General features: G+C 61.3%; 44 protein-coding genes and 2 pseudogenes (1 of these 46 running past the window's edge). 13 read left to right on the top strand and 33 right to left on the bottom strand.

Going from position 1 to position 57,671, the window contains the following annotated elements; all coding sequences use genetic code 11:
• Positions 1–211: 211 nt before the first annotated feature.
• The 18 genes and pseudogenes from gdhA to CAF92_RS19925 all read right to left on the bottom strand — a co-directional run bounded on the left by gdhA (position 212) and on the right by CAF92_RS19925 (position 25,963).
• On the bottom strand, positions 212–1,552 hold the full coding sequence (gdhA, locus tag CAF92_RS19850; protein WP_085601694.1) for an NADP-specific glutamate dehydrogenase: 1,341 nt from the start codon (positions 1,550–1,552) through the stop codon (positions 212–214).
• Positions 1,553–1,865: 313 nt separating this feature from the next.
• Positions 1,866–3,533: an energy-dependent translational throttle protein EttA gene (ettA, locus tag CAF92_RS19855; RefSeq protein ID WP_085601695.1), complete on the bottom strand. Its 1,668-nt coding sequence runs from the start codon at positions 3,531–3,533 to the stop codon at positions 1,866–1,868.
• A 705-nt stretch (positions 3,534–4,238) separates the two neighbouring features.
• Positions 4,239–4,700: an SMI1/KNR4 family protein gene (locus CAF92_RS19860; RefSeq protein WP_085601696.1), complete on the bottom strand. Its 462-nt coding sequence runs from the start codon at positions 4,698–4,700 to the stop codon at positions 4,239–4,241.
• 2 nt (positions 4,701–4,702) lie between these two features.
• Positions 4,703–4,933: an HNH/ENDO VII family nuclease gene (locus tag CAF92_RS19865; RefSeq protein ID WP_256573777.1), complete on the bottom strand. Its 231-nt coding sequence runs from the start codon at positions 4,931–4,933 to the stop codon at positions 4,703–4,705.
• A gap of 196 nt (positions 4,934–5,129) precedes the next feature.
• A complete protein-coding gene (locus tag CAF92_RS19870) occupies positions 5,130–5,504 on the bottom strand; it encodes a barstar family protein (protein ID WP_085601698.1) in 375 nt (124 codons plus the stop codon).
• Positions 5,505–5,518: 14 nt separating this feature from the next.
• Positions 5,519–5,959: a hypothetical protein gene (locus CAF92_RS19875; RefSeq protein ID WP_218191748.1), complete on the bottom strand. Its 441-nt coding sequence runs from the start codon at positions 5,957–5,959 to the stop codon at positions 5,519–5,521.
• Positions 5,959–6,273, bottom strand: coding sequence for a DNA/RNA non-specific endonuclease (locus CAF92_RS27900; RefSeq protein WP_085601699.1), 315 nt, complete (start codon positions 6,271–6,273; stop codon positions 5,959–5,961). Before CAF92_RS27900 ends, CAF92_RS19875 begins: the two co-directional genes overlap by 1 nt.
• Positions 6,206–7,062 (bottom strand): annotated as a pseudogene (locus CAF92_RS19885) (IS5 family transposase). The gene CAF92_RS27900 and the pseudogene CAF92_RS19885 overlap by 68 nt, the downstream one beginning before the upstream one ends.
• Positions 7,063–7,524: 462 nt before the next feature.
• Positions 7,525–8,076 (bottom strand): hypothetical protein, encoded by a 552-nt coding sequence (locus CAF92_RS19890; protein ID WP_075043689.1) that lies wholly within the window; start codon positions 8,074–8,076, stop codon positions 7,525–7,527.
• Complete coding sequence (locus tag CAF92_RS27365) at positions 8,073–8,243, bottom strand: hypothetical protein (RefSeq protein WP_158090607.1); 171 nt, start codon at positions 8,241–8,243, stop codon at positions 8,073–8,075. The genes CAF92_RS19890 and CAF92_RS27365 overlap by 4 nt, the downstream gene beginning before the upstream one ends.
• A gap of 144 nt (positions 8,244–8,387) precedes the next feature.
• Positions 8,388–8,600, bottom strand: coding sequence for a hypothetical protein (locus CAF92_RS27035; protein ID WP_143516173.1), 213 nt, complete (start codon positions 8,598–8,600; stop codon positions 8,388–8,390).
• A gap of 275 nt (positions 8,601–8,875) precedes the next feature.
• A complete protein-coding gene (locus CAF92_RS19895) occupies positions 8,876–9,202 on the bottom strand; it encodes a hypothetical protein (RefSeq protein WP_085601700.1) in 327 nt (108 codons plus the stop codon).
• Positions 9,195–9,515, bottom strand: a complete 321-nt coding sequence (locus CAF92_RS27905; RefSeq protein ID WP_371916249.1) for a DNA/RNA non-specific endonuclease — start codon at positions 9,513–9,515, stop codon at positions 9,195–9,197. Before CAF92_RS27905 ends, CAF92_RS19895 begins: the two co-directional genes overlap by 8 nt.
• Positions 9,448–10,303 (bottom strand): annotated as a pseudogene (locus tag CAF92_RS19905) (IS5 family transposase). The gene CAF92_RS27905 and the pseudogene CAF92_RS19905 overlap by 68 nt, the downstream one beginning before the upstream one ends.
• A gap of 119 nt (positions 10,304–10,422) precedes the next feature.
• The gene (locus CAF92_RS19910; RefSeq protein WP_075043697.1) at positions 10,423–10,677 is read right to left on the bottom strand and encodes a MafI family immunity protein; all 255 of its coding nucleotides are present in this window, start codon (positions 10,675–10,677) and stop codon (positions 10,423–10,425) included.
• Between the two features lie 5 nt (positions 10,678–10,682).
• Positions 10,683–23,591, bottom strand: coding sequence for a hemagglutinin repeat-containing protein (locus CAF92_RS19915; protein ID WP_085601701.1), 12,909 nt, complete (start codon positions 23,589–23,591; stop codon positions 10,683–10,685).
• Between the two features lie 23 nt (positions 23,592–23,614).
• Positions 23,615–25,345, bottom strand: a complete 1,731-nt coding sequence (locus tag CAF92_RS19920) for a ShlB/FhaC/HecB family hemolysin secretion/activation protein (RefSeq protein ID WP_085601702.1) — start codon at positions 25,343–25,345, stop codon at positions 23,615–23,617.
• A 210-nt stretch (positions 25,346–25,555) separates the two neighbouring features.
• Positions 25,556–25,963, bottom strand: coding sequence for a hypothetical protein (locus CAF92_RS19925; protein WP_025337622.1), 408 nt, complete (start codon positions 25,961–25,963; stop codon positions 25,556–25,558).
• Positions 25,964–26,211: 248 nt separating this feature from the next.
• Here CAF92_RS19925 and CAF92_RS19930 point away from each other — a divergent pair, with 248 nt between their 5' ends.
• The 4 genes from CAF92_RS19930 to CAF92_RS19945 all read left to right on the top strand — a co-directional run bounded on the left by CAF92_RS19930 (position 26,212) and on the right by CAF92_RS19945 (position 33,359).
• On the top strand, positions 26,212–30,042 hold the full coding sequence (locus CAF92_RS19930) for a GGDEF and EAL domain-containing protein (protein WP_085601703.1): 3,831 nt from the start codon (positions 26,212–26,214) through the stop codon (positions 30,040–30,042).
• 285 nt (positions 30,043–30,327) lie between these two features.
• The gene (gene glyA, locus CAF92_RS19935; protein ID WP_003256308.1) at positions 30,328–31,581 is read left to right on the top strand and encodes a serine hydroxymethyltransferase; all 1,254 of its coding nucleotides are present in this window, start codon (positions 30,328–30,330) and stop codon (positions 31,579–31,581) included.
• 141 nt (positions 31,582–31,722) lie between these two features.
• Positions 31,723–32,316 (top strand): hypothetical protein, encoded by a 594-nt coding sequence (locus CAF92_RS19940; RefSeq protein WP_085601704.1) that lies wholly within the window; start codon positions 31,723–31,725, stop codon positions 32,314–32,316.
• 89 nt (positions 32,317–32,405) lie between these two features.
• Positions 32,406–33,359: an arsenic resistance protein gene (locus CAF92_RS19945; RefSeq protein WP_085601705.1), complete on the top strand. Its 954-nt coding sequence runs from the start codon at positions 32,406–32,408 to the stop codon at positions 33,357–33,359.
• A 23-nt stretch (positions 33,360–33,382) separates the two neighbouring features.
• On the opposite strand, the gene CAF92_RS19950 is transcribed toward CAF92_RS19945, so the two are convergent.
• From CAF92_RS19950 to CAF92_RS19990, 9 genes are all read right to left on the bottom strand, one after another.
• The gene (locus CAF92_RS19950) at positions 33,383–33,706 is read right to left on the bottom strand and encodes a RidA family protein (RefSeq protein WP_052970534.1); all 324 of its coding nucleotides are present in this window, start codon (positions 33,704–33,706) and stop codon (positions 33,383–33,385) included.
• Between the two features lie 44 nt (positions 33,707–33,750).
• Entirely contained in the window at positions 33,751–35,169 is a 1,419-nt protein-coding gene (locus CAF92_RS19955) for an aldehyde dehydrogenase family protein (RefSeq protein WP_085601706.1), read from the bottom strand.
• A 12-nt stretch (positions 35,170–35,181) separates the two neighbouring features.
• Positions 35,182–36,225, bottom strand: coding sequence for a homoserine dehydrogenase (locus CAF92_RS19960; protein ID WP_046616170.1), 1,044 nt, complete (start codon positions 36,223–36,225; stop codon positions 35,182–35,184).
• A gap of 208 nt (positions 36,226–36,433) precedes the next feature.
• Positions 36,434–36,871 carry an Lrp/AsnC family transcriptional regulator gene (locus CAF92_RS19965; RefSeq protein ID WP_046616171.1) on the bottom strand — a complete coding sequence of 146 codons (438 nt, stop codon included), beginning with the start codon at positions 36,869–36,871 and terminating at the stop codon, positions 36,434–36,436.
• Entirely contained in the window at positions 36,868–38,256 is a 1,389-nt protein-coding gene (locus tag CAF92_RS19970) for a threonine synthase (protein ID WP_085601707.1), read from the bottom strand. The genes CAF92_RS19965 and CAF92_RS19970 overlap by 4 nt, the downstream gene beginning before the upstream one ends.
• A gap of 23 nt (positions 38,257–38,279) precedes the next feature.
• Positions 38,280–39,164, bottom strand: coding sequence for a LysR substrate-binding domain-containing protein (locus CAF92_RS19975; protein ID WP_063911173.1), 885 nt, complete (start codon positions 39,162–39,164; stop codon positions 38,280–38,282).
• A gap of 37 nt (positions 39,165–39,201) precedes the next feature.
• Positions 39,202–40,650 (bottom strand): amino acid permease, encoded by a 1,449-nt coding sequence (locus CAF92_RS19980; RefSeq protein WP_085601708.1) that lies wholly within the window; start codon positions 40,648–40,650, stop codon positions 39,202–39,204.
• 143 nt (positions 40,651–40,793) lie between these two features.
• Positions 40,794–42,065: a cystathionine gamma-synthase family protein gene (locus tag CAF92_RS19985; RefSeq protein WP_085601709.1), complete on the bottom strand. Its 1,272-nt coding sequence runs from the start codon at positions 42,063–42,065 to the stop codon at positions 40,794–40,796.
• Positions 42,066–42,235: 170 nt separating this feature from the next.
• Positions 42,236–43,120 (bottom strand): homocysteine S-methyltransferase family protein, encoded by an 885-nt coding sequence (locus tag CAF92_RS19990; protein WP_178081814.1) that lies wholly within the window; start codon positions 43,118–43,120, stop codon positions 42,236–42,238.
• A 118-nt stretch (positions 43,121–43,238) separates the two neighbouring features.
• On the opposite strand from CAF92_RS19990, the gene CAF92_RS19995 reads away from it, so the two are divergent.
• Both CAF92_RS19995 and CAF92_RS20000 read left to right on the top strand, forming a co-directional pair.
• Positions 43,239–44,060: an ABC transporter substrate-binding protein gene (locus CAF92_RS19995; RefSeq protein ID WP_085601711.1), complete on the top strand. Its 822-nt coding sequence runs from the start codon at positions 43,239–43,241 to the stop codon at positions 44,058–44,060.
• Positions 44,057–44,878, top strand: coding sequence for an amino acid ABC transporter permease (locus CAF92_RS20000; protein WP_046616178.1), 822 nt, complete (start codon positions 44,057–44,059; stop codon positions 44,876–44,878). The genes CAF92_RS19995 and CAF92_RS20000 overlap by 4 nt, the downstream gene beginning before the upstream one ends.
• Positions 44,879–44,992: 114 nt before the next feature.
• On the opposite strand, the gene CAF92_RS20005 is transcribed toward CAF92_RS20000, so the two are convergent.
• A complete protein-coding gene (locus CAF92_RS20005) occupies positions 44,993–45,922 on the bottom strand; it encodes a malate dehydrogenase (protein WP_085601712.1) in 930 nt (309 codons plus the stop codon).
• 277 nt (positions 45,923–46,199) lie between these two features.
• Here CAF92_RS20005 and CAF92_RS20010 point away from each other — a divergent pair, with 277 nt between their 5' ends.
• The 5 genes from CAF92_RS20010 (at position 46,200) to CAF92_RS20030 (ending at position 52,403) form a co-directional block, all read left to right on the top strand.
• Positions 46,200–47,603, top strand: a complete 1,404-nt coding sequence (locus CAF92_RS20010; protein WP_256573774.1) for a PAS domain-containing sensor histidine kinase — start codon at positions 46,200–46,202, stop codon at positions 47,601–47,603.
• Positions 47,588–48,937, top strand: coding sequence for a sigma-54 dependent transcriptional regulator (locus tag CAF92_RS20015; protein ID WP_085601713.1), 1,350 nt, complete (start codon positions 47,588–47,590; stop codon positions 48,935–48,937). The genes CAF92_RS20010 and CAF92_RS20015 overlap by 16 nt, the downstream gene beginning before the upstream one ends.
• Before the next feature lie 167 nt (positions 48,938–49,104).
• Complete coding sequence (locus tag CAF92_RS20020) at positions 49,105–49,791, top strand: hypothetical protein (RefSeq protein ID WP_085601714.1); 687 nt, start codon at positions 49,105–49,107, stop codon at positions 49,789–49,791.
• Positions 49,792–49,803: 12 nt separating this feature from the next.
• Positions 49,804–51,078 carry an MFS transporter gene (locus CAF92_RS20025; RefSeq protein ID WP_085601715.1) on the top strand — a complete coding sequence of 425 codons (1,275 nt, stop codon included), beginning with the start codon at positions 49,804–49,806 and terminating at the stop codon, positions 51,076–51,078.
• 71 nt (positions 51,079–51,149) lie between these two features.
• Positions 51,150–52,403 (top strand): arsenic transporter, encoded by a 1,254-nt coding sequence (locus CAF92_RS20030; protein WP_085601716.1) that lies wholly within the window; start codon positions 51,150–51,152, stop codon positions 52,401–52,403.
• A 248-nt stretch (positions 52,404–52,651) separates the two neighbouring features.
• On the opposite strand, the gene CAF92_RS20035 is transcribed toward CAF92_RS20030, so the two are convergent.
• The gene (locus CAF92_RS20035) at positions 52,652–52,879 is read right to left on the bottom strand and encodes a hypothetical protein (RefSeq protein WP_085601717.1); all 228 of its coding nucleotides are present in this window, start codon (positions 52,877–52,879) and stop codon (positions 52,652–52,654) included.
• A gap of 611 nt (positions 52,880–53,490) precedes the next feature.
• The gene (locus tag CAF92_RS20040) at positions 53,491–53,934 is read right to left on the bottom strand and encodes a GFA family protein (protein ID WP_085601718.1); all 444 of its coding nucleotides are present in this window, start codon (positions 53,932–53,934) and stop codon (positions 53,491–53,493) included.
• Positions 53,935–54,689: 755 nt separating this feature from the next.
• Between CAF92_RS20040 and CAF92_RS20045 the strand changes: the two genes are divergently transcribed.
• Positions 54,690–55,307 carry a LysE family translocator gene (locus CAF92_RS20045; RefSeq protein WP_085601719.1) on the top strand — a complete coding sequence of 206 codons (618 nt, stop codon included), beginning with the start codon at positions 54,690–54,692 and terminating at the stop codon, positions 55,305–55,307.
• A 46-nt stretch (positions 55,308–55,353) separates the two neighbouring features.
• Here the strand turns inward: CAF92_RS20045 and CAF92_RS20050 are convergent, their stop codons facing one another.
• Both CAF92_RS20050 and rclC read right to left on the bottom strand, forming a co-directional pair.
• A complete protein-coding gene (locus CAF92_RS20050; RefSeq protein WP_085601720.1) occupies positions 55,354–55,662 on the bottom strand; it encodes a chorismate mutase in 309 nt (102 codons plus the stop codon).
• Positions 55,663–55,853: 191 nt separating this feature from the next.
• A complete protein-coding gene (gene rclC / locus CAF92_RS20055) occupies positions 55,854–56,453 on the bottom strand; it encodes a reactive chlorine resistance membrane protein RclC (protein WP_085601721.1) in 600 nt (199 codons plus the stop codon).
• Between the two features lie 173 nt (positions 56,454–56,626).
• Between rclC and CAF92_RS20060 the strand changes: the two genes are divergently transcribed.
• Positions 56,627–57,574, top strand: a complete 948-nt coding sequence (locus CAF92_RS20060) for an AraC family transcriptional regulator (protein ID WP_085601722.1) — start codon at positions 56,627–56,629, stop codon at positions 57,572–57,574.
• Between the two features lie 50 nt (positions 57,575–57,624).
• Here CAF92_RS20060 and CAF92_RS20065 read toward each other — a convergent pair whose 3' ends face one another.
• A protein-coding gene (locus CAF92_RS20065) for a DUF2790 domain-containing protein (RefSeq protein WP_158090608.1) crosses the window boundary here: on the bottom strand, positions 57,625–57,671 show its 3' end. Its footprint extends 214 nt past the window's final position; 47 of the gene's 261 nt are visible here — the last part of the coding sequence; the start codon falls outside the window, past its right edge — the gene reads right to left on this strand; the stop codon is at positions 57,625–57,627.

The raw sequence follows: 57,671 nt of genomic DNA on the forward strand, positions 1-57,671 counted from the left end.
AGGCCAGGAGATGAGGTGGTCTGGCGGCGGCCGGTGGGGGAACAGGTGATCGAGATTATCGAGATCGAGGCTGAGCCCTGAGGGGCCGCTGTACGGCCCATCGCCGGCAAGCCAGCTCCCACAGGTACACCACAGGCCTCGAGGACAGTGATATACCTGTGGGGGCCGGCTTGCCGGCGATGGGCTGCACAGCAGCCCCTGCGGCCTCAGATCAAACGACGCCCTGCGCCAGCATCGCATCAGCCACTTTCACGAAGCCTGCGATGTTCGCACCTTTGACGTAGTTGATGCTGCCATCCGCCTCTTCACCGTAATGCACGCAAGCATGGTGAATCGACTGCATGATGTTGTGCAGCTTGCTGTCCACCTCACCGGCAGTCCACAGCAGGCGCATGGCGTTCTGCGACATCTCCAGGCCCGACACGGCCACGCCGCCGGCGTTGGAGGCCTTGCCCGGGGCGTACAGAATGCCCGCTTCCAGGAAGATATCCACAGCCTCCAGAGTGGTCGGCATGTTGGCGCCTTCGGCCACGCAGATGCAGCCATTGCGCAGCAAGGTGCGGGCGTCTTCGGCGTCCAGTTCGTTCTGCGTGGCACACGGCAGGGCAATGTCGCACGGCAGGCTCCACGGGGTCTGGCCCTTGCGGAACTCCAGGCCGAACTGCGCAGCCAGTTCGCTGATGCGGCCACGCTTGACGTTCTTCAGCTCCATCACCGCATCCCATTGGGCATCGGTCAGGCCAGCTTCGGCGTACAGGGTGCCTTCGGAGTCGGACAGCGAAATTACCTTGCCGCCCAGGTCCATGACCTTGCGCGCAGCATACTGGGCCACGTTACCCGAACCGGAAATCGCCACGCGGCAGCCATCGATACGCTTGTCCTGGCGCTTGAGCATTTCTTCAGCAAAGTACACGCAGCCGTAGCCGGTGGCTTCCGGGCGGATCAGGCTGCCGCCGTAGGTCATGCCCTTGCCGGTCAGCACCGAAGTGAACTGGTTGGCCAGGCGCTTGTACTGGCCGAACATGAAGCCGATTTCGCGGGCACCCACGCCGATGTCGCCGGCAGGGACGTCCAGGTCAGCACCAATGTGGCGGTACAGCTCGCTCATGAACGCCTGGCAGAAGCGCATGACTTCGGCGTCGCTCTTGCATTTGGGGTCGAAGTCCGAACCGCCTTTGCCCCCGCCCATGGGCAGCGAGGTGAGGGAGTTCTTGAACACCTGCTCGAAGGCCAGGAATTTCAGCACGCCCAGGTTGACCGACGGGTGGAAGCGCAGGCCGCCCTTGTACGGGCCGATGGCGCTGCTCATCTGGATGCGGTAGCCGCGGTTGACCTGCACCTTACCCTGGTCATCGACCCAGGACACGCGGAACAGCACGGCGCGCTCTGGCTCGACCATGCGCTCCAGAATGCCGGCCTGCAGGTAATGCGGGTTGGCCTCGAGGAATGGCCACAGGCTGCGCAGCACTTCTTCCACCGCCTGGTGGAATTCAGGTTGGGCCGGGTCGCGTTGCTTCAGGCGCGCGAGGAAATTGTCGACAGATTCGATCATGGTAGACATCTCACCAAGAGGATTGGACTTATTGGTTTTTTCACGAATGTACCAAGAAGCAATCGCACCGGAATAGGGCGAAATGTCGTTTTTTTGAATTTATTTGGTGCGTTTTCTATAAGTGTATACAAAACCCAGGACAGCGGCGGCTTCATTCGCGGGCTCGCCCGCTCCCACAGGTTCATCACAGGCCTTGGTTTCCAGGGGCTCCTGTGGGGGCGGGCATGCCCGCGAATGAAGCCAGCACCACTTTCCAGCCAGGCACAAAAATGGGGCCTCAAAGGGCCCCATTCCTGTGCATCAAAACACTGGCTTACTGGGCCAGCTTCTTGTGCCGTACACGGTGCGGCTGGGCAGCAGCATCGCCCAGGCGCTTCTTGCGGTCGGCTTCGTACTCGGTGTAGTTACCCTCGAAGAACACCACGTTCGAGTCGTCTTCGTACGCCAGGATGTGGGTAGCCACACGGTCCAGGAACCAACGGTCGTGGGAAATCACGATCGCCGCGCCCGGGAAGTCCAGCAGGGCTTCTTCCAGCGAGCGCAGGGTTTCGACGTCGAGGTCGTTGGACGGTTCGTCGAGCAGCAGGACGTTACCGCCCTCCTTCAGGGTCAGAGCCAGGTGCAGGCGGCCACGCTCACCACCGGACAGGTCCTTGACGAACTTCTGCTGGTCACCACCCTTGAAGTTGAAGCGGCCTACATAAGTACGCGACGGGATCTCGTAGTTGCCGATGCGGATCATGTCGGAACCGTCGGAAATCTGCTGGAACACCGTCTTGGCACCGTCCAGGTCCTCACGGCTCTGGTCGACGCAGGCCAGTTGCACGGTTTCACCGATCTCGATGCTGCCCGAGTCCGGCTGCTCCTTGCCCATCAGCATGCGGAACAGGGTCGACTTACCGGCACCGTTACCACCGATAACACCAACGATGGCGCCTTTGGGCATGGAGAACGACAGGTTGTCGATCAGCACGCGGTCGCCGTAGCCTTTGGTGACGTTCTTGAACTCGATGACCTTGTCGCCCAGGCGCGGACCGGCCGGGATGTAGATCTCGTTGGTTTCGCTGCGCTTCTGGAATTCCTGCGACTGCATTTCTTCAAAGCGCTGCAGACGGGCCTTGGACTTGGACTGGCGGGCCTTGGCGCCTTTGCGCACCCATTCCAGTTCCTCTTTCATGGCCTTCTCGTGGGCGCTCTGCTGCTTGGATTCCTGCGCCAGGCGCTCGGACTTGGCTTCCAGCCAGCCCGAGTAGTTGCCTTCGTACGGGATGCCGGCGCCGCGGTCCAGTTCCAGGATCCAGCCAGCGACGTTGTCGAGGAAGTAACGGTCGTGGGTAATGGCTACCACGGTGCCCGGGAAGTCGTGCAGGAAGCGCTCCAGCCAGGCCACCGAGTCGGCGTCCAGGTGGTTGGTCGGTTCGTCCAGCAGCAGCATGTCGGGGGCCGACAGCAGCAGGCGGCACAGGGCCACGCGGCGCTTCTCACCACCGGACAGGTGCTCGATGCGTGCGTCCCAGGCCGGCAGGCGCAGGGCGTCGGCGGCAACGTCCAGCTGGCGCTCAAGGTTGTGGCCGTCAGCGGCCTGCAGGATGGCTTCCAGCTTGGCCTGCTCGGCGGCCAGCTTGTCGAAGTCGGCATCCGGTTCGGCGTAGGCGGCGTAGACCTCGTCCAGGCGTGCCTGGGCGTCCTTGATCACGCTGACCGCTTCCTCGACCACTTCGCGCACCGACTTGTTCGGGTCCAGTTGCGGTTCCTGCGGCAGGTAGCCAACGTTGATGTCGGGCATCGGACGGGCTTCGCCGTCGAATTCCTTGTCGACGCCCGCCATGATCCGCAGCAGGGTCGATTTACCGGCGCCGTTCAGGCCGAGCACGCCGATCTTGGCGCCCGGGAAGAACGACAGGGAAATGTTCTTGAGAATTTCCCGCTTCGGCGGCACGACCTTGCTCAGCCGATGCATGGTGTAGACGTATTGAGCCATTCTGGATACCCCAGTCTAAAGGTTAAGAAATACCGGGCAGCCCACGTGAATTTGACCGGGCTGCCATTGCCAAAAAATTCGTTGTCTGGCGTCGCGCTGTTAATTTGGGCTGCAAAAACGCGTAAACAGCCTTCTCGCCATGAAAATGATCCGTTGCGCAGTTGGCGAGGATTGGCCGGGGGTCTGGATGCCGTCGCTGGGTGGTGCAACGCAGTGAAGCAGCCTTTTTCCGCCCTACCTCATGTTCTCGCTACAAAAATCGACCTCGCCATGACGCTCAGAGCCGGCACGCTGCTCGCTCCTGTAGCGCCTGCGGCAGTCGTCGCCGCTGCCAAGCTGGCTATCATCTCAACTACGTGCGACACGCTCAACTGTTCGCCTGCTGGGTGGCAGAAAGGTTGTCCTGTTCATCATTGGACAAAGGGAGGCTGAGCAAAGCGGAGTACGCCCCTCTGGTATAGACCAAGACGGGGCTTGGCCTGCGGACTGAGCATCACCAGCGAAAAAAGTGAATTTTTCATTGCCGTGGGCGAGCGAATTGCCCGCCTGCGCAAAGAACACGGCATCACCCACACTCTGTTGCGCAGATGCTCGATGCCCTGATCGCTCAGGCCACGACCAAAGCAAGCAGCGAAGGAAAGGAGATTTTGCAGTAAGCAGATAAAAAAACACCGGCGCATGGCCGGTGCTGAATGAGGACACCTATCAAATATGAGCAGAAATTCGTTTATATAAAAACTCATAAAAATCTGAAGCGTAATTAACATCTTCACCAGACGGAAGTCGAAAATTCACAGGACACTCACCATCTTTAAACTTTGAATAGTCAAAGAAAAAGACCTCCCCCATATCAGTTTCGCTAATCACAAGCTTTTTGCGATCTACCAGATTATTTTTTATGCCCAAAATATGCTGATAGACAATATCCCCTCCATTGACACCCTCAAAGTCCACGCCATAGATACTGTAAATTTCTTCAGTACCAATCTCGCCACCCGCATACGTCTTTAAAAACCACTTGTACGACCCTGGCAGTTCAAGCCCTAGCCGCTGCTCGGCCTTCTCAATCCAGTCATCACCCACGCAATCGGCCTGGCTACCAAAGCACACGATATCAGGATGCAGTGATACTAAATCCTCAACTTGATGCGTCGTAACTTGGCTCATTCTCAATTCCTAAAGTCTGCAGATCGTTGCTTCCAGTACTGCACCTTCCACTTATCAAAAGCTGCCCTATCAATACCAGAAGGAATTGTATTAGGGTTAATATGAATAGTTGCACTATTGGCTTGGTGAAAATTTTGCGTCATTTCTGCAATAGGCCCTGACTGTGTTTGCGTCATATGGTGCAGGTTCACCGACTCGCCATCTACACCTATGGGCGCTCGACCAGAGGCCATACGCTCAACATTACTACCTGTTATGACTTTGCCACCTTCACGCCAACTAGTTTGCAAATTAGGATCAAATAAATCATTCCGCCGACAGACCTTATTCCCACTAAACTGAATAGGATCTTTTGACCAAAAATTACGTTACTGAGTAAAAACAGAGCCCGCCTCTGTAGCGTTCCCTATTCCTTTTGCACCACTTGAATTAGCTCATTAAAAGTGCCTCCACTGCAATTCGGTCAGTCGACCGGAAGAAAACCTCCAATTGATGCGCCTCATCTCGCCCCCAGTCAAGAGCCGCGTCGCGCAACACCTCCAAGTAAACCTTCAGGTCATCTACTGGCACGTTTGGAGTAACTTCATGCACAAGAACCACCTTGCGGCATGGAATCCATTCAAGATCTCTCAAACAGTCGTAGAGTGCATCCCAATTGAATCCAAAATACCCTGGAAGCCATAGCTGGTAATATAGCGCGCTCAGCAGCTCTTCCGAGAGAGAAATTTTCGGATCAATACGGACATAAAAGACTTCCGCAGCGTCGAATGAAGGCGTGAGATCGGAGTACTTGAATGGCAGCATTTCCACTCCTTGTTTTATTTATTGACTGGGATAAATGTTTTGTAATGACCTGCAGTGTAGTACATCTCACCACCCTTCCCAACAACTGTCCGCTGAGGCCCTGGCCCTGAAACACCTGGGGTAGGATGTACGTACATAAAGTCGATGCAAATTTTAAATTTAATCAAGTCCAAGGCCACCTCACAGCCACTCCACGCTGGCAGCCCTCCTGTCAGTTCATTCTCAACATACCAACGACGCAACTCCATTAAAAGATCTAAAATATCTGTATTGACTCGCCCGCCTGCCGTAAACCAGGCAACGTTACCTTGTTCATCAATGTAGTCATACTCATACTCACAGCTATCTAGCTCCTGGGATAGTTGTGCACGCATAATAACTTTACAGGCTCCATCGGGAGCAATCTCAAACAGAATACCCCCAATATCATTATAGATATCATCATCACTACGCATCAATTTACACCCGGTGAGCTTTTAAATAAAATTTCTTTTGGACGAGCAATACCTATTGAATACTGCACGTTAAAGCTTTCTGGCCGAACAGTATTGCCAAAATAAATAGTCTCAATCTTTACGTTAACTTGCTTTCCCTCCTTGAATGCGGACGCCCATGTATTCCCCATAGATTTCCAAGTACCTTTATTCAAGTTTCCATTCATGGGAAGGAGGTTCAACCTCTCCCCAGGTCCGTTGAATATACTAGGCTCCGTACGAAAAGAGATGTCGCAAACACCGCATGGAACAAGCCAGTGAGACCATGGCGGCATAGCTTTTCGCGAGCTTGTCGAAGCGTGTGACGATGCGGCGATTCTCTTTCAGCCAGCCAAAAATACGCTCAATGATGTTGCGCTGTCAGTATTTGGGCCGATCAAACAGTCTGGGTAAGCCAGGCTTGGGTTTGCGCTTCATTGAGCGCATCGGGATGACGGGTTGCATACGGTACTGGTCGCAGTAACGGCGCAGCGTTTCGGCGTCGTAGCCCTTGTCGGCGAGCAACCATTTGCGGCGCTTGCGCGGGCGGCCACGTTGGTTCGATGGAATGCTGACTTCGTCCAGCAGTGGTTGTGCGTAGCTGATGTCACTGGTTTGACCGCCAGAGAGGAGGAAGCGCAACGGTGTCCCGTTGGCGTCGCAGAGCAAGTGGATCTTAGTTGTCGGGCCACCGCGACTGGAGCCTAGAGCGTGATCGGCAGGTTCGTCAGGCCCCCTTTTTTCCGAGCGCCAGATGAGGCTCGGGTTGCACGTACTGCGGTTGAGTCGATCATCCAGGTTTGCAGATCAATCAAGCCTTGCTCATTCAATCTCAGGTGTAAGCACTTGAGCATCTGATCGAACGTCCCTTGGTTTCGCCAGCCGCGAAACCGTTGATACACCGTTGACCATGGGCCGAAGCGCTCCGGCATGTCTCGCCACGCAGCGCCCGAGCAGAGCACCCAGAGCACGCCATCGAGCATCAGGCGGTCGCTTAGACGCGGTCGCCCCCGACCATGAGTTTCGATGAAGAGATCAGAGACCACATCCCAGGCCTCGTCCGAGAGTTCGTAACGCTTTGCCATCACAGAACTCCTTTCCGTAGATGGCCGGGAACCCTGCAGAATTTCAGCTTCCGAAGGGCGGCAATTGGGTTTCTCGGGATTTCGTACAGAGCCTAGAAGACAGAAGTCGGATAACTAATTGATACATAAGAAAATACTCACCTCGCAAGAGGTGCGTGATGTGTATTGAGATTTTGATCCTGTTAAGGAGCGAAAAATCATGCTCAAAAAGGGCGTATTGAGCAGATAGACCGTAGGTCGTCAGAGGTGGGTGCAAAAGGGGTGCAACTTGAGTGCAGATAGGATGCAGAAAGAGTGCAATCAGGGTGCAAAAGCAACTGAAAATACTGGCGCTAGAGTGCGCCGGATATCCACCAAAGCAAACAAAACGCGTAGCGAAGGATGGGACGGTTTTGAACGTAAAGCGAAATACAACACCGGCCCAAGGCCGGTGTCAAAGGTGTGTAGCGCTCAAGAAAAAATCTATTTTGCAAGTTTGGCTTTCAAGACTGCCCGATCAATCATGCCATCAGTAATGTAGGGTACAAAACCAAGCCTGTCTCCCATCTCAAAGCTCTTCTTGTAACCGTCCAATCGTTCAACGTCACCAGCTATTGCCAATGCAGCCAAGTGCCGAAGGGGCATCGCGCCTTTACTGTCAGTCGGCAGACTTCTATAAACCATCAGGCCTGACTCAATATTTTGAGAGCGTGCCCAAGACATGGCTTTCTCAGACATCCTGAGAACATCATCACTAGAAAATTCAGGCAACTTCTCTGGAGGCTCATTACTGACTATTACCGGCGAATATCCGCTCCCCTCTCCCCGCACAAACGCAACAGTTTCCGAGAATTCTTTGGTCGAAACCGATGGCATAAGTGACACCCGAAAATGATCCGAGCGCTTCTTCACAGACGGGATTACTTGAAGTTTAACCCCATCAACATCTGTCACGCAAAAATAATCCCCGACTTCATCCTTGCTACAAACCCAGCCCAGCTCCGTCAAAACTGAAGCCACATCTTTTTCCTTCATAACTTAGCACCAGGAAAATTCATTATCTCAATAGGGATACCGTTAGGATAACCTTGATCCTTTAGTGGTACGCCTGGCGTGAGGCCAAAACTTTCGGCAACTTTCCCCCTTGGAATTGAAGCCCCATCTTTTATTTGAGGGAAAATTTCTGACTGACGAATACTCAAGTCCGCGCCCCCTGTCTTAACCTCAATAATTCTCAAGGTCCCATCAGGTGCTTCGGCCACGATATCTGGCCTACAACGACCAGTTCCGCAGGAGCTACCGAATGACATTTCCTTTTCGCTGACTCTGAACCCTTGAGACGAAAGTTAATCCTTTATGTCATCCACCATATTCAAGTGATGATCATAGTGATCTTTGATGGTGACCTTCGGATCTGTTGCAGTACCTTTTGCACCGCTGGTAGCTTTGCCTAGTATCACCACCGCCGCTAACTTGACTACATCATCCCGCATAGCACCTTTATCGACAAGATTAATGATTCCTGGCACATCCACCGGCGCCAAGGTCGAGCCGAGCAAGCCGTCCTGACGTGCCCGTTCATTGATTGCCTCTGCTGATCTGGCTGGGCCTGCGAAACATGACGGCGAACTGGGGCTCAGCGGCGCAGGATTGGAAAAGTGCGATGAATCAAATTCGCGATTTGTACGGAGATCGGTTCATCAGGCCGACCCAGTGAAAATCAGGGCCTGCCAGACGGCAGGCCGTTACCGGCCCGTACACAAAAAATCTGACACTTCCCAAAAGCACACCATGTTCAGCCTAAGCCTCTACATCTAAACTTGCCACTTAATTCTCAAGGATAAATAAAGTCGATGCTAATTTTAAATTTAATCAAGTCCAAGGCCACCTCACAACCACTCCACGCTGGCAGCCCTCCCGTCAGCTTATTCTCAACATACCAACTACGCAACTCTATTAAAAGATCTAAAATATCTGTATTTACTCGCCCGCCTGCCGTAAACCAGGCAACGTTACCTTGTGCATCAATGTAGTCATACTCATACTCACAGCTATCTAGCTCCTGGGATAGTTGTGCACGCATAATAACTTTACAGGCTCCATCGGGAGCAATCTCAAATAGAATATTCCCAATGTCATTGTAGATATCATCACTACGCATCAATTTCCACCCGGCGAGTTTTTAATACAACTTCTTTTGGACGAGCACTACCTATTGAATACTTCACATAAAAGCTTTCTGGCCGAGCACTATTGCCAGAATAAATAGGCTCAATCTTTACGCTAACTTGCTTTCCCTCCTTAAGTGCGGACACCCATGTATTCTCCATAGATTTCCAAGTACCTTTATTCAAGTTCCCATTCATGGGAAGGAGGTTCAACCTCTCCCCAGGTCCGTTGAATATACTAGGCTCCGTACGAAAAGAGATGTCGCAAACACCGCATGGAACAAGCCAGTGAGACCATGGCGGCATAGTTTTTCGCGAGCTTGTCGAAGCGTCTGACGATGCGGCGATTCTCTTTCAGCCAGCCAAAATGCGCTCAATGATGTTGCGCTGTCAGTATTTGGGCAGATCAAACAGTCTGGGTAAGCCAGGCTTGGGTTTGCGCTTCATTGAGCGCATCGGGATGACGGGTTGCATACGGTACTGGTCGCAGTAACGGCGCAGCGTTTCGGCGTCGTAGCCCTTGTCGGCGAGCAACCATTTGCGGCGCTTGCACGGGCGGCCACGTTGGTTCGATAGAATGCTGACTTCGTCCAGCAGTGGTTGTGCGTAGCTGATGTAACTGGCTTGACCGCCAGAGAGGAGGAAGCGCAACGGTGTCCCGTTGGCGTCGCAGAGCAAGTGGATCTTAGTTGTCGGGCCACCGCGACTGGGGCCTAGAGCGTGATCGGCAGGTTCGTCAGGCCCCCTTTTTTCCGAGCGCCAGATGAGGCTCGGGTTGCACGTACTGCGGTCGAGACGATCATCCAGGTTTGCAGATCAATCAAGCCTTGCTCATTCAATCTCAGGGGTGAGCGTTTGAGCATCTGATCGAACGTCCCCTGGTTTCGCCATCCGCGAAACCGTTGATACACCGTTGACCATGGGCCGAAGCGCTCCGGCATGTCTTGCCACGCAGCGCCCGAGCAGAGCACCCAGAGCAGGCCATCGAGCATCAGGCGGTCGCTTAGACGCGGTCGCCCTCGACCATGAGTTTCGATGAAGAGATCAGAGGCCACATCCCAGGCCTCGTCCGAGAGTTCGTAACGCTTTGCCATCACAGAACTCCGTTCCGTAGATGGCCGGAAACCCTACAGAATTTCAGCTTCCAAAGGGCGGCAATTGGGTTTCGAGGCAACCTCACCTGCGCCTTTTGCACCAACCGACCCCTAGGTTTTTATTTCTTCAATCCCACCAAGTGCTTAAATGGCCCCTCATCTAAATCAAACCCTAGATCTGTGATAAGTCTAACTGCCTCCTGGTACTCGTCGTCCGTAATAGAAATATCAAATTCACAAATGTGATCGCATAGTATCTCAAAGGCTAGGCCTTCCTCATTGTACGCGACATAGTCCAAAGCCCCTTGGAGCAGGCCAGCTTCCAATCGGCCGTCGAATTTCTTCCCGAATTCAATAATACGATCTGCAAACATAAAATTTACCTAATAGGTTTATAAGGCGGGACAGGAGCATCATCAGGAAACGCGGTAACCACCTTCCCAGTAGCTGGTTGGTATACAACTCGCATACGTACACCATCACGAGTTTCATAAGCAACCCATTTGGCAGGATCTCCCTTAGCCGTATAAGCCCCACCGGTTCCTGTTTGCGCGTACCATTTAGTACTCGGAGAGGTCGTAATATCGCCGATCGCATGAACAATCTTGTCTGCGGACCAGCTTTCAGGGAAAACGGTCTTCCCTTGCTGTCCTGGCCACATGTGGCCGCCGCTTCCCGGCTTATCACCATAAAGAATGTGCTGCTTTGCTTCAGGAGAAAGAATATCGACGTAATTCTTTCCAGATGCTTTTGCACCAGACGCAATGTGCCGACTGCTTTCATTGATCAGCCGCGACGCTTCAGCAAGGTCTCCTTTCTTCAGCGCTGTTTCAGCCGCTTTAATCGCCTTGCCCGCGGCATCCCCTACACCCGGGACGACGCCTATGGTTGCGGCGAGATAGTCCAGCGCGCTCTCAGCTTCCACGTAGCTCTTTATATCACCAATTACGGGTACAAAATCAGCGCCTGTCGACAGAGTACCTTCTAGGTGTTCCCGCCGCTCCTTGTACATCTTGACCAAGCAGGCGTCCGAGGTTAATCCGACGCAGTTCTGCTGTTTGTAGCGTTCGTTCTCCGCCTTGACACGCTCTTCGGCCACTACCTCCGGTGTCTTGCCTGCCGCCAATGCCTCAGCAATATCGCTCAGCGCGTTGTTTTCCGCGGAATTTCTTCCCGCCTGGCCCGCTGCGACAGCGTCTGCCAAGCTTCCACCCGTTGCGGCGCCTGCCAACCCTGAAGCAAGCGTCGCCAACGTAGAAATAGTCTGTTTCTCTTCCTCACTCAGTTGATCCCGACTCTTGTCAGGGAAGATCCGAGCAGCAATCAACTCACCCGTAGCCGCACCGGCCGCACCCGAAGCCGCCGAGTTACCCTGGGTCTGGGCAACCACAGCACCCAACACGGCATGGGCCATGACTCGGACGCTGTCGTTGTCACCCGCTACTTTCTTGATAACTCCGGCCAGGTAAGGGGCTGACGCACCGGCAAGCGCACCACCAAGGTCACCACCCGCCAACCCTTGCAGTGCCGCTGTCACGGCCTGGGTCACGCGCTGGTAATCACCACTGGTGCCGTACTTACCCATGATTCGCTGGTAAGCCTCGGTGGCGACCAGTTGTTTCTGGTACGCCTTCACCGCCTCCTTGCTTGCCCCTTCACCCGGCGCCACGATGCCGTGTGCTTCAAGTTCCGCACGCGCCTCCTGGTCAGCCTTCAGCTGCCCCTGGGTGCGGACGATGTCCGATACCTGTGTGCCGATTTCGCCAATAAGCTGCACCTGCTGCAGGCGCCGCTGTTCCTTCTCCTTGTCGAAGATCGGGCTGATGCTGTCGTTGGCATGCTCGACGTCGTGACTGAGGCTGGTCACATCCTGCTGCTGCCGGCCCGGGTCTCGGATTTCCAGCGTGCCTTCGGAAATGGCCGAAGATGTGGTGCCGCTGGCGCTGCCGCTGTGGTTGTAGGCGATCAACGTGCCGCTTGGCATGTTGCTGGTGAAGGTGTCAGCACCACCGTTGCCACCGCTGATGCTGGCGCTGGCCAACTGGCTCTTGAACTCGGCCTTGTTGGCGATATCGCTCCAGCCCAGGGTACCGGTGCTCAGGCGGTTCTTGTCGGCGTCGGCAGTACTGGCAATGACGCTGCCGTCAAGCTGGGTGTGCTTGCCCACATCGACCTGATAACCGCCCTTGCCGGCGAACAGACCGGTCTGCTCCTGCACGCTCTGGTAGTTGGAGTCGAGCTTGGTCTTGCTGACGCTGAGACTGCCGCTTGCCCCGCCCGCGCCGATGATGGTGACGCTCAACCCACCGCTGACATTGGCCTGTTTGGACTTGTAGTTGTCGGTGTCCTGCAGGCTTTGCAGCGTCAGGTCGCGCCCTACGTCGGCGGTGATTTTCGCGGCGTTGACCTGCGCCCCTTTGAGCGCCGTGTCCCGCCCGCTGAGCAGGGTCGCCTCATTGCCGGCGTCCAGTGTGGTTTCGGTCCAGGTCGTGCCGTTGCCTTTCTCGTTGCCGGCACCCTTGTTGGCATTGGCGAAGATGCTGAGACCGGCACCTTCAGAACCTACACCAATGCTGGCGCCGATGGCGCCGCCACTGCTGCTGTTCTTGCCATCGAGCTTTTGCGTATTGGCAGCAGCCTCAAGCTGGATGTCGCGTTCGGCGGACAACAGCAGGTCATTGCCGGCCTTGAGTTGACTGCCTTGTACCCGGATATCCCCGCCGCTGCCGGCCCAGTTGCCGGTGGCCACAATGCTCAGGTCGTTGCCACTGGTCAGGCTGCTGCCCTGGCTGACGGTCTGTTCCTGGGTCTGCCGCGAGCTCGACTTCTGCCCGCCCAGCGATAAGGCGATACCTACGAACTGGCCAGCATTATCCGCCGTCATGCCACCGCTCTGCTGGGCAGCCTGCCAGGCCTGAACACCGGTCAGCCCGGCCTTGATACCTTGGAGTGCAGAAAGCCGGCTGTCCTCTTCCCGGGTCGCTTGCTTGGTAGTCTGGTAAGCGGTGTCGATGGCACTGCCAACCATACCGGACAGCGCCAAGGTCAAGCCGCTGCTCTTGCTCTTGGACGTCTGCTCGCTGGTGTTGTGGTTTTCGGCAGCAACGATCTCGACGTTCTGCCCGACCAGGGTGATGTCCTTGCCGGCGACAACCTCCGACCCCTTGATACCCAGGTCCTTGCCCGCCTCGATGGTGACATTGCCCAGCACGCTGCCAATGGTGCTGGCCTTGGAGTTCTCACTGGTGCTGGTCGAGGTTTTTTCCAGGCTGGTCGAGCCCAACGTGAAGCCGATGCCTCCACTGCTGAGCAGGCCCGATTTCTTCTTCGAGCTCGAGTGGCTTTGCTCGAACGTTTCGGTCGCGCTATCGATCTGCACGTTACGGCCCGCCAGCAGGCTGGTGTCGTTGGTGGACACGATGCTGCTGCCTGACACGCCGATATCCTGCCCGGCGCGAACGACCACCGTGTCACCACTGACCGACGAGCCCTGCTGAGTGATGGCCTTCGAACTGTCGATCCGGGTCTTCTGGCTGCTGGATAGCCCGGAGTGGCTGGTCTTGGTCTTGCGGTAGTAGCTGTAGTCGCTGTTCTCCTCAGCGACCAGCTGTACATCGCCACCGGCGTAAAGGTAGGCCTCATCGCCCGCCGTCACGCGGCTGGCGCTCAGGGCTAGGTCGTCGCCAGCCTTCAATGCCACATTGCCGCCAGCCACCACGGTGCTGCCCACCTGCTGGACATGGTCCTCCTGGCTGGTGACTTTCCGGGTCTTGCTCGCCGAGTGCTGCTCGTTGGCGGCCGCTGCCAGCTGCAGATCGCCCGTCGCCGCCATGGCCACATCCCGCTTGGCCTCGATCGCACTGGCCACCGCGCTGATATCGCGCCCGGCGCTGACGCTCAGGTCACGCCCGGCCTGCACGCTCGAGCCGTTCTGGGTCACGCTGCTGTCGGTGTGGCGCACGCCGCGGTCGTTTACCACCACTTGCTCGACCGAGGTCAGCTTCACATCGCGGCCGGCCTTCAGGCTGGTGTCGGCAGCGCTGCTGAGCACGCCGCCGTTGTTGCTCAGGTCGCGCCCGGCGTTGATCGCCAGGTTGTTCGCGGCTTCCACCCGGGCGGCGTTATCGACGAAGTCGCGCTGCTGGGCGTAGCTGCCGTTGCTGCTCTGGTGCGAAGTCAAAGTGCGTTCGTTGATCACGTCACGCACGGCGGCGAGGCTGACGTCGCGCCCGGCGATGATACCGCCGGCCTTGTTCACCAGATCGTTGCCAGCCAGCAGGTCGAGGCGGTTGCCAGCCTCGACCAGGCCGCTGTTCACCATGTTGTTGCCGGCCTTGGCCGACAGGTTGTTGCTGGCGCGCAGGGTGCCGACGTTGTTGAGGTTCTGGCCGGCGATCAGGTTGACGTCGTTGCCGGCGATCAGAGCGCCGTTGGGGGCCAGACGGTTGTTGCCGTGCGCCAGATAGAGCACTGGCACCAGCACCTGCTCGCCATTCACCTCGGCGGTTTCCAGCCAGACGATGTCATGGGTCAGCGCCGCCACCTGTTCGGAGGTGAGGCTCACGCCTACTGCCAGGTTGAGCTGTTGCTTGCTCTGGATGGCATTGTCCATCAGGTACTTGAACAGCTGTTCGTCACTGTTCTGGCCATCGATAAAGCGTTGCCCGGTGCGGGCGACCACGGCCTGCTGGATCAGCTTCTGCTCGTAGAAGCCATCGCCCAGGCGCTTGGCACTTTCATCCGGGTCGTAGCCAAGGTTCGCCAGCAAGTAGTCGGAGCTCATGAACTGCTTGAGGTCGGTGAGCACCGGGTTGGTTTCGATCAGATACTTGTGCGGGTTACTGCGCACGCTGCTGTCGGGCAGGCCTTGCACGCGCTCGATGGTGAGCGGGCCTTGGCCGTTGAGCGTGGAGGCCTGGCTGATGCGGTCGTCCACCGCCGAACGGCCGGGCAGCGCGGGGCCACCGGCGTTCCCGGGCAGGCTGGTGTCGACGGCGCTGGCACTACCGGCGACGTTCGCCTGGGTGCGGTCGGCCGTACTCAGCGTGGTGCTGCTGCCTGCCGCTTGGTCGGCACCGCGGATGCTGACCGTGCGCCCCTGGGCCAGCGGCAAGGGTTGCTGGCGCTGCGCGACGCTCAGGCTGGCGCCGCCCATGCTCCAGCTTTGCGGGCCGCTGGCGGTCGTGCTGCCGGCCTCGCTGCTCAGGCGGAACAAGCCGTTCTGCCCAGTGGGCAAGCTGAAGCCGGGCAGCGCCAGCGGGTTGACCTGTTGTTGGGCGAGGTCCGGCGGTAGCTGCTGGTTGAGTGTGATGCGGGTGGAAAACGCCGTACCGGGTGCGGTGGTATCGGTACGCGCGCCGCTACCGATGTAGGCGTAACCCGGGCGCACGACGCTGTTGTCGATGCCGTTGCCGGCGGTGATGTTCACCGCGCCATTGGCCTGCATGATGGCGGCATAGCTCTGGTCGCCAGCCGCTAGTTTGCGGGTGCTGCCAAGGCTCACCAGCTCCGCTTCGGTCATGCCGATGAACCTGGCCAGGTCAGCTTGCAAGCCACCCATGTTGGCAGGGTCGTAACCAGCGCTCTCGTACCAGTACTTGCTGGTGATCGAGCTGGCCAGCTGGTACCAGGCCCCGGCGTTGCGGGTACGTTCGGAACGGAAGATGCGGGTGGTTTCGGTCTCGCCGGTTTCCACACCGCTGTTGGTCAGGTTGTCGACCCTGGCCACCAGGTTACCGGCAGCGGCGATGGTGCTGCTGCTGTTGAGCAGGTCGCCGCCCCGGATGGTCAGGTTGCCGCCGGTGGTGATGCTGGAGGCGGCACTGGCGTCGGTCACCTCGAACTTGTCACGCTGGACGATCTCCCAGACGTGGTTGCGCTTGCCGCCACAGTCGCCGGCGTTGTAGCCCTCGATGCAGGCCACCTCGCCAACGCGGGCGGTGTAGAGGCCCTTGTTGTCGGTCTGCAGCACCGCCCGCACGTTCTGAATGGTGCTCGCTGCCAGGCTCATCGACAGGTCGCTCTGCAGCGAGCCGGAACGGTTCACGATGCTGTTGGCCAAGCCGCCCTGGCCATCCCGGTCGATGGTCAGGGCGCCCAGGCTGTAGACGTCGGCATAGCTGTTGGTCAGGCTGGCGACCCGCAGGCCCATATCCCTGCCGCTGAAAATCAGGCCCTGGTCGCTGTTGACCAGGGCGCCGGTGGTCACGCTCAGCGCTTCGCCGGCACCCAGCGTGCCTTGGTTGTTGACGCCGCCTGCCACGAGGGAAAGGCCGGTAGCAGACGTCAGGCGGCCGGCATTGTTCAACTGCCCGACTACCGAGAGGCTGGTGGTGCCACCGCTGGCGATGCTGCCGGTGTTGCTCAGGTTGACCTGTGCGGCGCTCAGGCCAAGGTCGCCACGGCTGCTCAGGCGGCCGTTGCCGGCGTAGGTGCCAGCCAGATCGAGGCTGAGGCTGCCGTCACTGGCGATCAGGCCGTCGTTGCTCCAGTCGCTGCCGCTGCCGACCAGCGCTTCGCTGGCCAGCAACTGGCCGTTGGCGGTCTGGCTGAAGTTGCCGACATTGAGCGTCAGGCGCCCGGCCTGGATAACGTTGCTGTTGCTCCAGCTGTCAGCGTTGAGAGTGAGGCCGCCCCGGGTGACGATACTACCGCCGGCGCCCGTGACATTGGCTGTGCTGATGTCGAAATTGCCGCTGCCCACGTGCAGCAGGCTGCCGCCAGCGTTGAGGAAACTGCCAACGCCGAGGCTGAGGTCGCTGTTGGCGGTTTCCAGCGTGCCGTTGCGGTTGTCGAACGGGCCGCCGATCTGCAGGCGGGTGGCGCCGCTTGTGCCCAAGGCACGCAACTGGCCGGTCTGGTTGTCGAGGCTGGCCGCCTTGATGGCCAGGGTACTGTCGCTTTCAATGATGCCCAGGCGGTTGTTCAGCGCACCGCTGAGGTCCAGGTCGATGCGTTGGCCGGCGATCTGGCCATCGTTGTCGCCGCTGTTGTCGAAATTGCCACCTGTAACCTTGACCAGCCCTTGGGCATAAAGGCCGCCGTTGCGGTTGTCGAAATCGGCGGTGCTGACCAAGGCATCGCCAGCTTGTGCAGCAATTCGCCCGCCATAGTTGTCGATGCCACCCAGTACCTTGAGGTCGAGGGCCTGGGCCTGCGTGACGCCACCCTGGCGGTTGTTGTTCAGGTCATAACCGTTGTTCAGCACACCGCGCAGGTCGGCGACCAACTTGCCTTGCAGGCTGGAAAGCACGCCGCCACGGTTGTCCAGGTTGCCGGCCGTGACGTCGAGGTTGCCAGCGTCGGCCAGAATACGGCCACTCTGGTTGTCGACATCACCGGTCACCAGTTGCAAGGCCCCCTGGCTCTGCAAAGTGCCCTTGGTGTTGCCAATGCTGGCGGCACGCACATCGGCGCCGCCGTTCTGGCTGTAGATCAGGCCGGCGGCGCTGTTGAGCAGCTGGCCGTCAACGGCCAGGGTCAGTTGCTGGCTGGCCGCCACGGTACCGCGATTGCGGTTGTCCAGGCTGCTGGCGAACAGGCTCAGCAGGCCCTGACTGGCGATCTGGCCACCCTGGTTGTCGATTTGCGTGGCATTGTCGATGCGCAGGGGGCCGGCGCTGGCAAGCTTGCCGTTGTTGTTGGCAAGGGTGCCAAGCAGCTTGAGGGTGACGGCCGCATTGCCAATCAGGCTGCCGGCGCTGTTGTCCAGGCTACCGGCATTCACATCGAGTGCCTGACGGGCGCTGATGCTGCCGGCGCCGTTGCCCAGGGCCATGGCGTTGAGGGCCAGCGCCGCGCCGCTGTCGATCAGGCCACCCTGGCCGTTGTTCAGCAGCCCGCTGATGGTCAGGCGCTGCGCGCCGCCACTGGACAGGATGCCGGCACCACTGTTGTCGAGGTTCGCCGCTGCCACGTTCAGGGTTTGCTGGCTGACCAGCGCGCCACCAGCGCTGTTCTGCAGGTCGCCGCTGACTGCGGCGTCCAACGCGCCATCGCGGCTGGACAGGGTGCCCTGGTTGCGGTTGTCGAGGCTGCCCAGATTTACGCCCAGGCCCCGCCAGCCCGAGACCAGTCCGCCCTGGTTCAGCAGGCCCTGGGCGGTGACATTCAGCTGGCCACTGCTGATCAGCTTGCCAGCGCTGTTGTCCAGGGCACGGCCGGCCAGGGCAAGGTCCTGCCGCGAGGAAATTTCACCGCCGCGGTTGCTCAGGTCGCGCAGGCGGTCGAGGGCCAGCGGGCCATCGGTGGTGATCAGGCCACCATCGTTGTTCAGGTCGCCAGTGGCACTGCCGAAATCGATGCGAATGGCGTTGCCCAACAGCGAGCCTGCCTGGTTGTCGACAGCGCGGGCTGCAATGTACAGCAGGCCAGCGGCGTTGATCAGGCCTTGCTGGCTGTTGTTCAGGCTGTCGGCCAACTGCAGGTCGAGGCCATCACGGCTGGTCAGCGTGCCACCGCTATTGTCCAGGCTTGCAGCACGGGCATGCAGGGTTTCGGCAGCGACCAGGCCTTTGATGTTGTGCAAGGCCTGGGCGATGCGCAGGGTCAGCGCCTGATTGCTCAGCACCTTGCCGCTGCTGTTGTCCAGGCTGCGAGCACCCAGGGTGAAGGCCTGGGCCGAGGAGATCTCGCCGCCCTGGTTGTTCACCCCACCGAGGTTCTTCAGTACCAGCATCGGGGCGTTGATCAGCCCGTGGCGGTTATCCAGCTGGCCATGGTTGAGGTCCAGGGTCAATGCGCTGTTACTGAACAGCTGTCCACCTTGCTGGTCAAGGCCGCTGGCATTGACCAACAGGGCGCCGTCGCTGGCAATTCGGCCGCCATCGCGGTTGCTCAGCTGGCCGGTGATCAGGCCCAGGCTGGCGCCGCTTTCGATCCGGCCTTTGCGGTTATTGTCGAGACTGCCGGCGTCGATGCTGGCCGGTCCCTTGGCGCTGATGGTTCCCTGGTCGGTGTTGGTGACCTGGCCCGCGCTCAGTTGCAGCGCTGCATCGGTGACCAATTCCCCGCCCTGGTTGAGGACGTTGCCGGTGTGCTTGAGGGTCATCGCCCCCGCGCTGGAAACACTGCCGCCGCGGTTGTCGAGTGCGTTGCTCGCCAGGCCCAAGCTACCTTCGGCACTGATCAGGCCCTGACGGTTGTCGAGTGTGCCTTGTAGCGTGGCATCGATGGCGTGCTGGCTGAGCAGCAGGCCGCCGACGTTGTCCAGGCTGTTACCGGTCAAGCCCAGGCCGGCCTTGCCCGAGAGCATGCCTTTGCTACGGTTGATCACCTCGGCGACGGCGACTTGCAGCTTGCCGTCGGCCAGCACCTTGCCGCCGTCACTGTTGTCCAGGCGGGTACCGCCGAGGATGACGTCCGCCTTGCTCGACAGCTCCCCGGCGCGGTTGTCTACCGCCGCCACCTGCAAGTCCAGGCCCTGGCTCGAACCGATCAGGCCACCCTGGCGGTTGTCGAGTTGGTCACCGGACAGTTTCAGGTACCCAGAGGCAACCAGCACACCGGCCTGGTTATCGAGGGTGCCAATTCGCGCTTGCAACTCGCCCGCAGCGGAAACCTGCCCCTGCTGGTTCAGCAGGCTGCCGGCCTGCATGTGCAGGCGATCATCTGCGATCAGCGTACCGCCCTGATTACGCAGTTCGCCGTCGACGGCCAGGCCCAGGCCGGCGCGGCTGCTGATCAGGCCCAGGTTGTTGTCCAGGCTGGCGCTGCGCAGGTCCAGGCCATTGGCCGCTACCAGGCCCTTGACGTTGTTAAGTGCCTGGTCAATGCGCAGGGTCAGGCCTTGCTGGCCGATCAGCCGGCCGTTGCTGTTGTCCAGGCTGCGTGCTGCCAGGGTGAATGCTTGGGCACTGGAGATTTCGCCTTGCTGGTTATCCACCTTGGCAAGGTTGTTCAGCACCAGCAGTGGCGCGTTGATCAGCCCCTGCCGGTTGCTCAGCTGGCCGTGGTTAAGGTCGAGGGTCAGCGCAGTTTTGCTGAACAGTTGGCCACCGTCCTGAGCGAGGCCGGTGACGCTGGCGACCAGCGCCTTTTCACTGGCGATGCGGCTGCCCTGGCCGTTATTGAGCTGGCCGGCATCAAGGTCGAGGCGGTCGCCACTGACCAGTTGCGCGCCCTCGCCGTTGTCGAAGGTGCCGGTAACGACCTTGGCCGCGCCTTTGCTGCTGAGCAAGCCGGCCTGGCCGTTGTCGAGGCTTTGGCTGGTCAGCGCCAGACCGGCGTCGGTAGTGATCGAGCCGTTGCGGTTGAGCAGCGTGCCGGCGCTGGTCAGCGAAAGGCCGGCAGCGCTGGAGAGCTTGCCGCTGCTGTTGTCCAGCTTGCCGACGGTAACGCCCAGGCGCCCTTCGGCACTGATCAGTCCCTGCTGGTTGGTTAACCCGCCAACCAGGCCAACGTCCAGGTCGCTACCACTGACCAGACGCCCTTGGCCGTTGTCCAGCTGCTGGCCGCTTAGGGTCAGCGGCCCGGTGGCCGACAGAAGGCCCAGGTTGCGGTTGAGCACCTCGGTCATCTGCAGTTGCAGGGCGCTGCCGGCCAGGACCTTGCCGCTGTCGCTGTTGTCCAGGCGGGTGCCTTGCATGGCCAACGCCTTGGTGGTGGAGATTTCTCCGCCACGGTTGTCGATTTCGGCAACATTCAGCCGTAACGCGCTGGTGCCACCGATCAAGCCTTTGGCGCGGTTGTCCAGGTAGCTGCCGGCCAGCAACAGGTCGCCCTGGGCAACCAGCTCGCCACCTTGGTTGATCATTTTCCCGAACTGGGCCAGCAGTGTGCGCTGGCTGGAAATACGACCGCCGCTATTGTCCAGGCTGCCGGCTTGCAGGCGCACCGGCCCGGCGGAGCTTAGCAGGCCACCACGGTTGTCCAGTTGCAAACCCTTGTAGCTGAGTGCGGCCAGGCTGTTCAGCAGCCCTTGCTGGCGGTTGTCCAGTTGCTCGACATTCAGGCTCGCCTGCTGGCCGGCGCGCAGTTTGCCGCCACGGTTGTCGAGTTTGGCCGCGCGCAGGTCGATGTTGCCTTTGGCGCTGATCTCGCCTTGCTGGTTGTCCAGCAAGCGGGTGACCTCGGCGCTCAGGCCCGCGTCGCTGACCAGGTTGCCGGCCTCGCGGTTGTCCAGGCTGGCGGCCTGCAGGTGGACGCCCCCGGCCGATCCGAGCAGGCCTCGGCGATTGTCCAGGGCGTCGCCCAGCGCTACCTGCAAGGCCGCATCGCCGGTGACCTGGCCACCGCGGTTGTCGAGGCTGCCACCTTTGAGGGTGGTGGTACCGACGCTGGAAATCTCGCCTGACTGGTTGTTGCTGTTACCGGTCACTTGCAGCGCCAGGTCGGCACGGCTGGTAAAGGTACCCGCATGGTTATCCAGGCTGGCGGCACGCACATTGATGCCGTTAGCGGAAACCAGCCCGCCGTCGTTGTTCAGTGCCTGGTCCAGATGCAGGCTCAGGTTCTGGTTGCCGAGCAGCTTGCCAAGGCTGTTGTCGAGACTGCGCGCCACCAGCGCAAACGCCTGGGCGCTGGAGATTTCGCCCTTGTGGTTATCCACCGTGTCGAGGTTGTTCAGGGTCAGGCGTGGCGCATTGATCAGGCCACCCTGATTGTTCAGGTGGCCTTTGTTCAGGTTCAGGCTCAGCTCGCTGACGCTGGTCAGGCTGCCGCCGTTGTGCTGGTCGAGGCCCGTGACACTGGCGCTTAGTGCCTGGTTACTGGCAATGCGCCCGCTGTCGCTATTGTTTACCTGGCCAGCGTTGAGGTTCAGGGTCTGCAGACTGGTCAGCTGGCCACCACGGTTATCCACCGCGCCGCTGGCCGTCAGAGCCAGGTGCTGGCCCGCGCGCACGCTACCGGCGGCGTTGTCCAGCTGGCCAACCTTGGCGTTCACGCTGGCGCCGTCGATCAGCCCGCCTTGGGCGTTGTTCAGGCGTGAGGCTGTGAGGTCCGCCTGGCCGCTGCTGAGCAGCCTGCCGGCGTTGCGATTGTCGAGGGTATCGGCGCTTGCGCTGAGGCGAGACCGGGCGCCGAGCGTACCGCCCTGGTTGTTCAGGCTTTGCTGCGCCGTGACGCTCAGATCGCGGCTGGCCACCACGGTGTTGCCATGGTTATCGATGTGCCTGGCGTTCAGGCGTGCGTCGCCGGTGGTGTTGCGGCTGTTGTCGGCGTTGACGCCCGCTTCGATGATGCCTTGGTTGCTCAGCCGCCCTGCGCTGTCCAGGCTGATGCGTTGACCGGCAGCGAGCGACTGGCGATTGTTCAGGTCGCCCTGGGTGCGCACTTTCAGTTCGTTGCCGGCATATACCCCGCCCTGGGCATCGAGCTGGCTGGCCGTGATCGCCACCGAGCCCTTGGCTGCGGTGGCCTCGGCCATGCGCAGCTGGCCGTTGGCATCGAGTTGGATATCGCCGCCGCTGGCAATCAGCTTGCCGTCGAGCTTCACCCCCACGCCGGCTTCGGTACCTACCAGCTTGATGGTGTTGGCGTACATGCCGCCCAGTGCCGAGGAATCGATGGCCAACTGCGGCGCCTGGGCCGAGTCGGCAGCACGTGCGGTGGCGGCCAGGCTCTGCGCATCGACGTCGTTGCTGCCGGCGACCACCGCCAGCTGGCGGGCCTGGATCTGGGCGTTGATTCTGGCGCTGCGGGTGATGATCTCGAACTGGTCGATGTTGCTGGCATTGAGCCCGGCGCCTTCGATGGCGACACTGCCTTGCTGCACCTGATAGCGCTGCAGTTGCCCATTTTCGACTACCGGCTTGCCGGTCGTCAGCGTGGCCCTGGGCGTATTGATGAAACCGCAGCCGTTGCAGGTTACGCCATAGGGGTTGGCGACAATGACATGCGCCGACTGCCCGGCCACCTCGGTGTAACCCTTGAGCTGGCTCGGGTTGCCACCATTGACCTCGTTGAGGATGGTGCTGGCCGCACGGCCGCCCAGGTTGCTGTTGCCGAGAACGATGCCGCCCAGCTGGGTGGCCTGGGTGCGGCCGGTGGCGTTGTTGAGGATTACGCCTTGCTGGCCGACGTTGTAGTCACTGAACTTGTTGTGCGACAGCCCAGCGCCGCTGGGTGCAGCGATATTGACGATGGGCACGCCGTTGCCTGCCTGGCCGAGGCTGGTGCCACTGCCGTTGACCACGATGCCGTCGGCCATGGCCACCAGCGGCTGCCAGAACATCATGTTGGCCAGCATGAAAGCCAGCCCACGCTTGGACAGGCCCCAGAAGGTGCGGCGTGTTTGCAGGGCAGCCGAAGGCTGACGGGCCAGGAAGGCGAATTGACGAACGTCCATGTCGGTACTCGGGAAAAGCGCTGTTAAAGGAAGATGTCCAGGCGGAAGTAAACCGGTGCCTCGCGTGCTTCGATTGCGGCGGGCCGCTCGAGGGAGTGGGCAAAGGTCACGCTGGCGGACAGGTGCTTGCCGCGAGCGAACAGCTCGACCGCATCGCTGGACAGCCGGCCACTTTGCCCGCTGTTGTAGCGATCATGGCGAATCGCGCCGACGTCGTAGGCCAGCCCCAGGCCGTATTCGGCCAGCACGGGTTGCAGCCAGTCCCAGGCCACCGGCCGGCTCCAGCGCACATCGTTGCGCCAGTAATAGCCACTGTCTCCGTTCAGGCTCTGGTCCTTGTAGCCACGGATCGAGGACTGGCTGCCCAGGCTCATGCGTTGCGAGCTGAACAGCAGGTCTTCACTGCGCTGGCCAGTGACCAGGCTGCTGAACACCAGCGACTCACCCCACAGCTTGAACGGCTGGAGGTAGCTGACCGTAGCTGTGTATTTGCGGTACCGAGCGTTGGGCAGGCGCTTGCCGGTGCTGCTGCGCTGGTCTTCGCCCTGGGCATCGAAGGCACCGATGCCGTTCTGCATGCCCAGGTCGACGTTGACGAACGCATTGCCGACCCGCCGCCCGTGGTTGATGCCGAACTGCGCTTCACTCAAGCGGTTGCTGCTGGTGTCCAGCTTGCTGTCTTCGATGAAGTTGTTGGTGCGCAAGTAGCTCAGGCCAGTGTTGAGCGAAGTCTTGCTCATTGCATCGCGGTGTATCACCCGTTCCAGCCGCAGCTGGTGGTTCTGGCTGTCACCGTCCTGCTTGAAATTGAAGCCCGAAGCCTCGCCAAGCGAACGGTACTCGCTCTGGCTGTAGCTGTAGCTGAGGTTCCACCAGCCGAATGGCAGGTTGTAGTAGAGCATGGCGCTACGCGAGGTCTTCTGGTGGTCGCTGATGGCATCGTGGCTGCCACGCAAAACCAGTTGGTCGGCCAAGCCAAGCGGGCTGTCCCATTCCAGGCTGCTGCCCCATTGCTGCTCGCCGGTGCTGCGCTGGCCATCGTTGCTTCGCGACAGGCCCACGCGCCATGGCTTTTGTGGGGTGTTGCGCACTACCACCTCGCTGCCGCCCACTGCCTTGCCCGGGGTCAGTTCCATTTGTGCCTGGTTCGATGGCAGGCGGTTGAGCTGATCGACCATCTGTTCGATCTGGCGCAGGTTCAGCAGCTCGCCGGTGCCGCCCGGAAAGCTCATGGCCAGCTCACGAGGGGAAAGCTTGCTGCCTTCTGCCGGCTTCAGGCCTTCGAGACGGCCCTCCACCACGATGACCTTCAGGCGGCCGTTGGACAGGTCCTGCTGGGGCAGGTAGGCACGGCTGGTGACCAGGCCTTTCTGAATATAAAGATCGGTAACGCTCTTGAGCAACGCGTTCAGCTGCGTGACGCCAAGGCACTGGCCAAGATAGGGTTTGAGCAGGCGCTCGCGTTCCGACGTGGAGAGCGCATCAGCACCCTCCAGCACGATATCGCTGATCGGAAAACAGCGGCTGTCATCGGGTTTGACCGGCGCGACCGGCTCGGCGCCCCGGCCAGGTAGCTCCTGCAACTGTTCCAGACGCCGCTGCTGCTCTTCAAGCAGGCGGTTCTGACGGTCACGAATCAGCTCCTGGTCGCCAGGTGTCCCCATCGGCGCAGCGGAGGCAACATTTGCCAAAGTGGCAAGAAACGCGCATGCAAGCCAGCCCATGCCGCGCTGACCCAGGGAGGGGAAAAACATGTTCGATCCTTCGAAATAGAGCGGTAGAGCGAAAAGCCGACGAGTTTATTCGGGCATTCCCATGGCATCAATAAGCGATCGACGCACGGCAGGGTAAGCAAGGGTTGAAGGTGGAGGCAGGATCGATTGAATGATTGGGAAACTCATGACCTGTGCCGGCCTCTTCGCGGCTGAAGCCCCACACAGGGACCGCACAGGTCTTGAGATGGCTCAGACGTGACGCTGCCTGGCCTTGCCGCGCGGCAACCGGCAGCGCTCGCCCTGCTCGGCCAGGCGCGCGGCCCAGGCCGATTTCACGCTGAAGCCACCGTTACGGGCAGGCTGCTGTTCGGCCACCTGGGCCGGTTTGGCCGCCGCAGGCGCAGTACCGACGACCTTGGCGGCGGGCTTGCTGGCCGCAGCCACAGCCACCACCGGCTCAGCTGCCGCTTTGGCGGTCTTGCGCAGTTCAGCCAGCGATGGGCTCTTGCTCTTGGCGACAGCTGCCGCCTCGGGTTTGCTCAGCGAACGCTGGCAGGATTTGCAGGATACGTCCTCGGTCACGGCAGTGCTGACAAGGGTCTGACTGCTGCGCCCGCAGGCGGAATCGAGGCCATTGGAGGAAAAGTGAGTAACCAAAACCGAACATCTCCGATGCGTTGTCATTTGAAGCGGGCGCTATTCTCGCACAGGTTGCAGGGGCTTGCCGAACCACCGGGCAGGCACCACCGGTCATATTGGCTGGCACTTTGCCATAATCCTAGGCATGCTAGCTCGTTTGGGGTGTCCGGCCTTATAGTGCGCCACCGCGGTCTGGCAACCAGACACCGGCACACACCGTGCATGATCCATACCTGCCATCGCCAGCTCAATCGCAGGATCAACGCTTGACCAATCTTACTCATCCGTCGTCATTGCGTTCCGCGCCACAGGCGCCCGTCGCGTCGCTGCGCGGGTCGATAAAGGGTGCGCTGGCGCTGCTGGCCCTGATACTGCTGGGCCTGCTGCTGTGGCAGCTGTTCGCCCAGTTCAACCATACCCAGGCCGACCTGCGCAAACAGAGCCTGGATGCCACCGCCGAACTGGCAGACCACCTGAGCCTGAACATGGCCTTCAAGGCCCAGCAGGCAATGAATGTGGTGCAGCCCTACGTCAAGGCGCCGACGCCCTCGGCCCTGCCCAGCCTGCTGGGTACCCTGCGCGAGCGCCTGCCGGCCCTGCAAAGCATGGCCTGGCTGGACGCTACCGGGCAGGTGCAGGCCGACAGCCTGGCCGGCAGCCCCGACCGCCATTTGCTTGACGAGCTGCTCAGGCTGAACCAGGGCAGCCCGTACTTCTTCACCAATTCGGCAGACAACAGCACCCTCTACCTGCTGCTACGCCAGGCCACCGAGCAAGGCCGCGGCTACTGGCTGCTGCGCCTGTCGCCAGACTACTACCGCACCCTCACCTTCCACCTGGATGGTGCCGGCCACCCGCTTTGGTTGCTGGAAAACAGCCGCAACGGCGAGGTACTGCAAAGCCATGCCCCAGCCGATACCAGCAACGAGCCGCTGCAAAGCGTGATGCTGGCCTTCATCGACAACAGTACCTGGCAGTTGCGCGGCCTGTTCGACGCCAAGCTGGCCCAGCAGAAGCTGCTGCCGGCGCTGCTCGGCAAATGCCTGCTGGTGCTGTTCTGCGCCCTGCTGCCAGTGCTGGCCCTGATCAACATGCGTCGCCGCCAACGGGCGCTGCAGGAGGACCGCCGGCGCTACCAGGAAATCTTCGAAGGCACCGGCGTGGCCTTGTGCGTGCTCGACCTGTCCAGCCTGCCCGGCCAACTCGACCGGTACCACCTGCGCAACCGTGCCGCGCTCAAGCAAAGCCTGGCCCTGGACCCCAACCTGCGCCGCTCGCTGCTGCTGGAGCTGAAGATCACCGAGATCAACCAGGTGGCCCGCCAGTTGTTGAACATCGACTGCCACGAAGGTGCCTGGCAGCGCCTGATCGACGGCACTGGCGATGGCCGCGACAGCATCGGCATGCAACTGATCGACGCGCTGATCGAGCAGCGCCCGCTGCTGGAGCTGGAAGCGCGCCTGCCGGCGCCGCTGGGGGGTGAGCTGCACCTGTGGCTGATGGCCCGCCTGCCGCAGCAGCGCCGTGACTACCAGGCGGTAATCCTCAGCATCAGCGACATCACCAGCCGCAAGCAGGTGGAGCTGTCGCTGCTGGAGCGCGAAAGCTTCTGGTCGGACGTGGTGCGCACCGTGCCCGACCAGCTGTACGTGCAGGACGTGCTCAGCCAGCGCATGATCTTCAGCAACCGCCACCTCGGCCAGACGCTGGGCTACGACCGTACCGAGCTGGCACAGATGGGCGACCGCTTCTGGGAGCTGCTGCTGCACCCCGAGGACGCCGCGCACTACCAGGCACTGCGCCAGCAACAGCGCGACAGCGGCCATGACCAGCCCTTGCACTGCCAGCTGCGCTTCCGCCACCGAGATGGCGGCTGGCGCTGCTATGACATCCGCGAGCAAGTGCTGACCCGTGACGCCGATGGCCTGGTGACGCGCATCATCGGCGTGGGCAAGGACGTGACGGTGCAGATCGAGGCCAGCCAGTCGCTGCGCGACAGCGAACAGCGCTACCGCATGCTCGCCGAAAGCATAAGCGACGTGATCTTCTCTACCGACAGGCTGCTCCAGCTCAACTACGTCAGCCCCTCGGTGAAGGGCGTGCTGGGCTACCAGGCCGACTGGATCTTTGCCAATGGCTGGCAGTCGATCGTCGCCAACCCGTCGCAGCTCACCGGTATCTACAGCCTGATGGAGCGCGTCAGCAAGGCCATGGGCGACCCGGCCCAGCTGGCCCAGCTGCGCAGCCAGCTGCCCACCCAGCTGTTCCTGTTCGACTGCCTGCGCGCCGATGGCCGCAAGATCCCCATCGAACTGCGCCTGGTGCTGGTATGGGACGATGAAGAGCGCTTCGAAGGCGTGCTCGGGGTAGGCCGCGACATCAGCCAGCAACGCCGCGCCGAAAAAGACCTGCGCATGGCCGCGACGGTATTCGAGCACTCCACCTCGGCCATCCTCATCACCGACCCGGCCGGCTATATCGTCCAGGCCAACGAAGCGTTCAGCCGCGTCAGTGGCTACGCCGTCAGCGAGGTGCTCGACCAGTTGCCGGGCATGCTTACCGTCGACGAACAGCAGGAGGGCCACCTGCGCTACGTGGTCAAGCAGCTTTACCAGCGCGGCAGCTGGGAGGGCGAGGTTTGGCTCAAGCGCCGCGACGGCGATCACTACCCGGCCTGGGTCGGCATTACCGCGGTGCTGGACGATGAAGGCGACCTGGCCAGCTACGTGTGCTTCTTCACCGACATCAGCGAACGCAAGGCCAGCGAACAGCGCATCCATCGCCTGGCCTACTACGACGCCCTCACCCACCTGCCCAACCGCACGTTGTTCCAGGACCGCCTGTACAACGCCCTGCAGCAGGCCGAGCGGCAAAAGGCCTGGGTGGTGCTGATGTTCCTGGACCTGGACCGTTTCAAGCCGATCAACGATTCCCTCGGCCATGCTGCCGGCGACCGCATGCTAAAGGACATGGCCCAGCGCCTGCTGGCCTGCGTGGACAACGACGACACCGTGGCGCGCATGGGCGGCGACGAGTTCACCCTGCTGCTGCAACCGCGCGCTACCCGTGAGATGGCACTCAACCGCGCCATCCACGTGGCCGAGAACATCCTCGGCAGCCTGGTGCGGCCGTTCGTGCTGGAAAACCGCGAGTTCTTCGTTACCGCCAGTATCGGCATCGCCCTCAGCCCGCAGGATGGCAGCGAGCTGAGCCAGCTGATGAAAAACGCCGACACCGCCATGTACCACGCCAAGGAGCGTGGCAAGAACAACTTCCAGTTCTACCAGGCGGAGATGAACGCCAGTGCCCTGGAGCGCCTGGAGCTGGAGAGCGACCTGCGCCATGCCATGGAGCAGAACGAGTTCATCCTCTACTACCAGCCGCAGTTCAGCGGCGACGGCAAGCGCCTGACCGGTGCCGAAGCCCTGCTGCGCTGGCGCCACCCGACCCGCGGCCTGGTGCCGCCGGGCGATTTCATCCCGGTGATCGAAGAGCTGGGCCTGGTGGTGGACGTGGGCGACTGGGTGCTGCGCGAGGCCAGCCGCCAGCTCAAGGCCTGGCACAAGGCCAAGGTGCGCGTACCCAAAGTGTCGGTGAACATCTCGGCGCGGCAGTTCTCCGACGGCCAGCTGGGTACGCGCATCGCAACCATTCTGGAAGAAACCGGCCTGCCACCCGCGTGCCTGGAGCTGGAGCTGACCGAAAGCATCCTGATGCGCGAAGTGAACGAAGCCATGCAGATTCTCGCCAGCCTGAAAAACCTCGGCCTGAGCATCGCGGTGGACGACTTCGGCACCGGCTACTCGTCGCTGAACTACCTCAAGCAGTTCCCGATCGACGTGTTGAAGATCGACCGCACCTTCGTCGACGGCCTGCCTGAAGGCGAGCAGGATGCGCAGATTGCCCGGGCGATCATCGCCATGGCCCACAGCCTCAACCTGGCGGTAATTGCCGAAGGGGTGGAAACCCACGAACAGCTGGAGTTCCTGCGCGAGCATGGTTGCGACGAGGTGCAGGGCTACCTGTTCGGGCGGCCGATGCCGGCGAACCAGTTCGAGGCGCAGTTCGCCAACGAGAAGCTCTTCATGTTCCATTGAGCAGTTGCCTGCACTGGCCCTATCGCCGGCAAGCCAGCTGCCACCTCGACCGCATGGACCCTCAAGCCCTGTGCAGTATCTGTGGGAGCTGGCTTGCCGGCGATGGGGCGCAAAGCGCCCTCAAAAACGGACCTGCGAGTCAACTCCAACCCCCGCCCAGCCCAGACACGGCGCGGGATGCAACATGAAGCCCATTGGTCCGCGACTTGATGCCACTTCATATGCCAGCCGCGAATCAATCGGTTAGAATGCCCCCCCAATTCACCCCGATCCTTGAGGACCGCCATGTTCAGCCGTGATTTGACCATTGCCAAGTACGACGCCGAGCTCTTCGAAGCCATGCAGCAAGAAGCTCTGCGCCAGGAAGAGCATATCGAGCTGATCGCTTCGGAAAACTACACCAGCCCGGCAGTCATGGAGGCCCAGGGCTCGGTCCTGACCAACAAGTACGCCGAAGGCTACCCGGGCAAGCGCTACTACGGTGGTTGCGAGTACGTCGACGTCGTCGAACAGCTGGCCATCGACCGTGCCAAGGAACTGTTCGGCGCCGACTACGCCAACGTTCAGCCGCACGCCGGCTCCCAGGCCAACGCCGCCGTCTACCTGGCCCTGCTGTCGGCCGGTGACACCATCCTGGGCATGAGCCTGGCCCACGGCGGCCACCTGACCCACGGTGCTTCGGTAAGCTCCTCGGGCAAGCTGTACAACGCCATCCAGTACGGCATCGACAGCAACGGCCTGATCGACTACGACGAAGTCGAGCGCCTGGCTGTAGAGCACAAGCCGAAGATGATCGTTGCCGGCTTCTCGGCCTACTCGCAGGTGCTGGACTTCGCCCGCTTCCGCGCCATCGCCGACAAGGTCGGTGCCTACCTGTTCGTCGACATGGCCCACGTTGCCGGCCTGGTTGCCGCTGGCGTGTACCCGAACCCTGTTCCGTTCGCCGACGTGGTCACCACCACCACTCACAAGACCCTGCGCGGCCCGCGCGGCGGCCTGATCCTCGCTCGCAAGAACGAAGAGATCGAGAAGAAGCTGAACTCCGCCGTCTTCCCTGGCGCCCAGGGTGGCCCGCTGGAGCACGTCATCGCTGCCAAGGCCATCTGCTTCAAGGAAGCCCTGCAGCCTGAGTTCAAGGCTTACCAGCAGCAGGTAGTTAAAAACGCCCAGGCCATGGCCAGCGTGTTCATCGAGCGTGGTTTCGACGTGGTTTCCGGTGGCACCCAGAACCACCTGTTCCTGCTGTCGCTGATCAAGCAGGAAATCTCCGGTAAAGACGCTGACGCCGCCCTGGGCAAAGCCTTCATCACCGTCAACAAGAACTCGGTACCGAACGACCCACGTTCCCCGTTCGTCACCTCGGGCCTGCGTTTCGGCACCCCAGCCGTTACCACCCGTGGTTTCAAGGAAGCCGAGTGCCGCGAGCTGGCTGGCTGGATCTGCGACATCCTGGCTGACCTGAACAACGAAGCGGTGATCGATGCCGTGCGTGAGAAGGTCAAGGCGATCTGCAAGAAGCTGCCGGTTTACGGCAACTGATTGGCGATTGCCTGACAGGAAAAAGCCCGGCCTAGTGCCGGGCTTTTTCGTTTACCGCCGCTGCGCGGAACCGGTTCCGAATGGGTGCATTACCACGACAGGGATAACTTGCCGCTTCTTGTCCTCCTTCGGAGATACGCCATGACCGATCATAAATCACTGTCATTCACCGCATTCCTGCAGATAGCCGGCTGCCCACTCAATACACTCGACAGTATCTGCAAAGGCCCCATTATCCTCACAAGCCCCACCAATGGCCTTGGCCCCGGCCTCGATGGTAGCCGCGCTCTGGGCATGCTTGATTGCACGGATGAAGACTGGGAACTGGGCAAAGAGACTGGGCTGATCACTTTTGACAAAGGCCCCGACGCATTACCGCTGCTACTGTATTTTCGCCATTTCGATAACGGCTACAGGCTTTATGTGCGCAGCGGCAAACATTTTGGTGAAGGCATTTTCAGCAACGCCAACGGCTTGATAACGACTCAGCCCATAAAAGACCGTGATCCTGGCCTGTGGAAGTTGATCGATATCCAAAGTGGTCGGCCATTCGACCTTGCACGGTGCGAGGGTTCTGAGTTCGATGTCCAGATGGCAAGCGCCGAAGGGCACCCAGTCGAGGCCCATTTCCTTTATCCCGTCGGCGCCTTCCTGGCTTCTTATCCTGCCGCTCATCAAGGGGATGTGACCTTGATCATTCAGGAGCGGGAGGTGGACTGGTTGAGCGCAGGTTGAGAGGCCTGGGCAAGTAATTGAAGGCGCACCCTCAAGGGGCGAAGCGTATTAACCTGTGTCCCTTTCCACCAACGGACACAGGGCCTACCTTGACAAGAGAACAGCTCGAAACCCAGCAGATCCCGATCTACTTCGCCGCCGTGCTGGCCGCCGTCGCCTTCGGCGTGCTGACCAGCGATACTGCGCGCCATCTGGAAGTCCTGGTCACCCCCGCCATCGCCGTGCTGATGTACGCGATGTTCCTGCAGATCCCTTTCCTCGACCTGCGCCAAGGCCTGAGCAACCGGCGCTTCATCGCTGCCCTGCTGCTGGCCAACTTCGTCCTCGTGCCGCTACTGGTCTGGGCCGTCACCCGCGGGTTGGTCGAACACCCGGCAATCCTCATGGGTGCGCTGCTGGTGCTGCTGACGCCGTGCATCGACTATGTGGTGGTGTTCACTCACATCGGCAAAGGCGACGCCCGCCAGACCCTGGCCGCTACCCCCGTGCTGCTGTTGGTGCAACTGGCGCTGCTGCCGCTTTACCTGGCCCTGATGCTGGGTGACAGCAGTAACGTGGCCATTTCCGTCACCCCGTTCGTGGAAGCCTTCGTGCTGCTGATCGTGCTGCCGATGGTCCTTGCCGTGCTCACCAGCGCCGGCGCCCGTCGCTTGCGCACGGTCTCGACCTGGAACGACGCCTGGGCGTGGATGCCGGTACCGGCCATGGCCTTGGTGCTGGTGGTAGTGATCGCCTCGCAGATCGGCGTGGTGCTGCGTGATTTCGACCGCTTGCTGCCGGTGATTCCGGTGTACATCGGCTTCATGCTGCTGGCGCCCGCGCTGGGCTTATTATCGGCGAGGCTGCTGCGCTTGCCGGCCACCGAAGCACGCTCGGTAACCTTCAGCGCCGCCACGCGCAACTCGCTGGTCGTACTGCCGCTGGCGCTGGCGTTACCGGAGGACATGCGCGGTTTGGCGGCGGCAGCTGTGATTACACAAACATTGGTGGAGCTGGCAGGTGAACTGGTCTATATCAGGGCGGTACCCCGAGTCGTGCGCTGACCCGGGGCCTCGGTCACTCACGGTCAGGAGCGCTCAGGGCACACGGCAAACACCTGTACCTCGACCAGATAACCCTCTCCCAGGTCTGCGCCTACGCAAGCCCGTACTGGTTTCGGACAACCCTGCAACCAGGCGTCGTACACTTCATTGACCAGGTCGAAGTGGCTGTAGTCGGCAATCCATAACTGAACCCGGGTCAAATGTTCCTTGCCGACGTTGGCCTCAGCCATCAGCCCATCGATCGTACTCAACGCCTGGCGCAATTGCCCCTGCACATCCTGGCGCAGGTCGTCCGCGACCACGCCTGCCGTTTCGAACAGGCCCCTGTAGCTCACCGCCAGCGACATCCGTTCGCCTTGGCCATACCGTTCGATCATCAAGATTCCTCCTCTTAGCCCATCTGGTTGAGGCAGACGACTTTGGGCTGGGTCATGTCCTCGTAGGCGAACCGCACTCCCTCGCGCCCAAGGCTCCCATATTTGGAGCCACCGAATGGCATGGCATCGAAGCGGTAGTCGGACGAGTCGTTGATCATCACGCCGCCCGCCTCGATACGCCGCGCCAGGCTCAACGCCAAGGACAGATCGCGGGTAAACACACCGGCGTGCAAGCTGTACTCCGGGGCGTTGGCCAACGCAATCGCCTGCTCGATATCCTCGAAAGGCGCCAGCATCACCACCGGTGCGAATACCTCTTCACGCCACAGCCGGCAGCCATGGTCAACGCCTTCCAGCACCGTCGGCACATAGGTAGCCCCTTGCCGCTCATGGCCGCAGAGCAGGCGAGCACCGTCCTGAAGGGCCTGGTTCACGCGCTCTTCAATCTGCCGGGCCGAGCCTTCGGTGATCATCGGCCCCATGTCGGTTTCGCGCAGGCCAGGATCACCCACCACCATCGCCTGGGTCAAAGCAACGAAGCGCTGGCGGAACGCCTCATAGATCGAAGCGTGCACCAGGATGCGCTGGGTGCCGATGCAGTTCTGCCCGGCCGCCCAGAATGCGCCTGACACACAAGACTCGACAGTGGCCTCGAGGTCGCAGTCCTTCAGTACCAGCACCGGGGCGTTACCGCCCAGGTCCATGGCAAGTTTTTTCAGGCCCGCCCCGCGGGCAATCTGTTCACCCGTGGCGAAGCCGCCCGTGAAGGAAATCATCCGCACTTCACGCACGGCCACCAGAGCCCTGCCCAGTTCGGCACCGCCAGTGGCCACGGTGACGACAGCCTCCGGCAGCCCTGCATCAACCAGGTACTGCACCAGCTTCAAGGCAGACAGCGGGGCCAGCTCCGAAGGCTTCAGAATGACCGCATTGCCTCCGGCAATCGCTGGCCCCAGCTTGTGCGCCACCAGGTTGAGCGGGTCGTTGTAGGGGGTGATAGCCAGGATCAGCCCCAACGGCTCGCGGGTGAACCAGCCCTGGCGTGACTCGGAGCCTTCATAGGCATCGAAAGGCACCACCTCGCCGGCGTTGCGCCGCGCTTCCTCGGCAGACAGCTTGAGCGTGTTGATGCAGCGTTTCACCTCCTTCTCGGCCTGACGCAGGGTCTTGCCCGCTTCGTCGACAATCAGGCCGGCAAAATCCGCGGCGTCACGTTCGATCAGCCGGGCGGCCTGCTCCAGAATGCTGGCGCGACGGTGCCGGGGCAGCGCTGCACTTTCGCGCACGCCCTGGCGGGCACGGACAAGCAGACCTGGCACCGCATCGGCAGCAAGGTTGGCGACGCTGCCGACCAGGCTACCGTCGAAGGGGCTGTATACATCGATCAAGGCGGGTTGCTGGGCGGCTACCCGGGACACGGAAGTCAGGCTCATGAAGGTTGCTCCTCAGGCCGAGCGGCCAGCGTTGTGGATGGCGACGATATCCGACAGCAGGGCGAATGCCGTTTCGACACGCCCCGCACCCGGGCCAGACACGGTCACAGCGCCCAGCAATTCGGTGTTGAACGCAACCGCATTGGTGGCACCGGAAATACCCGCCAGGGGGTGGTTGCCGGGCAGCAGGCGCGCTTCGACGCTGGCACGCACCGAGCCATCGGTTTCACGGCTGGCACTGCCGATCAGTTTCCAGCGCTTGCCCGCCGCCTGCGCCTGCTGGATAGCCGCGCTGTCGAGGCTGCTGATGCCGCTGCAGGTGACATCGTTCACCTGCAAGCAAGCACCGAGCAGCTCGTTGGCGAGAATCACCACTTTCAGGCGCACGTCATGCCCCTCCACATCGGCGCTCGGGTCTGCCTCGGCGTAGCCAAGTGCTTGCGCCTGGGCCACCGCATCGGCAAAGCCAAGCCCCTCTTCCATACGCGTCAGCACATAGTTCGAAGTGCCGTTGAGGATGCCCTCGAACCCCACCAGGCCTGCGCCGGCCAGCGTCTGGCGCGCCATGCGCAGCACCGGTGTACCGCTCATCACAGCGCCTTCGTATTCGAACGACACGCCATTGGCCTTGGCCAAGGCCTTCAGCGCCTGGGCATGCAAGGCGATCGGCCCCTTGTTGGTAGTGACCACATGCTTGCCCGCTTCCAGCGCCCAGCGGCAGAAGGTTGCCGCCGGTTCACCGTCCTTGGGGTTGGTGAAGGTGGCCTCGGCGATGATGTCGGCACCGGACTGCTTGATCACCGACTCGTTGAACGCCTCTGCCGAACCCTGAGGGATCTGCGCCAGCGCGCCCTTCTGAGCGGGCAGAGCAGCCAGCGTGGCCGCGTCCAGGCCATTGCGGTCGATTGCCGAACCCAGGAACAGGTCGGTGACGCCAACGATCTTCAGGCCAAAGCCCAGCTCTTTCTGCCAGCGCGCATTGCGTTCAGCGATCAGTTGGGCAAGGGCGCGGTTCACGCCGCCAAAGCCAACGAGTGCGATCTTGTATTCGGTCATGGTTTGCTGTCCTTTCCAGGCGATTGGTCGATGAGGACAAGCCTAAGAGCCGGGCAATGCCAGTTGAATATGGCAATCCGCTGTATTTACTGGCCAATCTGACCAGTGCCCGATGCACGCCCGAGCGCCGCCAGAATGCACAACGCCGCCAGGGCGCAAGCCCGGGCGGCGTTGTTGTAGCGAGGGTTGCCAAACGCGAGTGCGCGGCTCAGATCACCGTGGCCAAAACGAACGATGTCACGGTGTTCTCGACCCCTGGCATGGCGGCAATCTCCTTCCATACATGGTGCACCCGTTCCGGGCTGGAAGCCTCGACGCGCAGCAGCAGGTCGAACTCGCCGCTGAGCACTTCACACTGGATCACCTCGGGGATCTGGCGCAACGCCTCGAGCACAGCTTCTCCGCGCATGCGGTCATAGCGGTAGACGAAGATGACCGCGTTGATCAACGAGGTCGGTCGTCGCCCCTCACCGATGCGCAAGGTGTAGCCCTGGATGGCCCCGTCACGCTCCAGGCGCTCGATGCGCTGGCGTACCGCATTACGCGACAGGTTCACCTTCAGCCCCAGCTCGGCATGGGCAATGCGTGCATTGGCGGTGAGCTCGGCGAGGATACGCTCGTCCAGGGGGTCGAGGATGCGCTTCATCGTCCTGCCTGCAACCTGGCCAGTAATTCATGAACCCCCGCCAGGTCGTCGGGTGCCAGCAACGGCCCGCCGCCTGCAGCATCCACGACACTGGCCGGTACTTCGCCATGCCAGGCCCCCAGCTCCGCCAGCAACCCGGCGGACTTTTCCGGGGCAAACTGCCCCAGCGTGACGATGGGCGCGCCAATGTTGCGCCGGTGCAGACGCCCGGCGAATGCCCCGGTGGCAGCGTGTGGGTCTACTGCGCTGCCGGTTTCGTGGAACAGCGTGACGATTTCTTCGCGGATCAGCGCGTCATCCACGGCATAAGAGTCGAACAGCATGCGCGCATGCAACCACTGGCGGTTGCCGATGCTCAACTCGCCACAATCCTCGAAGTGCTCCATCAGCGCCCGGGTCGCTTCGCCATCGCGGTCATACAGCTCCCAGACGAAGCGCTCCAGGTTGGAGAACAGCGAGAAGTCCATGACCGGCGACAAGGTCTGGCTGGTTGAGCCGCGGCTGTAGCGATTGCAGTGAATGAACCGGTGCAAGGCATCGTTGCGGTTGGTGGAGACAATGATCTGGTTGATCGGCAGGCCCATTTTCTGGGCAATGAACCCTGCGTAGATCTCGGCAAAACTGGCCGTGGGGATGCTGAAACCCACCGGCCGATTGCCCCCACCCAGCTGAAGCGCCGCGTGGAAATAGAACACGATCTGCGCCAGCACGCCGACCCAGTTGGTCGAGTTGAAGCTCACGGGTATCAGCCCGGGGCATGGCCATGCACGCAGCAACGCCGACACCAGCGACTGGCAGTCATCGAAGCTGCCGTCCACGGCCACGCAGCTGACGCTGTCGGAAGCGGCACTGCGCATCACCGCCGCCCGGTCGGCCGGTGTCCCTGCACTGGGGTACAGCGCCAGCAAGCGTGCCGTAGGGCAATGCCGCAAGGCTTCGATAGCGGCCACCGCCGTATCGCCGTTGCTGGCACCGACCAGCATGACCCGTTCGCAATCGGCCCCCAGGAAATGGCGGATGAGCCGCGCCTGCAACTGCGCGGCGAAATCCTTGGAGGACCGGGTGGGCCCGTGAAACAGCTGCAGGATCCATTCGTTGTGGCCAATCTGCTGCAACGGCGCGATGCCACGGTGCTTGAAGCCGCGATAGCTGTCGCTGACCAGCGCCCTCAGGGTCGGCTCGTCGAGCGTGTCGCCGACAAACGGTGCCATCACCCGCCAGGCCAGTTCGTCGAACGGCAACCACGACCAGCTGGCAATCTCTTGCTGGCTGAAGGTCGGCACCGCGGCAGGCACGTATAGCCCGCCATCGTCGGCCAGCCCGGAAAGCAGCGCCGTGCGAAAATCAACCCGTATCTCGTTGCCGCGCGTGGATGTGTACTGCATCGGTGCTCCAGGTAACTATTTGATTAACGGTGGGCCATCGCCACCAACCAGTGGCTGAAGGCCTGGGCATCCGTGGACAATGCCTCACCCAGGCCACGTACCAGGTAAAACGACTCGCTCGCCTCGATGCGCTGGGCAAAAGGCGCCACCAGCCGCCCCTCCTGCAGCAAGTCCTCCACCAGCGACGAGCGCGCCAGCGCCACCCCAAGCCCCAGTTCCGCCATGCGCAAGGTCGCCACCAGGGTGTCGAACTGCAGGCCGCTGGAGGAGTCGACCTGATCGGCGCCAACCCGCTCCAGCCAATAACCCCACCCCTCCTCGTAACCCAGCACATGCAGCAACGGGACGCGGGCCAGGTCGCGCGGCTCGCGTAGCGGGGAGCCGGCAATCAGCGCAGGCGAGCAGACCGGCACCAGCACGTCGCGGGTCAGGCGCTGCGCTTCCACTCCCGCCCACTGGCCGCTGCCCCAGCGGATTTCCAGGTCATCCTCGGCATCCAGTTCCTTGACCCACAGGTTGCTGATGTAGCGGATGTCCACCTGCGGGTGCGAACGGCGAAAATCGGCCAGTCGGGGTGCCAGCCAGAAGTGCAGGAACGACAGGCTGCCGCGCACTTTCAGGGGCCGACGCTGGCGTTGCCCGAAAATTTCATTGGTGCCTACCGCCAGCCGGCTTATCGCATCCTGCACCACCGGCAGGTAGGACTGGCCCTCTTCAGTCAACCCCAGCCCCCGGGGCAGGCGCTTGAACAGCGCCACCCCCAACTGGCTCTCCAGGTGGCGGATCTGCTGGCTCACGGCCCCCTGGGTGAGGTGCAGTTCCTCGGCTGCATGGGTAAAGTTCAGGTAACGCGCCGACACTTCGAAGGCTCTGAGCCAGTTCAAGGGGGGCAGGGTTTTCTGGGTCATCGGCGGTTTCTCGTGGCAACGTTCCGGAGGCCTAGTATCACCCTGCTCTGGCGGCCTCGGAACCTGGCGCGACGACTTCCAGCGGGCCTGCTTGGCGGCGGCGGAACTTGCACGTCAGCCAATAGGCCAGGTAGCACCAGGCAATGAAGGGCAAGCCGAAGTACAGGGCAACGCGCTGGGCGGGGTCGAAGGCAATGCCGACGCAGGCCAGCACGCAGCAGAAGATGGCGGCCAGCGGGACGAACGGGTAGCCGCGCACCCTGAACTTCAGCTCTTCGAGCTTGCCGCCATTGGCGATGTAATGGCGACGGAAAGCCATCTGGCTGGCCGCGATGCTGATCCACACCACCACCACCGCCAATCCGGAAATGGACACCAGCGCCAGGTAGATGGTGTCGGGGGCAAACACACTGCTGAGCAGCGAAGCCATGCCACCCGCCATGCTCAGGACGATGGCATTGAACGGCGTGCCACGACGCGACAGTGCCGCATACCGGCGGGGCATGTTGCCTTGGTCGCTGAGGGTCCACAGCATGCGCGCCGCAGCATAAAGCCCGGAGTTGGCCGCCGACAGCAGCGCAGTGATGATGACGAAGTTCATGATGTCCGCTGCATAGGGGATACCGATCATGGCAAAGACCATCACGAACGGGCTTTCAACCACACCGGCCTGTTCACGCGGCAACAAGGTAGCCAATACAAAGATGGTGCCGACGAAGAACAGCGCCAGGCGCAGGACCGTGGTGCGGATGGCCTTGGGTACGTTCTTTTCCGGGTCACGGGTTTCGCCGGCGGCGATGCCGATCAACTCGGTGCCCGAGAACGCGAAGGCCACCGCCAGCAGGGTCATGGCGATCGACCAGAAGCCCGTAGGGAACAGCCCTTCGCGGGTGAAGTTGCCCAGCCCGACGCTGTGCGCCTGGGTAATTTCGAAAACGCCCAGGATCGCGCCGCCGCCCACCACCAGGAAGGCAATCACCGCCAGCACCTTGATCAGTGACAGCCAGAATTCGGTTTCGGCAAACGACCGCACCGAAATGATATTGCTGATGAACACCGCAAACCCGAACAGCGCACTCCATATCCACACCGGTGTATCGGGGAACCAGCGCACCATCAGGATGCCGGCGGCGGTGAATTCCGAGCCGATGGCCACGGTCCAGGTCAGCCAGTACATCCAGGCCACCATGTAGCCTGTACCCGGCCCGAGGTACCGCGTGGCGTAACTGCTGAACGAGCCGACTTCCGGCATGTGTACCGCCAGTTCGCCCAGGCACATCATCACCAGGTAGACCATGATGGCGCCGAGCACATAGGCAATGACCGCCCCCAGCGGGCCCGCCTGGTTGACGGTATAGCCCGACGTCAGGAACAGGCCGGTACCGATGACACCGCCCAGCGCCAGCATGACGATATGGCGGGTTTGCATATCCTGCTTGAAGCTGTGCGCCGAAGCATTTCTCGTTGTCGTTGTCTGCAGGGACATAGTGGTTTACTCATGAAAGTTGGCGGGCAAGGACGTTGCAACGACCTCGTCTTGGCAGAGCGAAGCGAATTGCCTTGCATATTGTTTTTGTTCGACTTCATGAAGTGGCACCCACTGCAAGGAGCGGGTGCTACGCGCCGGCCTCAGGCCTGTGCTTCGGCCAGGCAGGCGTCTTCGTCACCGTGCAGTTCCTTTGCTGCGGCCATCTCCTGACGCACCGATGCACAGGCCTGTGCCAGGTCTGCCAGCAGGTCCTCGGTGTCCTCGATGCCCACCGAAATGCGCACCAGCCCTTCGGAAATGCCAAGGGCCAGCCGTTCTTCGAGGGTGTTTTCCACATGGCTGGTGGTGCGCGCCGGGCCGTAGATGGTTTCTACCGCGCCCAGATTGCCCGCCCGATGGGCGTACTTCAGGCGCGGCAGCAGTCGCGCCACGGTGGGCATGCCGCCCTTGAGCACGAAGCTGACGATGGCGCCGAAGCCACGCATCTGCGCCTTGGCGATCGCATGGCCGGCGTGCTGGGGCAACCCGGGGTAGTTGACCGCTTCGACCAGCGGTTCGGTGGTCAGGTAATGCGCCAGGGCCTGGGCGCTGGCCTGCTGCTGACGCACACGCAGGGCCAGGGTCTTGATACCGCGGATGATCAGGTAGGCGGAAAACGGGTCCAGCGCCGCACCGTTGATCTCGCGGTAGTGGCGTACCTGCGCCATCAACGGCTCGGCACCGCACACCACCCCGCCCAGCACGTCACCGTGCCCGGACAGGAACTTGGTCGCGCTATGCACTACCACGTCCACGCCCAGAGCCAGCGGGTTCTGGTTCAGCGGGGTAGCGAAGGTGTTGTCGGCCACTACCACGGCGCCGGCCTGCCGGGCGGCAGCGCTCAGGCGCTGGATGTCCAGTACCTTAAGGGTGGGGTTGGTTGGGGTTTCCAGATACAGCAGGTCGCAACCTGCGGCGATCTCGCGCTCCAGCGCCTCGGTGTCGAGGGTGTCACACAGGCAGACCTGCACGCCCATGCGCGGCAGGAACTCTTCGAAAATCTTGTTGGTGCCGCCGTAACTGTCGCGGGTCGATACCACTCGCTTGCCGCTTGAGAGGAACGTGTGCAGCACGGCACTGATGGCAGCCATGCCGCTGCTGAATGCCACCGCCGACTCGGACTGCTCCAGCTCGCACAGCTTCGCTTCCAGCGTGGCGACTGTCGGGTTGCTCATGCGGCTGTAGATGTAGCCCGGCAACTTGCCCTGCGCCACGTCGTACCAGGCATCGATGTCGTTGTAGCCGTAGGCGGCACTGACCACGATCGGGGTCTGGGTAGCGTTGTACGGGTGCTGGACCTGTTCCCCGCTCCACACCACTCGCGTACCGATACCGGCCGCTGCATTGCCCTCGATTTTTTCGTTGTTGTTCATATCCGGTTCCCGCACCGCTGAGTTGTGTACACCGATTCGGCATCGGCTTTCAGCGGACTATAGGGGCATGGCGGGGGGACTGAAAAACGATGGAATCCGGGTCTGAGTAACGTTTTTTTTAATGGCTGGATGCCGAGCGGGCGCGGAAGCCGCCCGGCACCCTGCCGGCTTCACGCCAGGTTGCGTTTCAGCTCGGCAATATGCTCCGGGCCGATGCCACAGCAGCCGCCGATCATGCTGGCACCCCGCGCGCGCCAGTCGTTGGCCCATGCCAGGTAACCCGGCGGGTCCAGGTCTTCGCGCAACTCATCCAGGCCGTCGTTGGCGGTGGCTTCCTTCGGTTGCGGCGGGAAGGCGTTGGCATAGGCGCCGATGGCGATGTCGGCGTTATGTCGCTCGATGACCGAGCGCGCTACCTCCAGTGCAGCGCCAATGACCTCGGGCTGGCTGCAGTTGAACAGCACGGCCGCCGCCCCCAGACCCACCACGGCTTCGATGGCATCGGCCACCGGCTCGCCGGAACGCAGGCGTGGCACCTCGTCGACCTCTTCGTCCTGCAAGGTGAACGACACCCAGAACGGCCTGCCATCTGCCGGCAAGTGGCCGTGGATGGCCCGCACCTCGGCAACCGAGCTCTGGGTTTCCGCCAGCCACAGGTCAACATGCGGGGCCAGGCCCTGCAGCAACGGGGTCAGCACCTCCTCGACGCGCTCGGGCTGGAACAGGTCCGGACGATACGAGCCGAACAGCGGCGGCAGCGAGCCTGCCACCCTGACCGGGTGCGCACCGGCATCGGCGGCATGCCGCGCCAGCTGGCCGGCGATATTGGCCAGTTGTCGCCCTTCCTTGGCAAAACGCTCTTCGCCGATGTGGAACGGCACTACCGCATAGCTGTTGCTGGTAATGACCTGGGCACCGGCAGCGATAAACGCTGCGTGCACGCCAACCACCGCTTCCGGCGCCTCGCTCAGCGCCAGCGCCGACCACTCGGGCTGACGAAACGGCGCCCCGCTGCGCTGCAGCTCACGGCCCATGCCACCGTCGAGAATTACCATCGCTCGCTGTTTCATATAACTACTCTAAAGGTACTTATGAATAAAATTCATTATGTGGGTGACACTTATAACTATTAAATACAGCTTTCTATAATTGGCCAACATTTCAGGTATGTCCATGCGATTTTCTACTGTGCTCGGTGCGGGCCTTGTGCTGCTCGCAACTGCTTCCCAGGCCTTTGCCGGTGCCACGCTGGAGCGGGTTGAATCGCGCAAGGAACTGGTCAACGTCCTGATGGAAAGCTACCCGCCGTTTTCCTTCCTCAATAACCAGAACCAGCTGGACGGTTTCGACGTGGATGTGGCCAAGGCCGTGGCGGACAAGCTGGGCGTCAAGCTGCGCCTGGAAACCCCTTCGTGGGACGTGATCGCCGCTGGCCGCTGGAGCGGCCGCTACGACATCTGCATCTGCTCGATGACCCCGAGCAAGGCCCGCGCCGAAGTGTTCGACTTCCCGGTGGAGTACTACGCATCGCCTGCGGTGATAGTGGTCAACGCCAAGGATGAACGCATCCATGGCGCCAAGGACCTGGAAGGCCGCAAGGTGGGTTTGACCAGTGCCTCGAGCTACGAGAGCTACCTGAACAAGAACCTGGTGATCGAAGGCAACGAAGACAAGAAGCTCGAATACCCCTTCGACTTCGTGCAGATCGCGCCTTACGACACCGACAACGTTGCCTTCCAGGACCTGGGCCTGGGCGCCGGCGTACGCCTGGATGCCATCCTTACCAACCTGGTGACCGCGCAGCCGCGCCTGGACCAGGACAAACGCTTCAAGCTGGCCGGCGCCCCGCTGTATGAAGAGCCGAACTCGGTGGCCATCGAGAAAGGCGACCCTGAGTGGGATGCCAAGGTGCGCCAGGTGTTTGCCGAGTTGAAGGCCGATGGCACCCTGGCCAAGCTGTCGCAGAAATGGATTGGCGCCGATATCAGCAAATGAGCACCTTCCCATCGTCCCCCAAGCCCGTGGTCAAGCCCACGGGCGCCGGCCTGTTCGGCTTTCGCACCCGGCTGCTGCTGACCTGGCTGGCGCTGTTCGGCCTGTTCGTCGCGTTTTTCCTCAGCTTCGACCTGAAGTTCTCGATCATCCTGGAGAAGTTTCCCAACCTCGCCGGTTTCAAGCTGGGGCCCAACGGCTTTCTGCAAGGCGCGGCGCTGACCCTGTTCCTGTGCCTGTGCTCGATGCTGGTATCGGTGCTGTTCGGCTTTGCCGCCGCCCTGGCGCGGTTGTCGAACAGCGCGGTGCTGGTGGGTGTCGCCAGCTTCTACACCTCGTTCTTCCGCGGCACGCCGCTGCTGATCCAGATTCTGCTGATCTACCTGGGGCTGCCGCAACTGGGCCTGGTACCGGGCGCCATCAGCGCCGGTATCATCGCCTTGTCGCTGAACTATGGGGCCTACCTGAGCGAAATCTTCCGGGCCGGCATTCTCGGCGTCGCGCGCGGGCAGCGTGAAGCAGCGCTGGCGCTGGGCATGCGCACGCCGCAGATTTTCTGGCATATCGTCCTGCCCCAGGCCATGCGGGTGATCATTCCACCTACCGCCAACCAGTTCATCTCGATGCTGAAGGACTCATCGCTGATATCGGTGATGGGGGTGTGGGAGGTGATGTTCCTGGCGCAGTCGTACGGGCGGTCGAGCTATCGGTACCTGGAGATGCTGACCACGGCGGCGGTGATCTACTGGGTGCTGTCGATATTGCTGGAGCTGGTGCAGGCGAGGCTGGAGCGGCATTTTGGCAAGGCTTATCTGCGCTAGGGGCCAGGCTGGGTTGGCTGGGACACTGTGGGAGCGGCTTTAGCCGCGAACACCGGCGCAGCCGGTGCCATGCACCGCGTTGAGTTCTTCGCGGCTAAAGCCACTCCCACTGCGTTACAGCGCCTTCATTTCAGCAATATCCCGCGCCACCTGATCAGCCGATTGGTCGAACATCGCCTGCTCCTGCGCATCCAGCGGCAACTCGATTACCCGCGCCAGCCCCTCTTCTGCCAGTACGCAGGGCACACCCATGGCAATATCCGTGCGCCCGTATTCGCCCTGCAGAATCGCCACCGCCGGCAAGATGCGGTTTCGCCCGTTGGCGATCGCATCGACCATCTGCGCAATCGCCACCCCCGGCGCATCACAGGCGCTGCCCAGTTTCTTCAGCCCCAATATCTCGCCACCACCCTTGCGCGTGCGCTCCACGATCTGCTCGATCTGCTCACTGGACAGGAAGTGTGACAGCGGCACCGAACCGATCTGGCAGTAGCGCATCAGCGGCACCATGCTGTCGCCATGCCCGCCCAGTACCAGCGCCGTGATATCCCGGGCGGAAAACCCGGTCTGCTCGGCGATGAAGCACTTCATGCGTGCGGTATCCAGCACGCCCGCCTGGCCGAAAACCTTATTGCGCCCCTGCCCGCTCAGGCTCCAGGCGCGATAGGTGAGCACGTCGACCGGGTTGGACACCACCAGCACGGTCGCGGTGGGTGCATGCTGCTTGATGTCGGCCATGATGCCGTCGAGGATGGGCAGGTTGATACTCAGTACATCCTGCCGCGACTGCCCAGGCTTGCGCGGCACCCCTGCGGTGATGACCACCAGCTCGGAGCCCTGCAGCATTTCAGCCTTGGCCCCGCCGTAAACCCGGGTATCGGACCCCGACTCGACTGCCGCCTGCCACACGTCCAGCGCCTTGCCTTGTGCCATCTCGCCCTGCACATCCATCAACACCAGCTCACGGCACAATTCTTCCCGAGCGATGATCTGCGCCGCCGCCTCGCCGACCATGCCGGCACCCACGATTGTCAGTTTGTTCACGTGACACCTCCCAGCGGCGCGCGCCACCAGGAACACGCCTGCAATACACAGAAGTATTGCCTGCTGAGGCGAAAAGGCCACACAAAGGCAAATGCAAGCGGTACGCGTACCCTGTGGGAGCGGCTTTAGCCGCGAAGAATGCAACGCGTTGCCTGGCAACGGCTGCGCCGGTGTTCGCGGCTAAAGCCGCTTCCACAGAGTCCCCGCTAATTCAACCGACCCTGTCCTTGCACGGCGATTTCCCATCTGGCAAGGTTGCCATCAGAACGCCCACCGATTGACCAGCGGTGCGCCACATCAAAGGAAACCGGACCTGTCGCTGCAACCCTCCGTACGACGCGATCTGCTGATTCTGTGGCTTTCCATTGCCGCCGTTGCGCTGGTGCTGGGATGGCTGCTGCTGGTCATCAGCCGCCAAGGCGCCGGCCCGCAGATTGCGCAGGCGCGCCAACTCACCTCGACCAGTTGCCAGGCGCTGCAGGCAGGTGCAGCACGCGTTCGCGAGCAACTCCCGTCTGCGGCAGATCAACCCTATCTCATGACCCCAGCCGCAGCGCAGGCAGTGCTTGATCTGGCACTGCGCGACCAGCCGGGCATGGAGGGCGGCTTCTGGCGAGCGGATGCGGGCGTGGTGGCCTACGCGTTCCCAACCTACGACGGCACGGGAATCAAGCGCGATCCGCCGAGTGCCGAGTTGGAGCGCATTGCCTCCACGGCCCAACGCGCGCAGGATTCCGCAAGCCTCGTGGCAGACGTGCGACCGGGTTTACGCGAAGCCGTGGCTTTTGCCGCATGCCCTGTGGAGGCCGCTGACCGGCACCTGATCGCCTGGACCCTGATGCGCGTGCCGCTTTTGGCCACAGAAACAGTCAACACCTTGATCCTCGCGGTGAGCCTGCTGCTGGCGCTGGTCGTGGTCTCCGGCGCATGGCTGGGCAGGATGATTTCGCGTTGGCAGCGCCAGTCGGCGCATTTGCGAAAGCAACTGGCCCAGTCCGAGCGCCTGGCCACGCTGGGGCGCGTTTCCGCCGGGCTCGCGCACGAAATCCGCAACCCATTGGGCACGATGCGCATGAAGGTGGAAAACGCGATGGCTGCCCCGGCCGACCGGCGCGAAGCACGTGTGGCTGGCGCCCTGGAAGCCGTACTGTCGCAAACGGCACGCCTGGAGACGCTGGTGTCGAGCCTGTTGGCATTGACGCAACCGTTCCACGCCGAGCGCCAGGCGGTTGACCTGCTGGCATGGCTGGAGGAGCGGCGCAATGCACACGCCGAAGCAGCGCAAAAGAAAGGCGTACGAATCACTCTGGCGGTTGAACCGGGGCTGACCGCCAGCGCGAAGGAAGTTGCGCTGTTCGACCCAGCACAAATGGCGCGGGTCTTTGACAACCTGCTGCTCAATGCGCTGGCGCACACGGGAGAACACGGTGAAATCGAACTCGGTGCGCATCGCACGCGCCGTGGCGCATTGCTGTTGTGGGTGGCGGACGACGGCTGCGGCATTCCGGCCGACTTGCGCGATACACTGTTCGAACCGTTCGCCACCAACCGCGCTGGAGGTACCGGCCTGGGACTGGCGCTGGTGCGCGAGATCGTGCAGGGGCACGGCGGGCGGGTCGGTCTCGCCAAGTCGACCAAGGGAACGCGTATAGAAATGGAGCTACCGTGGCCCGAATCCTGATCGTCGACGATGACGCCGCGTTCCGCGACAGCCTTGCAGAAATGCTGCAGGACCTGGGGTATGCGGTGCTGCAGGCTGAAACCACCGATGCAGGCCTGCACCGACTGCGCACCGAGGCCGTGGATGCGGCCATCGTCGATCTGCGCCTGCCGGGCGAGGATGGCCTGGTGTTCCTGCGCCGCGCGGCGCGCATCTCGCCGGTGCCCTGCATCATGCTCACCGCCTATGCGAGCGGCGGCAACACCATCGAGGCGATGAGCCTGGGCGCGTTCGACCATCTGACCAAGCCCGTGACCAGGGCCGCCCTGCTCGAAACGCTCGAACGGGCCCTGCGGCGAGCAGTCCACACCCCAGACAGGCCCCAGGCGGCCGGGGCCTCAGCTGCCGCAAGAGAACCCGTGGATGAAACCGAACTGGTCAGCAGCAGCGAGGCCATGCGCCAGGTCTTCAAGCGCATCGGGCTGGCCGCGAACTCCGATGCCACCGCCTTGATTCTCGGCGAGACGGGCACCGGCAAGGAACTGGTGGCGCGCGCCCTGCATCGCAACAGCGGCAGAGCCAGCGGCCCATTCGTTGCAGTGAACTGCGCCGCGATCCCGGCCGACCTGATGGAAAGCGAGCTGTTCGGGCATGTCAAAGGCGCGTTCACCGGTGCCGTCAATGACCGCACCGGGCGCTTTCGTGAGGCCGATGGCGGCACCCTGTTCCTCGACGAAATAGGCGATATGCCGCTGGCCACCCAGGCGAAGATCCTACGGGTGCTGCAGGAACGCGAGATCACCCCCGTGGGCGCCAACCGTGTCCAGCCGGTGAACGTGCGCATCATCGTGGCCACCCACCGAGACCTGCCCAGCGCGGTCAAAGAGGGGCGCTTCCGCGAAGACTTGTGGTACCGCCTGCAGGTAGTGCCCCTTTGGCTGCCGCCGCTGCGGGAGCGCCTGGGCGACGTGCTGCTGCTGGCCGAACACTTTCTGCGCCTGCAGGGCGGCGACTCGCCGAAGCGCTTGAGCGCAGCAGCAGCCCGGTTACTGCTGGCCCATCCCTGGCCCGGCAACGTGCGCGAGTTGCGCAATGCCATGGAACGCGCGGCCATCCTCAGCCACGGCCCGGTCATCGATGTCGAACACATCGGGTTGCAGCCGGCGGCTGCGCTCACCCCGGGCCTGGACATCGACTGGGAAGGCCCCATGGCACAGGCCGTTGCCCGCCTGGAGCGCGAGATGATCGTGCGCGCCCTGGCTGCGACGGCTGGCAACCGCACAGAGGCGGCGCGGCGTCTCGGCCTGTCTCGCCAGCAGCTCTATCGCAAGCTGGCCGAGTTCAATCTGGACTGACCCCTTCGCACGCAAACCGGTGTCCGTTTCCGTGACACCCTGGCGTCACGAGATCGGACGGCACATCGCCTGTAAATTTCATAACCGTTTGATTTTATTGTAAATATTATTTGGCATGGCGCTTGCCCTGCAGGTTGGGTGCTTTTCCCGACCAAGGAGCTTCTCCAATGTCCAGGTATTTCATCGCCACGTCTGTTGCGCTGGCATTCGGCCTGTGTAGCCTCAGCGCACAGGCCGCGCCCGCCGATCCGCCCTACCCTCTGCCGGCAACACCACATCAAGGGGTCGACGCCCCCGGCCTGACGGGCCAGTACACGGTGGAAGGCCAAGTGCAACGGGTGCTCATCAATCCCTACGGTGAGGTCGACGGCCTGCGCCTGAGCGACGGCACCATTGCCAAGTTTCCACCGCACATGGCCGATGCGCTCACGGCCACGGTCAAGGTGGGGGACGCCGTTCGCATCATCGGACGGGCGGAAACGCGAGGCACGGTCAAGGCCGACGCCATCATCCACGCCGACAGCGGGCGCACCGTGTACGACCAACCGCCGCCGGTTGGCCAAGGCCGAGTGCTGCCGCCACACCTGCGCGCCCAGCGTCTGCAGCCCCAGCAGGTGGAAGGCCACGTGGACACCGTGCTCACTGGCCCCCGGGGCGAGGCCAACGGCGTCATCCTGAGCGATGGCAGCATCGTTCGTTTCCCGCCAGAGAGCCTGCGTCTTTCCGTGCAGACGGGGGCACCGTTCGCGGCATCCGGGCTGGGCACGCGCAATGCGTTTGGCACCGCTTTGGAAGCGGTCAGCATGGGCACCACGTTATCCACCCTGCAGCCGCTCTACGACCGTGCGCCATAAGGGAATGCCTCTATGCACCCGGCAACACCTTCCATACCCCCGGCGCATGCCAGCCCACGGCGCTGGCTGTCCGGCCTCAACTTCTTCCTGGCCGACGTCCGTGATGGCCTGGGCCCCTTCCTCGGCGTGTTTCTGGCCGCCCAGGGCTGGCGCGCCGATGACATCGGCTACGTGATGGCCGCCGGCGGCATCGCAGGCATGCTGGCGACCACGCCGATGGGCGCCTGGATCGACGCTTCGCGCCACAAGCGACTTCTGCTGGCAAGCGGCACCCTTGCACTCATGCTCGCCACGGCAGCGCTATGGACGGCGCCATCGTTCGGCGTCGTCGTCGCCTCCCAGGTGGTGACGGGTGCTGTGGGCGCGTTGATGGGCGCCGGCATCATGGGCATCACCTTGGGCATCGTTGATCAGAGAGACTTGTCTCGGCAGCTCGGCATCAACGAGGCCTGGAACCATGCCGGCAACGTGGTCGCGGCTGCATTGGCCGGGCTGGCAGGCTACCGCTGGGGGCTGTCAGCCGTATTCGTGCTGATGGCCCTGATGGCATGCGCAGCCCTTGCATGCTTGCGCAAGATCAACCCACAGGACATCAACCATGAGCGGGCCCGCGGTGGTGACCTCACTGGCAACCAGCCTGCGCAAGGCAGCAGCCCCTCGCCTTCCCTGGTGCGGGTTTTGACGGACTCGCGCGAGCTGTGCCTGCTCGCGGTCACCATGCTGCTGTTCCACCTGGGCAATGCCGCGATGCTGCCCTTGCTGGCGCAGTCGGTCGTCACGCGCGGGCTGGCCGACCCCAGCGTCTTCACGGCATCGACCGTCATCGTGGCGCAGCTGGTGATGATTCCTGTGGCACTTGGGGCCGGGAGGTATGCCTCTCGGCACGGCTATCGGGCACTGATCATTACCGCCCTGCTGGCCTTGCCCTTGCGAGGGCTGATCGCTGGTTTCTGGGCGTCGCCGTGGGCACTGATTCCGGTACAGGCCCTTGATGGCATCGGGGCGGGTCTACTGGGGGTCGCCTTGCCTGGGCTTGTCGCTTCCATCCTGCGCGGCACTGGGCACGTCAATGCAGGGCTTGGTGCAGTGATGACGATCCAGGGGATAGGCGCGGCCATGAGCCACGCACTCGCCGGCTGGATCGCGCAACATTTCGGCTATGGCGCAGCCTTCGTGGTTCTGGGTATCGTGGCTGCACTCGGACTGCTCACCTATCAGACAGGCCTTCACAAGGGACATCCAAGTCGGCAACAGTCAGCTCAGCCCAATCACTTTGACAAGATATAGCGTGCCGCACACCCCCCAAAGGCCGGCACGGCCATGCCGCGCCAAGTCATTCATTCACCTGAGTAAACTGCATGCCCGTATTTGATCCATCCTCGCTCATCTGGACCGTCGCCGCCGTGGCGACCGGCGGGGTAATCCTGCGCCCCTGGCGGGTGCCGGAATATGTCTGGGCAGTCGGCGCCGCTGTATTGCTGACCGTGTTTGGCCTGGTGCCAATGCACACAGCCCTCGCCGCTGTTGCCGAAGGTGGCGATGTTTACTTGTTTCTCATCGGTATGATGGTGCTGGCCGAACTGGCACGCCAGGAGGGGCTGTTCGACTGGCTGGCCATGTACACGGTGCAGCATGCCCGGGGCTCCGGCCAGCGCCTGTTCGACCTGGTGTTCCTGGTGGGGGTACTGGTAACGGTGTTCCTCTCCAACGATGCCACGGCGGTGGTGCTGACCCCAGCGGTGTACGCCGCCTGCAGGGCGGCCAAGGCCGAGCCGCTGCCCTATCTGTTCATCTGTGCCTTCATCGCCAACGCCGCCAGTTTTGTGCTGCCCATTTCCAACCCGGCCAACCTGGTAGTGTTCGGCAGCCAGATGCCGCCGTTGCTGGAGTGGCTGCGGCAATTCACCTTGCCATCGCTGGCCGCCATCGGCCTGACCTACCTGGTGCTGCGGCTGGCCCAGCGCAGGCAGATCCGCCAGCCCCTGGCGACGGCCATCGACGTGCAACCGCTGTCCAGCGGTGCACGCTTGTGCGCACTGGGTATCGTGCTGACAGGTGCACTGTTGCTGGTGACCTCCGCTCTGGACCGGCAGCTTGGCTTACCCACCTTCTGCGCCGGCATCGCCACGGCCGGGCTGATCCACCTGCGCCAGCGGCGCAACCCGATGCCGGTGCTCAAAGGCGTGGCATGGGGCGTATTGCCGTTGGTGGCGGGCCTGTTCGTGCTGGTGGAAGCGGTGGCACAGACGGGTGTGATCGAGCACCTGGCCCATGGCTTGGCCGCGCTGGCGCGCAGCTCCGAGCACCAGGCGAGCTGGAGCGCCGGTGTGGTCGCGGCGATCGCCGGCAACCTGATGAACAATCTGCCGACCGGCCTGATCGCAGGCTCCGTTGGGCATATTGTCGATTTACCCGCGAGAACCACTGCGGCGCTGCTGATTGGCGTCGACCTCGGGCCGAACTTGTCGATTACCGGCTCCCTGGCCACTTTGCTCTGGCTGGTTGCCGTTCGCCGTGAAGGCGAACACGTCGGTGCCTTAGACTTCCTGCGCCTGGGGGCGCTGGTGATGCCGCCCGCCTTGATCGGGGCGCTGGGGTTGCTTCATGTATGAAGCGGCGGATCTCGTTCAGAGCGCTCGATTGATGTTGCGCTGTCGGTAATTGCGCCCTACCACCCCACTGCCACAAGTTCGACACATCACCCAGGAGCCGCGCGGTCGGTGTAGGAGCTGGCTTGCCTGCGATGGGCTGCGCAGCAGCCCCATAACCCTACCCCGACAGGAATAAACCACCAACCGACCTTGAGCAGAGGGCCAGCCGCAAGGGTGATATCTGGCCCGCCACTCATCAATGATCCTGCCTAACTAACAGGGTCCTGCCCGTTTCGCTCCATCACCTTCCCACACTGCTCACTGGCCAAACGGCTGATGATCCGGATCGCCTGATGGATACCGGCCGTGTTGCGAAAACTCAGGTGTGGGTTGTGTTCGCACTCCAGCATTTCGTCGTGCTGGACCAGGGCTTCGCCTAGCAGTTCGAGAGTCCAGGCGTAGTTTTGGATGGTGGATAGGCGTTCTTGGTCAGTCATGGCGTGCCTCCCTTGTTGCAGAGACAGAGCGAGATTGACTGGAGGTGAGATCGTTGAGGTCCGCCGAGGTACGACGGTGGAGAACGGATACGAGGATCTTTAGCGGATTTACGGTGGTCATGCATGAGTTCCTTTCGTGATGGAACTGCCACCGCTCGCGGCCAAGCAAGTTAAGGTGGCAGCAGTACGCGGGTTGGCCGACCGGGACGAAAGGAGCCCGGCACACCCGAAGGTGTCCCGCGCACCACCGCCATAACACGACATCGCGGGCACAAAAAAAGCGCCTGCGATTAAGACTGGGCGCTGATGCGCCTTTCGATTCCGACCGGCCAAGGTCGCATCACCGATGCTTCGGCGACGGGAGGACTTTATTCCCGAGTGGCTGTTTTCGCAAGTTTCCAAGAGTAGGAAAAGACTATGCGTTTCGTAGGAAGACGGCCATCAGGGGCCTTTAGCAGCGGGCCAGCCGCAATGATGATGTCTGGCCCGCCGCTCATGCATTTGCGAATCAGGTTAGCGTTGATGCCATGGCTAACGGCGACACTGGAAACGGGTCTTGGGCTGTATGGTATCCATCCAGCTCTCGGCGCGATGCCTACGTAGAATCGGAATCAATCATGGTTGCTTTCATATCGCAGCCATCCAGCAGTAACTGAGCCTCCACCTACGCGGTCTTTTGGATGAATCCGCCCTTCACTGACAGGGACTTCCGGGAAATCAAATGGGCTCATGCCTTCGATACAAGCAACATTGACCCCGTATTGATCCGGTGAGGAGCGGCGCTGGTGGAAGGTGTAGATGCCGCATTTCGAGCAGAAGTAGTGCTTTGCAACACGTGTGTTGAACTGATAAAGGGTGAGCGCCTCATGCCCTTGGATGATAGTGATGTCGCCCAGGTTGGCTGATACCACCACTGCTCCTCGCATACGGCAGAGCGAGCAGTTGCACCGGCGCGCTGTGCGCACACCATCGGTCAAGCGAAGTAAAAAACGCACCGTCCCGCAATGGCAGGCAGCCTGGTAAACAGGGCGATCATCGTGTTTTTCAACAGTCATAGCGTTTCTCTTGTCGTGTCAGAGGAAACAAAGCAGTTGGTCTGCGGGTTGTTGTGATGAGCGGGCGAGATCAGTCGCTGGGGGTATTGGTGGAAACCTCGGCTATCTGAAAATATCTAAAACCGAATAAGACACTATCTTAAAGAGTCTCGCCAAACACCCCGAAAACGCGGGGCGAAAGCAAAATACCAGTCACCCATTTTCTTGAAACCCGTGCAACCGGAAGTGAATAGCAGCTAACCATTCACTCGGCCGAAAAGCTGGGCTGAAGGTCGCCTGATCGGCCGAAAGCAGAAAACGGAAGAACAAAAATGCCCGCACAAGGCGGGCATTTTGGAGGGGCCAAATGCAGGAAACCCTGCATCAAAACGTCAAATTTTGGTGCGGAGACAGGAATCGTATCAAAACTAAAAGCATTGAATTTTAAGGTTATTATTCTTAAGGGCGAGAATTTTTATCTCTAAAATTATCCTCAGGCTAGCTCCAGGTTGCGAACGTCTGTGAAAAATAGCCCAAGCAGGGTAAAAGAAGGCGCAAATGGGTTTGCCACTCATGCGTCAAAGCCGCCCATCAGGTGCTTCTCGCAGATGGCAACTATCGACCCATTGCGGACATAGCGGTTTTCGCTTACTGGGAAAACTCTGCAGGTCTAAACCCATCAGAGCCAACAATCCTTGAGATTCCTCCTTGCCATTGGCATACCCCACCGTCAGGGTGGATGCTTTATCAGGCTTAAGGAGAGAGCCGTGTTTCCAATGAATGTGTGGTTTGCCTACACTGCTGCCTGCGTGCTGTTGGTATTGGCGCCAGGCCCTGACAACCTGTTGGCCATTGGTCGTGGGCTCAGCCAGGGCAAAGTCGCAGCGGCCGTATCCGGCATGGCGTCAGGCGCGGGCATTCTGTTTCACGTCGCTGCTGCTTCGTTAGGGTTGACCCTTCTGATGCAAACCTCGGCGGTAGCTTTCTGGGTGATCAAACTCATCGGTGCTCGCTATCTGCTCTGGCTCGGCATCAAGGTCTTGCGCGCGCGCAGTTTGATCAGCTTTCAGCCGGCGTCCCGGCAATCGTTGCCCAGCATTTTCCTAACGGGTCTCCTCTCGGCTGCGCTCAACCCGAAACCAGGCTTGTTCGTGTTGGCATTCATTCCCCAATTCGTCGATCCAGCTCGCGGATCGGTCAGCGTGCAGATGATGGTTTACGGGGTGTGGTTCGCTGTACTCACAGCCTTGGGTTTTGCCTTGATGGGCATTTTTGCCACGGTGTTATCTCGCCACCTGTACCAGCGGCCGCGGCTGGTAAATGGGCTAAACGTGGGCGCTGGCCTCACCTTTGTCGCATCTGGTGTTTCGATTGCGGCTTTGAGTCAAAGGTAGTGGGTGAGGAAAAGCGGCGGGGCTTCCGATGAGCCCCGCGTTGTCATCAAGATGCTGAGGGTTCTTTGGCCAGCTTCGCATGAGTGGCCAGTTCTTCAGTGATGAAGGCCGAAATCATTGCCCGGTAGACCTGCTCCACGACCTCAGCCGAGGCACCAGTTTCGTCAGCCATTTCACGAACCTTCCTTATCACTTGCTCAACCCGAGCAGGCGCACGCACATCATCGGTGGTTTTCTTGAAGGCAGCTGCTTGCGCCACAAGCCGGCCCCGTTTGGCGAGAAGCGAAACGAGGTTGAGGTCGATTTCATCGATCCCTTGGCGGACTTCGTCCAGAGAGGTGCAACGTACATCCATTTGCTTGACTTCCTTTTCATGAGCCAGCGCTTGATTAGGGCTGGCAGTTGCTGGTGGTTTGGGGCTGCATTGTAGCCTCTGGTGAATGTCCGCAATGGGTCGAAAGCAGCCGGTCTCGACTGAGCGCGATCGCTCACAAACATCATTTGTCCTCGACCGCGCGTAGCGCTATCTGGGGGCGGGAGGGCTACCTAACCGCTCACTCTCTTATCCTCCGGATTAACTAGGCTGGTGCCATTGATTAGCTTCTTAGCAGAGTCAGCAATCATTAACACGCTTCCTGCCAGCATCAACACATCCTTCAAGACCAAGCGTCCAGCTCCAGAAAGGTATGGGAACCCGAATTGTGCATCTCCTAGATTCGCCACCCACGCTTCAGGCGTTGTGATCAGGAACGACAGCGTCACGATGGGTGTGAGGAAAGCGAGCACAGCTCCCGCGAGTCCCAGCTTCGGTGAGATAAGGTAAGCCAATACCAACAACCCTATGCCGATCTCGACCACGCCCAGTCCATTAGAGAAGGCATAGGTATGGTTCGCAACTTGCCAAGCACGCTGCGCCAGGTCGAGATGGCCTTCATGGGTGAAGTGCTCCCGATAGGCCTCTGGATGTGCGTAGAGGAACGAGAAGAACGGGCTGTTTGCCACAAATGGAGTGATGCTGTCAGCCTCGTAGGGCACGAATTTCAACGCACCAATCCACAGGAAAACAATGGCCACGCCAAAGCGTACGAGATGAATTCCAAGCTTATCCAAGCGGCTTGCAGTGACCAGCAGTTGATAGGGACTCATGGTGTGATTCCTTGTGGTTTCAAGATGAGTCCATCCTAAGAAGATTCCGCTTCGCGCTTTTGCCGGATGCGCTCCGCCTTTTTGCCAATCGTCTCAAATCATCGCCTCTAGCGACTGCGCTTTCCCTTGGTTTGGTTTAAATTGCGCCCGGATAGCCTTCTGAAGAGATGACCATGACGACGTTAGACAAACTCATCACGCTTGCTGATGTGCGCGGCAGCATGGATCTGCGTTGCCACTTTGCGGGGCGTTGGTCGATTGACCATCAGCCGGATGAGCTCGGTACTGCGCGTTACCACATCGTCCTCTCAGGCCGCTGCCAATTACGCTTGCCTGACCAGAGCCTTATTGAACTCAACGCGGGCGACATCCTGTTGCTCCCACACGGCACCGAGCACTTGCTTCAAAGTGATTCGGGTGTCGATCAGCCAAATCGCCCTGTGGTCGTTCGCGAGGGGCTTTTACCTTTGCATCGGTTAAAAGGCGAAGGCGCGCCCTTGGATTTGCTATGCGGCAGGTTTATCTACCAGCCAGGCTCATCACTTTTCGAAGCGCTACCTGAGTACATCCATGTCAGCTTGAGTTCGACACAGTCCGCCTCTGCACTCTCTGCAATGATTGGGCTGATTCGTAGCGAAGCCGAAGCCAACCATCACGGTGCTCGGTCCATAGTCGATGCCCTGACTACCGCTCTGTTCACAATGGTTCTGCGGTCATGGCTGGATACCAGCCCACCTGTGGAAAGTAGCATTGGTCTTCTGGCCGACCGTCGTCTTTCCAAGGTATGGCATGCGTTGTTAGAGGATCCCTCAGATGCCTGGACCGTTGAGCGCATGGCAGAAATGGCCAACATGTCGCGAGCCAGCTTTATGAGGGCCTTTACGCGCATAGCAGGTTGTCCGCCGGGAACCTTACTGGTTCGAATCAGGATGGAAATCGCATGCTTGCTGTTGGCGAAGACGGACTCTGGTTTGAGTGATATCGCTTTGGAAGTGGGGTACCAAACGCAGGCGTCATTCAGCAAAGTCTTCAAGGATGTTCTGGGGCAGACCCCTGGACAATATCGGCGAGAGCGAAAGCTGGGTGAAGTGGAGGCTAGGCTGGCTAAGGATTCGGATTGACTTCGCGGTGGGCCCGGCGCATTGCGACGGGCCAGTCACCAAATCCTATATCAGCTGTCTTGATGAGTTTCAGCGACGCGCTTGTAGTAAAGGTCGT

The sequence above is a fragment of the Pseudomonas sp. B10(2017) genome (assembly GCF_002113295.1).
Classification (GTDB): Bacteria; Pseudomonadota; Gammaproteobacteria; order Pseudomonadales; family Pseudomonadaceae; genus Aquipseudomonas; species Aquipseudomonas pudica.

Coding starts and splice junctions, on each gene's coding strand:
- CAF92_RS20000 (WP_046616178.1), top strand. CDS start 44,057: ATGAGCACCTTCCCATCGTCCCCCAAGCCCGTGGTCAAGCCCACGGGC.
- CAF92_RS27905 (WP_371916249.1), bottom strand. CDS start 9,515: ATGCCGCCATGGTCTCACTGGCTTGTTCCATGCGGTGTTTGCGACATC.
- CAF92_RS19960 (WP_046616170.1), bottom strand. CDS start 36,225: ATGACCGAATACAAGATCGCACTCGTTGGCTTTGGCGGCGTGAACCGC.
- CAF92_RS20025 (WP_085601715.1), top strand. CDS start 49,804: ATGCACCCGGCAACACCTTCCATACCCCCGGCGCATGCCAGCCCACGG.
- CAF92_RS19990 (WP_178081814.1), bottom strand. CDS start 43,120: ATGGTAATTCTCGACGGTGGCATGGGCCGTGAGCTGCAGCGCAGCGGG.
- CAF92_RS19915 (WP_085601701.1), bottom strand. CDS start 23,591: ATGGACGTTCGTCAATTCGCCTTCCTGGCCCGTCAGCCTTCGGCTGCC.
- CAF92_RS19875 (WP_218191748.1), bottom strand. CDS start 5,959: ATGCGTAGTGATGATGATATCTATAATGATATTGGGGGTATTCTGTTT.
- CAF92_RS20035 (WP_085601717.1), bottom strand. CDS start 52,879: ATGACTGACCAAGAACGCCTATCCACCATCCAAAACTACGCCTGGACT.
- ettA (WP_085601695.1), bottom strand. CDS start 3,533: ATGGCTCAATACGTCTACACCATGCATCGGCTGAGCAAGGTCGTGCCG.
- CAF92_RS19950 (WP_052970534.1), bottom strand. CDS start 33,706: ATGTCGCTGGCGGTGAGCTACAGGGGCCTGTTCGAAACGGCAGGCGTG.
- CAF92_RS20050 (WP_085601720.1), bottom strand. CDS start 55,662: ATGGATGTACGTTGCACCTCTCTGGACGAAGTCCGCCAAGGGATCGAT.
- gdhA (WP_085601694.1), bottom strand. CDS start 1,552: ATGATCGAATCTGTCGACAATTTCCTCGCGCGCCTGAAGCAACGCGAC.
- CAF92_RS19985 (WP_085601709.1), bottom strand. CDS start 42,065: ATGAACAACAACGAAAAAATCGAGGGCAATGCAGCGGCCGGTATCGGT.
- CAF92_RS19970 (WP_085601707.1), bottom strand. CDS start 38,256: ATGCAGTACACATCCACGCGCGGCAACGAGATACGGGTTGATTTTCGC.
- CAF92_RS19965 (WP_046616171.1), bottom strand. CDS start 36,871: ATGAAGCGCATCCTCGACCCCCTGGACGAGCGTATCCTCGCCGAGCTC.
- rclC (WP_085601721.1), bottom strand. CDS start 56,453: ATGAGTCCCTATCAACTGCTGGTCACTGCAAGCCGCTTGGATAAGCTT.
- CAF92_RS19870 (WP_085601698.1), bottom strand. CDS start 5,504: ATGCTGCCATTCAAGTACTCCGATCTCACGCCTTCATTCGACGCTGCG.
- CAF92_RS20045 (WP_085601719.1), top strand. CDS start 54,690: ATGAATGTGTGGTTTGCCTACACTGCTGCCTGCGTGCTGTTGGTATTG.
- CAF92_RS19955 (WP_085601706.1), bottom strand. CDS start 35,169: ATGAGCCTGACTTCCGTGTCCCGGGTAGCCGCCCAGCAACCCGCCTTG.
- CAF92_RS19895 (WP_085601700.1), bottom strand. CDS start 9,202: ATGCGTAGTGATGATATCTACAATGACATTGGGAATATTCTATTTGAG.
- CAF92_RS19860 (WP_085601696.1), bottom strand. CDS start 4,700: ATGAGCCAAGTTACGACGCATCAAGTTGAGGATTTAGTATCACTGCAT.
- CAF92_RS27900 (WP_085601699.1), bottom strand. CDS start 6,273: ATGCCGCCATGGTCTCACTGGCTTGTTCCATGCGGTGTTTGCGACATC.
- CAF92_RS20030 (WP_085601716.1), top strand. CDS start 51,150: ATGCCCGTATTTGATCCATCCTCGCTCATCTGGACCGTCGCCGCCGTG.
- CAF92_RS19995 (WP_085601711.1), top strand. CDS start 43,239: ATGCGATTTTCTACTGTGCTCGGTGCGGGCCTTGTGCTGCTCGCAACT.
- CAF92_RS20020 (WP_085601714.1), top strand. CDS start 49,105: ATGTCCAGGTATTTCATCGCCACGTCTGTTGCGCTGGCATTCGGCCTG.
- CAF92_RS19865 (WP_256573777.1), bottom strand. CDS start 4,933: ATGGCCTCTGGTCGAGCGCCCATAGGTGTAGATGGCGAGTCGGTGAAC.
- CAF92_RS19940 (WP_085601704.1), top strand. CDS start 31,723: ATGACCGATCATAAATCACTGTCATTCACCGCATTCCTGCAGATAGCC.
- CAF92_RS19910 (WP_075043697.1), bottom strand. CDS start 10,677: ATGTTTGCAGATCGTATTATTGAATTCGGGAAGAAATTCGACGGCCGA.
- CAF92_RS19890 (WP_075043689.1), bottom strand. CDS start 8,076: ATGAAGGAAAAAGATGTGGCTTCAGTTTTGACGGAGCTGGGCTGGGTT.
- CAF92_RS19920 (WP_085601702.1), bottom strand. CDS start 25,345: ATGTTTTTCCCCTCCCTGGGTCAGCGCGGCATGGGCTGGCTTGCATGC.
- CAF92_RS19980 (WP_085601708.1), bottom strand. CDS start 40,650: ATGTCCCTGCAGACAACGACAACGAGAAATGCTTCGGCGCACAGCTTC.
- CAF92_RS20040 (WP_085601718.1), bottom strand. CDS start 53,934: ATGACTGTTGAAAAACACGATGATCGCCCTGTTTACCAGGCTGCCTGC.
- glyA (WP_003256308.1), top strand. CDS start 30,328: ATGTTCAGCCGTGATTTGACCATTGCCAAGTACGACGCCGAGCTCTTC.
- CAF92_RS20060 (WP_085601722.1), top strand. CDS start 56,627: ATGACGACGTTAGACAAACTCATCACGCTTGCTGATGTGCGCGGCAGC.
- CAF92_RS19975 (WP_063911173.1), bottom strand. CDS start 39,164: ATGACCCAGAAAACCCTGCCCCCCTTGAACTGGCTCAGAGCCTTCGAA.